The organism is Oceanobacillus jordanicus (genome assembly GCF_022095695.1).
GTDB lineage: Bacteria > Bacillota > Bacilli > Bacillales > Amphibacillaceae > Oceanobacillus_B > Oceanobacillus_B jordanicus.
On sequence record NZ_JAIFZM010000004.1, the window covers coordinates 173,015 to 230,685 of the forward strand.

Consider the following 57,671-nt stretch of genomic DNA (forward strand, 5'->3'; position numbering starts at 1 on the left):
TTCTTTCCTTGCTTGTTGCATGGACTGAAGAAATGTTATTTAGAGGCGTCATTCAGACCTCATTTGGGTATGTTTTTGCAAGTGTTTTCTTTGCAATTGTCCATATACGTTATTTAAAAAAGCCTATTCTCCTGGCTTCTGTTCTAATGATTAGTTTTTATATTGGTTATTTATTTGAACAAACCGGGAATTTGTTTGTAACTATTACGGCGCATTTTATTGTTGACTTTTTATTAGGGGTAACCATTCGCTATTATAAGGGAGGAATAATCGGTGAAGCATAATACAAAAGAAACAGAAGATCAGGCTGACGAGCTTCGAAGGATCTTTGTGGAACTAGAGAATTCTGTTGAACCAATGACACCAAATGAAAGAGAAGAAACAGAAAGTCATCCCAAAGGTGATGAGATGGACTTACTTAACTTACCTCCCAGAAAAGAAGTACATGATCAGAACGCAAAGCGCCCTAAATTGAAAATGAGTATGTCTTTATTCAGGCTAACAATTGTTGTTATCTTTTTATTTTGTATCCTGGCAGGAGTGTATTTTATATGGCAGGATGAAATAATGTTATTTTTCACAAGCTAATAATAGGACAAGACGTTAAATTTGCAAGTTCTATAGGTAAACAAACCAAGGCAAAATAATGGTACAAATTTTTTAGAGCATTCTGTTGCTTCCCTACACTTCAAGAAGGTAGATGCCTATTTTTCTACGAGAAAAAGAATGCTAAAACCCATCTACCGCTGATGGTTTAACACATTCCTTTGATATCTCAAATCGGAATACCTAGGCTAAAGCTTGAAAGTAGTGAAAAATGAGGCTGTCAAGTTCAACATACTAACAAAAAGCATATAGTATAGAGAAAGAGCTTTGTAAGGGAATAATAATTAGACCGCTTTAAACAGATGATTATTTGGAGGAGGATGCTGTATGCGCATAGAAAGAGTGTCTGATGACCAGTTCACTATTTTTTTAACTTTTGATGATTTGATTGAACGTGGGTTTACAAAAGAAAATCTGTGGCATGATGCTACAAGCGTCCAGAACCTGTTTAGTGATATGATGTACGAAGCGAGTTCCGAACTGGATTTTGAGCTGGAAGGTGAACTTCTTGTTCAAGTTCATCTGATGCAGGCACAAGGCATGCACGTTATCGTCACACAAAAATTTGAAAATATGGATTGGGATGAGGATTTTATTGAGATGAAAGTGACACTGGATGAAAGTAAAGAATTAATTTTTTCATTTTCAGACTTTGAAAACATCATTCAGGTTGCTTCTTATTTGAGCCAAATCGGCATAAATGGCGGCCAGGTTTACTTTATGCAAGGTACCTATTATATGCTTCTAAGTGATGATGATCTGGAAGATATGGATAAAGAAGACGTAATTGCCATTATGTCTGAGTATTCCAGTCCGAGCATTATTACTTCTTACCGCTTAATTGAATATGGGAAGCAAATTTATGTAGCAGATGCAGTAAAAAACATTATGAAAACCTTCCATATAGATTAAAAATGATAGAACATGACTGTTTAAAATGATACGATAGTATATGGTTTTGATAGAGAACTGAGATAAGGAGTGCACGGAATGAAAATTGCTGTACTATATGGAGGGACCTCAGGAGAACGAGAAGTTTCGCTCTCCTCAGGGAAAGGAATTATACAGGCACTAAAAAACAACGGGCATGAAGTTACAGGAATTGATTTTCACCCTGAAAGGCTTGAAGAAATCATTGAACTAAATGTAGATCTCGTATTTATCGGGCTTCACGGGAAATTTGGGGAAGATGGGCGTGTCCAAGGACTTCTGGAAATGCTAGGTTTGCCCTATGTAGGATCAGGAGTATTAGCATCTGCGCTTGCTATGGATAAAGCGAAGGCCAAGCAAATATTTGAATCGAACGATATCCCCGTAGCAAAAAGTAAGGTGTATACTATTACAGACAAGACAAATTTGCAGGATGTAGAAAAAGAAGTTAACCAAGTATTTAAGGTGCCGTTTGTTATTAAGCCAAATAGCGAAGGATCTACATTGGGTTTGACAATAGTAGAGAACCCAGAACAAATATTGGATGGTTTAAACAGTGCTGCGATGAGTGACGATATGATTTTGGTTGAAGATTTTATTCAAGGAAGAGAAATTACAGTAGCGGTTCTTGGAGAGAAAGCACTTCCAATTATTGAAATCATTCCAAAAAATGCTTATTACGATTATGAGTCTAAATATGCTGCTGGTGGTAGTGAACATATTGTTCCGGCGCAAATTGATTCCGAGACATCCAAGACTATCCAAGATCTGGCTGTTAAAGCTCACAGCGTACTTGGCTGTAAAACCTATTCTCGAGTAGATTTTATATTGACAGAGGGAAATAAGCCTGTAATTCTAGAAGTAAACACGCTTCCGGGTATGACACCAACTAGTCTATTTCCGGACGCTGCCAAGGTGATTGGGCTTGATTATGACTCTATGATTGAAACATTTGTTAAACGAACAGTAGGAAATGAAAACTAGAAAAAGTGTCTTTCAATATTAGTATATTTCTCTTATTCTTTATTGCATATTTGATATGAACGTGTATACTAATTTCTGAGAACAGCTATTATAAACTATTTACAGATATTATAGGAGGTAAATTCATGGTAGCCGATAACGCAGCAGATTCTACCAGAGAAAGTAATGAAAAACCGGATGTATTAAGTTCCACACAAACTGTTGTAAAAACTGCATTGGAGAAGTTGGGTTACCCTGATGAAGTATTCGAACTACTAAAAGAACCGATTCGTATGATGACGGTTCGTATTCCTGTTCGAATGGATGATGGATCAATCAAAATTTTCACAGGTTACCGGGCTCAACATAATGATGCAGTTGGCCCTACAAAAGGCGGGGTAAGATTCCATCCAGATGTCACTGAAACAGAAGTGAAAGCTCTTTCCATTTGGATGAGTTTGAAGGCGGGCATTGTAGACCTTCCTTATGGCGGTGGTAAAGGTGGTATTGTCTGTGATCCTCGAGAAATGTCCTTTAGAGAGTTAGAGGGAATTAGTAGGGGCTATGTACGTGCTATCAGCCAAATTGTAGGACCAACTAAAGATATTCCTGCTCCAGACGTTTTTACAAATTCTCAAATTATGGCATGGATGATGGATGAATATAGTCGTATAGATGAATTCAATAGTCCTGGTTTCATTACTGGTAAACCTATCGTTCTTGGTGGGTCGCATGGAAGAGAATCTGCTACAGCCAAAGGGGTTACAATTTGTATTAATGAAGCTGCTAAAAAGAAGGGACTTAAAGTAGAAGGGGCTCGCGTTGTTGTCCAGGGATTTGGTAACGCGGGGAGCTTCCTGGCGAAATTCCTTAATGATGCAGGGGCAAAAGTTGTCGGAATCTCTGATGCACACGGTGCGTTGCATGACCCTGATGGATTAGACATTGATTATCTGCTCGATAGAAGAGACAGCTTCGGTTCCGTAACGAAACTCTTCAATAATACAATTTCCAATCAGGATTTATTAGAATTGGATTGTGATATTCTTGTACCAGCTGCAGTCGAAAATCAGATTACAGAGCACAATGCACATAAAATCAAAGCTAGTATTGTCGTCGAGGCAGCAAATGGTCCAACGACAATGGAAGCAACGAAGATATTAAGTGAACGAGGTATTTTACTAGTTCCCGATGTGCTTGCTTCTGCTGGTGGTGTTACTGTTTCCTATTTTGAATGGGTACAAAATAATCAAGGATACTATTGGACCGAAGAAGAAATTGATAAAAAGCTGCATGAAATTATGATTAAAGGTTTTAATTCCATATATAACACAGCAGAGACTAGAAGAATTGACATGCGTCTTGCTGCTTATATGGTCGGTGTAAGGAAAATGGCGGAAGCATCACGATTCCGCGGTTGGGTCTAACGGCCTGTTGAGAAATCAATTGTATGACAAAAAAACTCTTATCCTGTATTATTAGATAGGAGTTTTTTTTACGTTTTTTATTGTTTGAAGAGGACCTTAGATATTAAGATTAACGAAATAAATCTTTGGTATACAGCCTGCGAGATAGAATTTTTTAAAGGAAGTGCATATTGTGCAACACGAAAAAGTAATTATTGTAGGGGGAGGGCCGTGTGGCTTATCCTGTGCCTTGGAATTAAAAAAAGAGGGTTTTACCCCATTAATCATTGAAAAAGAAAATATTGTAAACACGATTCATCAGTTTCCTACACACCAAACATTTTTTAGTTCCAGTGAGAAACTAGAAATAGGAAACATCCCATTTATTACGGAAAAACAAAAGCCTGTTAGAAATGAGGCACTTGCATATTACAGATCCGTGGCTATGCGTGAAGAAGTACGAATTAATGCCTTTGAAAAAGTTACCGAAATCACAAAAAAGGAAGGCTTATTTCAGCTGTCCACCATTACAGGCAGTGACCAGGTAAATACTTATTCGGCTGATTATGTCATTATAGCAACTGGCTATTATGATCAACCTAACTATATGAATATTCCAGGTGAAAAGCTGAAGAAAGTTACACATTATTTTAAAGAAGGGCATCCTTATTTTAACAAGGATGTTGTCGTAATTGGTGGCAAAAACTCTGCAGTAGATGCCACGCTTGAGCTTCATAAAGCAGGAGCTAATGTGACAGTATTATACAGAGGTGCAGAGTATTCGAAGAGCATCAAACCATGGATTTTGCCAGAGTTTGATTCCCTGGTAAGAAAAGAAATTGTCAAGATGGAATTTAACGCAAATATAGTAGAGATAAAGGAAAATAGTCTTCGTTATCGTGTTGGCGAAAAAGAAAAAACAATTAAAAACGATTTTGTGTTTGCTATGACTGGGTATAAGCCAGATCTAGAGTTTCTAAATAGCGCTGGAATACATGTTGATGCCGCGACAGGATCACCTTCTTATAAAGAAGACAGTTATGAAACCAATATAGACAATTTGTTTATAGCTGGCGTTGTGGCTGCCGGATATAATAATAATAAATTATTTATTGAAAATGGACGCTTTCATGGAGAGGACATTGCCAGAATAATTACAGGTAGAGAAGAGTAGCTATACAGCTGCTCTTCTTTCCTTTAGCCAATTGGTTTCTTAGTTTTCCTTTTCAAAAATATCTTTTAGTTTTGGAAAGTCCATCTTCTGTTCCAATGCGATCTGCAACTTAATTCGCGCTTTAGGACCTGTCAGTCCGTTAGAAAAGATAACCCCCATTTCTTTTAACTTGCGTCCACCACCCTCATATCCATAAGTCGGCTGAACAATTCCCTGAAAACAGCGTGAAACAAGTACAATAGGGATCTGTGCTTCCATAATTTTTGCTAAATAAGGAACTGATTCTTTAGGTAGATTACCTTGGCCTAATGCCTCAATAACTAATCCATCTGGTCTTGCCGCTAAGACAGCCTCTAATAGACCATTATCCATCCCTGCATATGCTTTTAGCAAATAAACGCGTTGATTAATTGCATCTACATTATAGCAATATCGCGAAGTAATCGTGTGATGAAAAATGATCGAATCCTTTGTTATGATTCCAAGAGGACCATATTGGGGACTTTGGAAGGTAGCAATATTACTTGTAGAAGTCTTTGTTACATTTCTAGCAGTATGTACCTCATCATTCATCACTACTAGGACTCCCTTTTTACTTGCATTGCCATCACTAGCAACGCGGATCGAACTTATTAAGTTATATAGTGCGTCTGACCCGATTTCATTACTTGAACGCATGGCACCTGTTATAATGATCGGTTTATCAGTATGAACGATAAGATCAAGGAAAAAAGCGGTTTCTTCTAATGTATCTGTCCCATGTGTCACGACGATCCCCTCATAGGAAGGGAGCTCTTCCTTTATTCGATTGGCAAGTTGCAACATGTGCCTTGGTTCAATATGGGGGGATGGGAGAGAAAACGCCGTCATTTCCTCTACATCTGCATATTGATTAAAATAGTAGGTTAGCTCTGATAAAGGATGTTTTGTTGCAGTTGTAACTTCCCCAGTGGTTTTATTCTCCACCATAGAAATGGTTCCGCCTGTATGAATAATTAATATTTTCTTTTTCATTTTATTCTCCCTCACAAATGTTGTTTTCTTTATTCTTCTTTAGTGATAACATAATGATAGTAAATTAGGAAAGGGGCCGTTTGATGTTTGCTATATTTTCAGCTGGAATTGCACCGGCCATCGCACTCATGTCTTTCTTCTATTTGAAAGACCGTTATTCAGAACCCCTTCCATTACTTATACGTACATTTATTATCGGATGTTTACTTGTGTTCCCAATTATGTTCATTCAATATGTTCTTACTACAGAAGGCATGACAGATAATTATTTAGTTGAATCTTTTCTATATACCTCCTTAACTGAAGAGTTTTTTAAGTGGTTTTTATTTATTTATACCATCTATCATCATTCTGAATTCGATGCACATTATGATGGTATTGTTTACGCCGTGGCAATTAGCCTAGGATTTGCCACAGTAGAAAACGTATTGTACTTGTTTACAAATGGAATAGGATATGCCTTGAGCAGAGCTCTTTTCCCTGTCTCATCCCATGCCCTTATAGGGGTTATCATGGGCTATTATTTCGGTAAGGCGAAAACAAACAAACAACATAAGAAACGTAACATTGCAATGGCTTTTATTATACCGTTTCTACTCCATGGAACCTATAATTATATCTTGAATATCGTGCCTGGTAATTGGCTCCTCTTCTTAGTCCCTTTTATGATCTTATTATGGATTCTTGGACTACGCCGTGTGAAAATAGCCAGTGAAGCTGCACCATTAACGATGTTTCAGAAAAAAAAGCAAGGAGCCTAATATCCTCTGTCAGTGAATTGACAGGGGGTATTTTTTTATATCATCCTATGATATTTCCTCCTATAAAAAGATATTGGTATAAACAGGGTGAATAAAAAGTAGGTTTCTTCAAAAAATAGGTTTACAACATAATGAAATAACCAGGAGGATACCATATGAAGTATAAAAAGTTCCTATTCTTTATTATGATACCTATTTTATGTGTAACGCTTCAAGCAACTCATCCGGAAAGTCCGGTACACGCTTTTAGCTCTCAAGTCATACAACAAGGTGCAGTGGGAGATGATGTAATTGAATTGCAGGCCAGATTACAATATTTAGGGTTTTATAATGGCAAGATTGACGGTGTCTTTGGCTGGGGAACATATTGGGCATTAAGAAATTTCCAATATGAGTTCGGCATGGAGATTGATGGGCTGGCCGGCCAGTCCACCAAGGATAAGTTAGCACAAGCAAGTAATTATGATGAACAATATGTCAAAGAACAGTTAAACCAGGGTAATAAATTTACACATTATGGCGGTACGGATAACAAGAACCAAACAAATCAAGGTGGAGGCGAAGGGGACCAAAGTGAAGATGCCCCTGCTACAGGAAATACATCAGTAAATGTCCCACAGGGTTATTCTCAGAACGACATCCAATTATTGGCCAATGCTGTATATGGGGAAGCTAGAGGGGAACCCTATGTCGGACAAGTAGCGGTTGCAGCAGTAATATTAAACAGAGTAGAGAGCCCTACATTCCCAAATAACGCATCGGGTGTAATTTTTGAGCCTAGAGCATTTACCGCTGTAGCCGATGGACAAATTTGGTTAACCCCGAATGAAACGGCAAAAGAGGCAGTGCTTGATGCTATAAATGGGTGGGACCCTACTGGTAATGCACTTTATTACTTTAATCCTGACACAGCTACATCAAGCTGGATATGGACAAGACCACAGATTAAGCAAATAGGAAAACATATATTCTGTAAATAGAAAGGTGTGATGACATTGATTAGGTGGATCATAATCGCTGTTTTGGCAATTGGAGTTACTGGAACTGCTTTTTGGGGTTACCAAGAACATCAAGAAAAAAATGCTGTTTTAATTCAAGCTGAAAACACATACCAAAGATCTTTCCATGAGCTTTCCTATCACGTTGATTTACTGCACGATAAAATAGGTTCTGCGTTAGCAATGAATTCAGGTCAAAGTCTTTCCCCGCAAATGGTAGATATCTGGAGATTAACTTCAGAAGCCCTCTCAAATGTTGGACAGTTGCCATTAGGACTTTTGCCATTTAATAAAACCGAAGAATTTTTATCAAATATAGGTGATTTCACCTACAAGACTGCCGTTCGGAATTTAGATGATGAACCACTTTCTGAGGAAGAGACCAATTCTTTTGAAGAGCTATACCAGCAGTCAGGAGATATTAAAGATGAATTGCGTCAAGTCCAGCATGTGGTACTTGATAATAACTTACGGTGGATGGATGTACAGCTAGCATTGGCAAATGGAGAGGAGCAAGTAGATAACACAATCGTTGATGGTTTTCAAACAGTGGAAAAGACAGTCGAGGGTTACTCTGAAAGTAATGTAGACTCTCCGATAGTTGGCACTTCCTCTCAAGATCATGCTTATAAAGGGATAAACGGAGAAAAAATTTCGGAAGAACAGGCACGTGAGAAGGGGAAAGAAATACTTGATGTGAAAGATGCCGAAAAGCTACATGTTACCAAAAGTGGAGATGGTGCGGACATTCCAACATATAGTATCTCTTACAAAGATAATAAAAAAAGCGCATATATGGATCTAACAGAACAAGGTGGACACCCCATTACAGTTTTAGTAAAAAGGCAAATTAAGGATAAACAGATTAGCCTAAATGAAGGTATGGAAAAGGCAAAGGATTACTTGGCGAAATACCAATTTAAAGACATGGAGTTGTTCTTGAGTAGCCAATATGACAATATAGGTGTCTATTCATTTCTTTATAACCAGGGCGGAGTGAGGGTTTATTCTGACGCGTTAGAAATAAAAGTTGCATTAGATACCGGTGATATTCTTGGTCTTACAGCGAGAGATTATCTGATGAACCATACCGAAAGAGAGATACCAGAACCAACGATATCAGAGGATGAGGCAAAGGAAGCAGTTAATCAAAAAGTTGAAATTCAAGAATCATTTCTAGCTGTTATAGACAATGACCTCGGTGAAGAAGTCCTGACATATGAGTTCTTAGGTATCATGGGGAATGAGACATATCGAATATTTATTAACGCAATGGATGGAAGAGAAGAAAAGGTAGAAAAGCTAGATGGTGCAGAAGCTAATTATGCAGCAAATAGCTAAAGAGAGAGACATTAGTCTTTCTCTTTTTTCCTTTTTCTGTGATAATAGGTATATCGAATTAGTGTAGTGATTTTTTACCAGTACGGGGGGATTTCAAGTGAAAATTGGGAGCGTACTTACTCTTGAGTTGAAAAAAGCAGGAAAAAAGATGGAGACATATCGATGCAAAATTATCGAAAAAAGTGAACATTATCTATTTATCGATTATCCAATACATGAAAAAACTAAAAAAACTTCCTTTATACCAAAGGGCACCGTGTTAAGAGCAATGTTTATGGATGAAAAGCAGAACTTATATGCTTTTAAGACAGAAATTGTTGCTAAAGTAAAGTTAACCGTTCCAGGAATAGCCATTAAATTACCTGGTGATGATCTAAAACGAATACAAAGAAGGGAATTTGTAAGAGTAGAGGCAGCGATTGATGTTGCTATCCATTCTAAGAATAATTCTTTTTCACCAATTGTCACGGTGAGCACGGATATTAGTGGGGGTGGCCTCTCTGTCATCCTACCACATGGCAAAACAATGGAAGGTGATGGACCACTAGATTTATGGCTCACTTTAGATATGCAATCAGGAGAATATTTCTATATTAATGCTGAAGCGGAGTTGGTTTTCATTAAAGAGCAAGAAACACTTGTACATACAGCATCATTGAAATTCATTAACCTCACAAAAGAAGACCAACATAAAATAGTTCGTTTTTCTTTTGAAAAACAGCGAGAGGCAAGAAAAAAGGAACTATCCGTTTAAGTTACATTTTTTGTATCCGAATAGACCATTATTTTATTGGTATGTTATGATTTATATAGAATAGTTAAGATTTCGGCTATTGCCAGATCTTTATCTCTAGCTGGCATTTAATGTTGGTTATGAGGCTGGATGATAGTTGAATGATAGTTGAGAGGAATGAGCTTTATAAATGGAAAATGAAATGATAGCCATCGCTATTGATGGCCCAGCAGCTGCAGGTAAAAGTACTGTAGCAAAGATAGTTGCAGAAAAACTTTCGTGTGTCTATATTGACACCGGAGCAATGTACAGGGCATTAACGCTAAAAGCAATAAATAATCAAGTCGACTTACAAAATGAAGAACCATTAGTAGGATTACTAGCAAACACTACAATTAAATTAAAACAAAGTGCGACTGGTCAATTGGTCATCCTGGATACGGAGGATGTAACTGAGGCAATACGATCACAAGATGTTACTAACAATGTTTCCTATGTGGCGATGCACCCAGAGATCAGGAGAGAAATGGTAGCCCGTCAGCAAGCATTGGCAGCCCATACGAGTGTGGTAATGGACGGACGAGATATAGGAACTCATGTTCTCCCTAATGCAGAGGTGAAGATATTTCTTATAGCAACTGTCGAAGAACGGGCTAAACGGCGGTTTGAAGAAAATACTAAAAAAGGGTACAACGTTGACCTAGAGGAATTAAAAAAAGAAATTGAGCAAAGGGATTTAATTGATTCTCAAAGAGAAGCTGCACCGCTTATTAAGGCAGAGAATGCTGTGGAAATAGATACTACTTCTCTAACTATTGAACAAGTAGCTGACAATATCTTAAGTGAAGCGTATAAGGTTCTCCAACGTTCCTAGGTGTTATATTGTTTATGTAAGATTAACTTCCAAGGTAATTTCTTCTGCTTTATCTTCCCATTCATTCGATAGGGATAGATAGTAGGGAAGTTGCTTTTTCTTACATAAAAGACACCAATAAGGTGACAGTTTTAAAAATCATTATTTGGGGAAATTTAATTATAGCACAAGTTTTTCTATTTTAAGACGCGAAGCATTTGTGTGAAATGGCCGTTTAGCGGAGTTTTAAAGATAATTAAGCCTACATTAGATCGTATAATCGAAAAAAGAAAATTATCAGAATCAAACAACATTACTTGACAAATAATTATAATTATTAGAAGTTATAGAAAAGGAACTTTCTATTTAATTCTAAATTCAAAAAGATAGAGTTAAATGATGTTACGTTAATGCGTTTTTTGATATGTACTTAGGAGGGCTAGGATATGACAGAACAAAACAATGAATTACCAGAATTACAAGTAGGTACTACTATTGCTGGCAAGGTAATCAAGGTTGAAGAAAAACAGGTACTTGTAGACATTGGTTACAAAACAGAGGGTATAGTACCAATTGGTGAGCTATCCAGTTTGCATGTGGAACAAGCTGGCGACGTTGTGAAAGAAGGAGACGAACTAACACTTAAAGTTAAAAAAATAGATGATGATGAAGTTGTCCTTTCTAAGAAAGCAATAGATGCTGATCAAGCATGGGGAGAGCTTGAAGAAAAATACAAAAGCGGTGAAATCTTTGAAACAGAAGTGAAAGAGGTAGTTAAAGGCGGTCTTGTAGTCGATGTAGGAGTTAGAGGATTTATTCCTGCCTCATTAGTCGAAACGTATTTTGTGGAAGATTTCTCAGATTATAAAAATAAAATGCTTGCCGTTAAAATTGCTGAACTGGACAAAGATCAGAATCGAATTATCCTTTCACACCGTGCTGTAGCTGAAGATGAAGCGCAGGCAAAAAAAGGTGAATTGCTACAGTCTTTAGAAGCAGGTCAAGTGCTTGAAGGCACAGTGCAACGTATTACAAACTTTGGTGTTTTTGTGGATCTTGGAGGAGTAGATGGACTTGTTCATATCTCCCAATTAGCTCATAAACACGTTGAAAAAGCTTCAGATGTAGTATCTGAAGGAGAAAAACTAAAGGTTGAAGTCCTTTCAGTAGATATGGATAACGAGCGAATTTCTTTATCGCATAAAAATACAATCCCAGGACCATGGTCAGATATTGAAAGTAGATTCTCTGCTGGTGATACAGTTGAAGGGACGGTCAGACGACTAGTTAACTTTGGTGCATTTGTTGAAATAGAAGCTGGTGTAGAAGGCCTTGTGCATATTTCGCAAATTGCCAACCGACATATTGGTACACCTCAAGAAGTATTAGAAGTTGGGCAAAAAGTTAACGTCAAAATACTTGATGTAAATGAAAGCGAAGAGCGTATTTCATTAAGTATTAAGGAGTTAGAACAAGAACAAGCTGAAAAGGAATATAAGCAATACGCAAAAGATGAGGACCAGTCTGGGTTCCAGCTAGGTGATTTCATCGGAGATAAATTAAATAAGTATAAATAATAATTATAGAAAAAAGCGTCTCCCAGTTTGGGAGGCGCTTTTTTGTTGTCTATGAAAGTACTATCACCAATTATTTGTTACATATGTTCTGAAATCAACAAGTTTGTTTAACTTAACGTAACTGAGCCCCTTTCTAGCATACACAGCTGCAGTTTTCAATATGGGGCATTGTATACATAGCAGCTAAAACACCCATAATGAAGAGGGGCAGGTGAGATTATTAATGACAAACGAAGCATATTTTTATTGGGTTGGATGGATGCTTTGGATCACGACAACGTTTTTTATGAAGAGAGGAAAGAAAAGAGACTTATATACAGTATGGCTCCTTAGCATTTTAATTTTATCTAATACCAATGTAATGATAGGAGAGATAGAATATAATACCTCCTTATTTCTTTTAATAATAGGTTCCTTTATTCTCCTCCTTCACCTTAAGCGGCAGATTTACCTAACCATATGTACCTTTACCATAATGCTCGGCTATGCTTCCCTCCTTTTTTGGGAAAAAGCTGCTCCAATATGGCTTTTTTGGCCTAGAGAAGTGTTAGTTCCTCTTCTCCTTAGTCTGACAGCCCTGCTGCTTGTGAGGGGACTTGAGAGCCGGTTATGTGTAGTACTGCTTGGAACTAGCTTTGGCGAATGTGTCTTTAGTTTTACTCTATCTTCATACGGACTTTCAAGAGGCACTGGTGAACTTCCTTTTTTAGGCAATATTATGATTGCGATAGTATTTATTGCATTTTTAGACATAATACGAAAAAGTAGAACCAAAAAAGCCAAGCATCATAATATACCTATAGACCTGGAGGTAGCAAAATGAATGAATATACATACCCCATAATCTTTGGGGTGTTATTAGGGACATTCGCGAGAATTTTAATGCTTAGGACCGATTATCGACAGTACCCTACATACTTACATGGGAAAGTTATTCATTTATCACTTGGATTTATTGCTGCCGCACTTGGAGCAGTGGCCGTTCCCGCCATAATGGAAATGGAATTCACAGCTGTTACCTTTCTTACAGTAGCTGCCACTCAATTTAGAGAAGTTAGAAATATGGAGCGTAACACACTAACCGAAGTTGATGAGTTTGAACTGGTACCCCGTGGGAATACGTATATTGAGGGTATTGCCATTTCATTTGAAAGTAGAAACTATCTTGTTATCATGACTGCATTTATTACCACTCTCTTGTATATTGTATTTAACGTTTACATCGCGCTTGCTGGAGCGATTGTGAGCTTAATTGTAAATAGAGCACTTATGAGTGGTTCTACTATCAAAGATATTGTCAACATAGACTACCGTGAGCTTCGATTTGAAGGGGCTGGTCTCTACGTGGACAATATTTATATTATGAATATAGGGCTACCTGAAAGGCAAAAGGAAATTCTTAAATATGGAATGGGTTTTATTTTGACACCGAAAAATATGAATGTCATAACTACGATTGGAAATCTTGGACAACGTCAGGCGATCCTTCATGATGTTTCTGTTTCACTAGGTGTTGTAAGGGATTCTGGGACACCAGCTCTAACGCCTCTAATTAAGAGAGATTTAGACGATGGACGAATTGGTATATTTATTCTTCCACAGCTAAGGGAAAAGCAAAAAGCGATTGAAGTAATAGGTGCCGTACCAGTTTTGGAAAATGCAATCCGAATGCCATCAGAGTCAAAATCTCATAGTAAGGAGAAACAATAAAATATGAAGATTGAAAAAGCAATTTTAGCAGTAATAACAACAAACCAATCAAAAGTCAGTGGTGGCGCACCTATTTTTTATTGTAATGATGCAAAAGAGTCAGCAAAGGTAGCTGCAAACCTTGAAGCGATAACGATGGGATTGCGCATTCCCTCTCGGATGAGATGTACATCATTGTAAAACATTAAAAATAAATTGTTAATATGTGTTACTTTTGCTAGAATGAATAAATGTTAGGAAAATAAGAACGTATAGAGAGAGGATGCTCCTTTCATGAGAAAATCTGTTGTAGCAATCGTAGGAAGACCTAATGTCGGAAAGTCGACAATATTTAATAGACTAGTCGGAGAAAGAATTTCAATCGTTGAAGATATACCCGGTGTGACACGTGACCGAATATATGCAGAAGCTGAATGGCTAACTTCCAAATTCAATCTTATTGATACTGGTGGAATAGAGATTGGGGACGAACCACTCCTAGTCCAAATGAGACAACAAGCTGAGATAGCAATTGATGAAGCTGATGTTATTATCTTTCTGTTAAATGGTCGGGAAGGCATAACTGGTGCTGATGAAGAAGTAGCCAAGCTGCTATTTAAATCTAATAAGCCAGTAGTACTTGGGATAAACAAAATTGATAACCCAGAAATGCGTGAAACTATTTATGAATATTATTCATTAGGTTTTGGGGAACCATTCCCTATATCAGGATCGCATGGGTTAGGGTTAGGAGACTTATTAGACGCAGTTGTAGGCCATTTCCCACAACGATCTGAAGAAGTCTATGATGAAGAGACCATTTACTTTAGTTTAATTGGTCGTCCGAATGTCGGAAAATCTTCCCTTGTTAATGCCATGCTTAACGAGGAACGGGTTATTGTAAGTGAAATAGAAGGCACCACAAGAGATGCAATCGATACCACTTTAACTCGAGACGAACAAGATTACGTCATTATTGATACGGCAGGTATGCGTAAGAGAGGGAAAGTGTACGAAACAACTGAAAAATACAGTGTTTTACGGGCGTTAAAAGCCATTGAACGATCTGATGTTGTGCTCGTTTTAATTGATGCAGAAACCGGTATTAGAGAGCAAGACAAGAAAATTGCTGGTTATGCTCATGAAGCGGGAAGAGCTATTGTCATTGTAGTAAATAAATGGGATACCGTAGAATCAAACGAGAAAGCGATGAAGGAATTTGAGACAAAAGTTCGTGCACATTTTCAGTATTTAGATTACGCACCAGTGGTTTTCCTATCTGCAAAGACCAAAAAGCGATTACACACCCTTTTACCTGCTGTCAAATTAGCAAGTGAAAATCATGCAAAACGTGTACCTACCAATGTGCTAAATGATGTCATAATGGATGCAATTGCAATGAACCCTACCCCTACCTTAAAAGGGAAAAGGCTTAAAGTACTTTATGCAACACAAGTTGCTGTCAAACCACCAAGTTTCGTGGTATTTGTAAACGATCCCGAATTAATGCATTTTTCCTACGAACGTTTTCTAGAAAACAAAATCAGGGATGCCTTTGGTTTTGTTGGAACACCTATAAAACTATTTGCAAGAAGAAGACAATAAGGAGGAAGGGCATATGGAGAAAGTAGCAGTTATTGGAGCAGGGAGCTGGGGAACAGCCTTAAGTATTGTCCTTGCTGATAATGATCATGAAGTACGATTATGGACACACCGTATTGAGCAAGCTGAAGCAATAAATAACCTGCATCGTAATGAAAAGTATCTCAAGAATGTAGAGATACCTAAACAAATTAGAGCATATCACGATCTAAGCGAAGCAGTGGATGGAGTATCGGCAGTAATTGTAGTGGTTCCTACCAAAGCAATTCGCGATGTTTGTAAGCAGCTGCAAGCTGTCTTAAAACAAAAAGTTACCATCATCCATGCAACTAAAGGGATAGAACCTGTAACACTTAAACGCGTTTCACAGCTAATAGCTGAAGAAATGGAACAATACACGGAAGAAGAAATTGTTGTACTATCTGGACCTAGTCATGCTGAAGAAGTAGCATTAAGGCAACCAACTACGGTAACAGTGTCTTCAAAGGATGCCAAAAATGCCTCATACGCGCAAGATTTATTTATCAATGATGCGTTTCGTGTATATACGAGCCCAGATATACTTGGAATTGAACTAGGTGGCGCTTTAAAAAATATTATCGCGCTTGGAGCAGGGATTTCAGATGGCCTTGGTTATGGAGATAATGCTAAAGCTGCTCTCATAACGAGAGGATTAGCTGAAATTGCCAGACTAGGAACTTCCCTTGGTGCAAATCCATTAAGTTTCTTAGGTTTACCTGGAGTCGGCGACTTAATTGTGACTTGCACGAGTGTCCATAGTAGAAACTGGCGTGCCGGGAACCTATTGGGCAAAGGTTATAAGCTTGATGATGTTTTAGAACAAATGGGGATGGCCGTCGAAGGAGTTAGGACGGTTAAGGCTGCCTATCAATTTGCTGAAGAACAAGATGTGGAAATGCCAATTACAAAAGGCATATACCAAATTCTTTTTGAAGAAGAGAACCCTAAAAAGGTTGTCGAGCAACTGATGAGTAGAACGAAGCGAGAAGAAATGGACGACCTAGCTGCGCTCTTAAATGAGCGATATACCCAATAACACGGATTATACCTCCTTGCATATACTATGTTGAATAACACATGCAAGGAGGAGAATAGGTGAATAACTTTCAAAAAGGTCTGTTTGATAAGATACAGAAGAATGCAAATGTGAAGCCAGAGGATGTATATAAAGTTGCTGATTCTGTGAAGAATGCTGATTTTTCCAATGAGCAAACGGTGAGACAACTGGTTCGTCATTTGGCCAAGTTAGCTAATAAATCTATACCAAAAGAAAAAGAAGACAAAATAGTTGAGTCTATTACAAAGAACAATGTTCCAATGGATATGCAATCATTAAACAAACTTTTTAAAAAGTAGTAGGAGTATAGGCAATTGAGGATACCGTAATGCTTCCAGCTGCATACACTAAATCGCACAAGCATTCACAATAGAGCTGTAGCGGACATTATTTAGTCATTCCGGGATAAGGCTAGCCCTCTTAATCCCGGTTTTTTCATTTTAAATTTTGTTCCTAAGTGTGCCCATAGACGAGTCATATCACCTTGGCTCACAATGGCGACACTTTACGCTTTTCTTTATAACAAACACAATTTTATGTTTGGTTTGATTACTCTATGGTATAATACTCCATGCATGAAATTGTTAAGAGAACGCATACAGGAGTGAAGAAAATTGTCTTTATCAATGCTTAAGATGTATATATCATTCGCTGGCATGATATTTTTATTTCTTGCTATAGGGCTCATTCTGCTAAGTCGCTATAAGCTTAAAGGAGTATTAGCCGTGATTGTGTCAATTCTTGCATACATATTTTTAATTTCAGGTGGACTTATTATCTTTTATATTGTATTCAGTGGACCAACAGGATAGTACATAGGGAGGATTAATATGAAACACAACTACATACTTGTTTTCACTATGGTTTGTATACTTGCCGTATTAAGCGGTTGCTTATATCCCCAAGGAGAACTTGCAAAGAACCAGCCCCCTAATGAAGCACAACTAAAGATGGTTCAGAGCGCGGTGGAGCAGTATAGAGAAACGAAGCAGGGTTTGGTTCCAATTAAAACAAAGGACAATGATACTCCTTTATTTCAAAAATACTTGGTTGATTTTTCCTTATTAAAGGAAAATAACATTCTACAAGAAATACCAGGTACTGCTTATGAAAATGGGGGACTTTACCAATATACATTGATTACTCCCGAGGAAGATCCTCGGGTAAAATTAATTGATTTACGCATTACAGAGCAAATTAGAAGTGTGAATGTCAAATTAGATATATATCGGAACGAACATATATATCCACCTTTTAAAAAGGAAATAGAAGAAGGTATATTTACAATTGATTATGAGAAATTAGGGTTTGAAAACCCACCACATGTTGTTAGTCCATACTCCCAAGAAAATCTTCCTATAATTATGGATGTAGATGGAAATCTTTATGTAGATTATCGTATTGATCTTCTTAATGCATTAGAGGACTATGAGCACACATACCAGGACGGGGATGACATACGCTTTCTGCTTGCAGAGAACACACCATTCGTCCCTGCGTACTCGTTACCCTATACTGTCCGTCAAGGAGAACCAGTATTTATGAATGACAAATAAATATCATAAACATGCCCTTGTAACATATATTGTTGCAAGGGTTTATTTGTATACCGCCATACATTTGGATGCGAAGGGAATGAGTAATAATACTTTTACACATATTTAAGTCATATTTTGATAGGACAACATCATAGACTTGTAATGTCAATTAATCGCAGTCTGTACGTAAACAAATGCAAGGAGATCGGGAGGGGATCTTTTGGAAAGAGTTGATATTTTTAAAGATATTTCAAAACGGACAAATGGAGATATTTACCTTGGTATAGTAGGTGCAGTCCGGACGGGAAAATCGACGTTTATTAAGAAATTCATGGAGCTGGTTGTACTTCCTAGCATTGAGGATGACACAGACCGTGCCCGTGCGCTTGACGAACTGCCACAAAGTGCTGCTGGAAAAACAATTATGACAACAGAGCCTAAATTTATTCCAAATCAAGCAGTATCCATTAATGTGGAAGAAGGATTAGATGTAAATGTAAGACTAGTTGATTGTGTAGGTTATGCTGTACAGGGCGCCAAAGGATATGAAGATGAGAATGGTCCAAGAATGATCAATACTCCGTGGTATGAAGAACCTATTCCATTTCATGATGCTGCAGAAATTGGAACAAGAAAAGTAATTCAGGAGCATTCGACTATAGGTGTTGTTGTTACAACAGATGGTTCAATTGGCGAAATACCAAGAAGTGATTATATCGATGCTGAAGCAAAAGTAGTGGATGAATTAAAAGAAGTGGGCAAACCATTTATCATGGTTGTAAACTCGGTTAAGCCAACTAGCCAGGAAACAGAACTGCTTAGGCAGGATCTGGCAGAGAAGTATGATATACCAGTGCTAGCCATGAGTGTTGAATCTATGACAGAGCATGACGTATACAATGTCCTTAGAGAATCATTGTATGAGTTCCCAGTACTAGAGGTTAATGTAAACCTTCCAAGCTGGGTTATGGTATTAAACGAAAAACATTGGTTACGAAAAAATTACCAAGAAGCGATACAGGAAACAGTTAAAAACATAAAGCGTTTAAGAGATGTAGACCAAATAGTCGGTGAATTTAGGGACTATGAATATATTGATAAAGCTAACCTGGCGGGTATGGAGATGGGAGAAGGAGTAGCAGAGATTGATCTACATGCCCCTGACTATCTTTACGATAATATTCTCAAAGAAATTGTTGGAGAAGAGATTCGTGGAAAAGACCATTTACTTCAGTTAATGCAAGATTTTGCGCATGCGAAGAGAGAATTTGACCAAGTGTCCGGTGCTCTAAAAATGGTAAAACAGACTGGCTATGGTATTGCAGCGCCATCCCTTGAAGACATGATATTAGATGAACCAGAGATAATTCGTCAAGGGTCACGATTCGGCGTCCGTTTAAAGGCTGTTGCTCCATCCATTCATATGATTAAAGTAGAGGTTGAATCGGAGTTTGCGCCAATTATTGGTACAGAAAAGCAAAGCGAGGAGCTAGTTCGTTACCTAATGCAGGATTTTGAGGAAGACCCATTATCCATTTGGGAATCTGATATATTTGGCAGATCATTAAGTTCTATCGTGCGGGAAGGAATTCAAGCAAAAATTGCTCTCATGCCTGAGAATGCAAGATACAAATTAAAAGATACACTGGAAAGAATTATTAACGAAGGTTCTGGTGGATTAATAGCAATTATCCTTTAGCAGCTAATTTTAGCTGCTTTTTGTTTGTTTCTAAAAAGATAATTTGATTAGATAATTCATCATTTTTCACTCTGTTCAAGATATTTTCTCTGCAACGGCAGGAATTCTAATTTTCATGTCGTATATGTATAATAAGCTTTAAAGCCAGAGTTTCGCAGCAAATCAGACAAGTTATTAAAATAGATTAATTTGGTAAAAATTAGGAGTTTCTTTGGATATATTTTACTTTTTTTAAATAAAAACATAGAAATTCAGCACTAATTGTTGAATTTTGCAGCGAACTCGGTTAATATAAGCCTTGTCATCAAAAGAAAGTGATGGCTTTAAGTATAAAAACAGGCAGATTGGTAAACAAATGATGATAGTTTCTTTTTGTGAGCTAATCTCGATTGAAAAGATTTGGGAGGAGGTGAATGTCATGAACAAAACAGACTTAATTAATGCTGTAGCAGAAAAAAGCGATCTTTCTAAGAAAGATGCAACCAAAGCAGTTGATGCAGTTTTCGAATCTGTCATGGATTCACTAAAAGACGGTGAAAAAGTACAACTAATCGGATTCGGTAACTTTGAGGTACGTGAACGTTCAGCTCGTAAAGGGCGTAACCCACAAACTGGAGAAGAGATTGAAATCCCTGCAAGTAAAGTTCCTGCTTTCAAACCAGGAAAAGCCCTTAAAGATAGTGTAAAATAATTTTACATAGGGCTAAGGGAGAGGATACGCTTAGGCGTATCCTTTTTTTCTTTCACATTAGGAAAGTATAAAATTTTAGCTAGGAAGCAATTACGATGCAGTAAAAATTTTGATGTTCCAAGTATAAGAAAAACGTATACATTCGCTATAAGACGAGCGAATGGGAGTTTTTCTAAAATTTATCTTTCTATACTTAATAGCTAGTACCTGGATGTTTGACATTACAGGATAGATGGTAGATTATTTTAATGAGAATGCTAAGGAGGAATAAATATGGATGATTCAACAGCTAAATCAGACTTTTTCGTTATAAAGGCTTTGGAAGATGGTGTCAGCGTGATTGGATTGACTAGAGGGACAGATACTAGATTCCATCATTCCGAAAAGCTTGATAGAAATGAAGTGATGATTGCCCAGTTTACGGAGCATACTTCTGCGGTAAAAGTTAGAGGCAAGGCAATCATACAAACTAGCCATGGCGAGATTGAAAATACATAATGATAAGGCTTTGTCGGACTGTTTGATTATCGGTATCACTTAATTTATGCTATAATAACGAAAGCGTTAGTGAAACAATGAAAGGGCTATGGTGATATTTTGATGACTGCAAGATTGGACATTTACCACCTAAAAGAGCTAATCCGCGAAAAAATGAGACATGCTTACTTATATAAACATATTGAGAAGCCTATATTAGATCAAGGTAAGCTTATCCTTTTAACTGAGATAATAGATGAGACATCCTTGTCTACTTCACAAAAAGAAAGCTACATTATTACAGCTATGCTCGTTCAGGTGGCTCTTGATACGCATGAAAAGGTTCCTGCGACTAGTAAGGTGGATGAAGACAAAGGAAAAAAAGTAGCTGGACAGCTAAATGTATTAGCTGGAGATTATTACAGTGGCCTTTATTATTTACTCTTATCCGAGATGAAAGAAATAGATCTTATACATAAATTGGCAAATGCCATTAAAGAAATAAACGAAAATAAAATGAAATTGTACTATAATGAGGCATCTACTTTTGAAGATTACCTCAACATTTTAACGAACATAGAATCATTACTTATTACAAGTGTTGCAAACTATGTTGATAACAATGCCTACGAAAGTATTTACAGGGAATGGATTTTAACGAACCGTTTACTGCGAGAGAAGCAGAACTATTTACAACATGGTAATTCACTATTGATTGATGCAGGAATTCATTATACAGATAAAGGAAACAAGGAAGACGTTCTTGCTATAGTAAACGAGAAAATTGGTGGAAGCCTTCAAAAGCTTTCTCTTTTTATGGAAAACAATTCAAATAAGGAGACAATACTTGGACAAGCCATCCAAGAACTCCTAAAAGAAAACAGCACGTTAGCGGAAGAAGGATAGATACATGAAGCCACAACAATCTAAAGAAGAACGAGTACACCATGTATTCGAAAAGATTTATGGGAAATACGACAAAATGAATTCCATTATTTCCTTTCAGCGTCATAAATCGTGGCGAAAAGATGTCATGCGCCGAATGAATATGGCAGAAGGCTCACAAGTTCTTGACGTTTGCAGTGGAACAGGTGATTGGGCAATATCTTCAGCAGCTATTGTGGGCCCAAGTGGAAAGGTTATCGGACTAGACTTTAGTGAAAATATGTTATCTATTGCCAAAGAAAAGAAAGAAGATCTTCAATTAACCCAGCTTGAATTACTTCATGGGAATGCTATGGAGCTTCCTTTCGAGGATAATTCGTTTGATTATGTGACGATAGGCTTTGGCTTGCGCAATGTTCCTGATTATGTAACGGTGCTAAAAGAGATGTATAGGGTAGTTAAGCCAGGTGGGAAAGTAGTATGCTTAGAAACTTCTCAGCCGTCATTAGTAGGATTTCGCCAACTATACTATCTTTATTTCCGATTTATAATGCCATTGCTTGGTAGAATGATGGCAAAGAGCTATAAAGAATATGCCTGGTTGCATGAGTCAGCAAAGGACTTTCCGGATAAAGAAAAATTAGAACAATTATTTCACCAAGCAGGTTTTTCCCGTGTAGAAGTCAAAAGCTATACTGGTGGAGTAGCTGCCATGCATATGGGGCACAAATAAAGCAATCTTTTATGGATTAATAAATTTATACTTTTTAAGTGAAGTTAAAGGTGACACACATGAAGCTAGCAAGAATTTATAGTTTTTTAAAAAGAGATTTAGACATAATAGAGGAATCCCTTAATGAAGTATTTCAAGCAGAGCATCCTATACTGCATGCTGCCTCAACGGAGCTTCTTAAAGCAGGTGGTAAAAGGATAAGACCTGTTTTTGTGATACTATCAGGACAACTGGGAAGATATCAGCCAGACCGCGTCAAAACAGTTGCTGTATCGCTTGAACTCATTCATATGGCTACATTAGTCCACGATGATGTTATTGATGATGCATCGTTAAGAAGGGGTCAGCCAACTATCCGGGAACTTTATGGCAATAGGGTTGCTATGTATACAGGGGATTATATATTAGCTAGAGCACTTGAAGAAATAACCCAGATTGAAGATACTCCTGTTCATCAGCTTCTTTCACGAACAATCGTGGAAGTTTGTGTTGGAGAGATTGAACAAATAAAAGACAAATATAATTGGGACCAAGGACTTCGCGATTATTTGCGTCGTATTAAACGTAAGACGGCTCTGCTTATTGCTACAAGTTGTCAATTAGGGGCTTTGGTTTCTGATTTAACAGAAGCACAAGCTAACAATCTTTATAAATACGGCTATTATATTGGAATGTCCTACCAAATTATTGATGATATATTAGATTTCACCTCAACGGAAAAAGAATTGGGTAAGCCGTCAGGTAGTGATCTATTACAGGGAAATATAACATTGCCTGTACTATACGCAATGAAAGATAAAAAATTTGCTTCTGTTTTAAAAAGTGCAATCCAAGCCAACGATACTTTAGACGAAGAGCAGCTTGGTAATATTTTGTATGCTTTAAAAAATACCGATGCCATCGAGCAATCGTATCAACTTAGTGAACTATATCTGCAAAAAGCCTTAAAAGCTTTGGAAGAACTGCCGGAAGGGCGCGCAAAGCACACACTAGAAAACATTGCTAAATATATCGGGAAAAGACGCTCTTGATAAATCTATTGTTATTTTTCAAAAAATTTGATAGAATTTTTACGGTAGTCTATTAAGCCTATACATATTTGAGGGGTGAAAGCATGGAGAAAACTTTTTTAATGGTAAAACCCGATGGTGTACAGCGTAACTTAATTGGCGAGATCGTAAACCGTTTTGAGAGAAAAGGTTTTAAACTCGTTGGTGCAAAGCTAATGGTAATTTCAGAGGATCTAGCAAAGAATCATTATGCTGAGCATAAGGAAAGACCTTTCTTCGGGGAATTGGTTGAATTTATCACCTCTGGCCCTGTATTTGCAATGGTTTGGGAAGCGCAGGATGTTATCCCAACTGCAAGAGAAATGATGGGGAAAACGAACCCTCTTGAAGCAGCGCCAGGGACAATACGCGGTGACTTCGGTGTGACAGTTGGTAAAAATGTTATTCATGGTTCTGATTCACCAGAAAGCGCTGAAAGAGAAATCGCGTTGTTCTTCAATGAAAGCGAAACCACTACTTACGAAAAACAGGATAGTGCTTGGATTTATTAAGCAGTTTAGCAAAAGCCTCCGTTTTAAATGCGGAGGTTTTTCATTTATAAAAAATTAAGCTAGCGAAAGAGGAATGAACATGATTGACGAATACGTTGGATTTACCGCAAATATAAAATCGAAACTTGGGATTGACCTTAATTTATATAAAGAGGCACAAATGAAAAGAAGACTTACCTCTTTACGAAATAAAAGAGGCTACTCTAATTTCAAATCATATTTCGAAGCATTAAATCAAGAAGATTCATTATTAAGTGAGTTCATAGATAGAATTACAATTAATGTATCTGAATTTTATCGCAATCCAAAGCGTTGGTTAGTATTAGAAAAGGAAATTTTCCCATTGTTGCTAAAAAACACACCTAAGTTATCTATTTGGAGTGCTGCGTGCTCTACAGGTGAGGAACCTTATAGTCTAGCAATTCTTTTAAATGAATATTTTCCCGAGACAAATTTTCAAATAACCGCAACTGATATTGATCAAAACGCCTTAGAAAAAGCGAAGCAGGGAATTTACAGTGAGCAGTCCTTAAAAGAATTACCTGCTAAACTAAAAGAAAAATATTTTAGTGAACATCATGGCCTTTATACGGTAAAACCTATTCTTAAAGAAAAGATCATATTTAAGCAGCACAATTTACTAGCTGATAGTTATCCCAAAAACATGGACCTGATCGTATGTAGAAATGTCCTAATTTATTTTACTGACACTGCAAAGGAAACCATTTATCATAATTTCAGCGCATCACTTAAAAATGGAGGATTTCTGTTTGTCGGTAGCACGGAACAGATTTTTAGTCCAGCTACCTACAAGATGAGTTTAAAGGATACTTTCTTCTATGAGAAACGATAAGATGGACTGTTTTATACATAAATTGAGCATTTCATGATTTTTTTTACCACAATTCTGTAAGATATGTTATAGTAGTTAGAAAAATCTTAAAGGAGTATGAATATGCGCTATTTAACTGCAGGAGAATCCCACGGAAAACAATTAACTACCATTATTGAAAACGTCCCGGCTGGAATGCCATTACAGAAAGAAAACATTAATGAATCCTTACTACGTAGACAGAAAGGACATGGGCGTGGTAAAAGAATGCAGATTGAAAAAGATCTTGTGGAAATTACGAGCGGAGTTAGACATGGCTACACTTTAGGATCACCGCTATCTCTCGTTATACATAATGATGATTTTAAACACTGGGTAGATATTATGGGTGATGACCCAATTGATGAAGATACAAAAATCAGAAGAGTCATAACAAGGCCAAGACCAGGTCATGCAGATTTAAACGGTGCTTTAAAATATGGACATCGCGACATTCGTAATGTATTGGAAAGATCGTCTGCACGTGAAACTGCTGCTAGGGTGGCAGCCGGAGCTGTAGCAAAAACATTACTTAGACAACTAGGTATAGAGGTAGCTTCCTATGTTAGGGAGATTGCAGGAATTGAAGCAGAGGAAAAGCCAGAATTAACTATGCAGGAAAGACAAAATACTGCTGAAGAATCCCCAGTTAGGGTTCTAGATAAAGAAGTAGAACAGCCTATGATGGATGCAATTGATCAGGCAAAGAAAGAAGGAGACTCGATCGGTGGCGTGGTAGAAGTCTACGTAGAAGGAATGCCTGCTGGTGTGGGTTCCTATGTACATTTTGATAGAAAGCTTGATAGCCGGATTGCAGGCGCTGTTGTCAGTATTAATGCATTTAAAGGAGTGGAGTTTGGCTTAGGATTTGAAGCAGCCCGCCGAAATGGCAGTAAGGTACATGACGAGATAGCCTGGGACGAAACTTCTGGATATTACCGTAAAACTAACCGTCTAGGAGGCTTTGAAGGTGGGATGACTACAGGAATGCCGCTTGTGATAAAAGGGGTTATGAAACCAATCCCAACTCTTATGAAAAAGCCTCTTCAAAGTGTTGATATTGAGTCAAAAGAGCCTTTCAAAGCAACGGTAGAGCGATCAGATGCTTGTGCGGTGCCCGCAGCTGCTGTGGTTATGGAACACGTTGTAGCGTTTGAATTAGCTAATGCTTTAACAGAACAATTTACCAGTGATCAATTTTCTCAACTGAAAAAGGCAGTGGAGGAATATAGAGATGAAATCAGGTGTTTTTAATGGAGGAAATCGTAATCAAATCAAGTATGCACGATTACACCATTATTATGGGAGAAGGAATACGATCCCAGCTCAGTAAATTTCTTAGCAAAGACTATTCTTCCATCTTAATTGTGACAGATGAAAATGTTGGTGAATTATTCTTAGAAGATGTTTTAGCAGGATTAGATAGCGAACACATTTTTCACACAAGTATTAACGCTGGAGAACAATCGAAAGACATTGCGACATTCTATAAGTTGCAAACCGTTGCTTTAGAATGCGGATTAGATAGAAATTCTTTAATAGTAGCGCTTGGAGGTGGAGTAGTAGGCGATTTAGCAGGGTTTGTTGCGGCCACCTTTATGCGTGGTGTCGATTATATACAGATGCCAACAACAATTCTAGCACATGATAGTAGTGTTGGAGGTAAGGTTGCCATTAACCATGAATACGGAAAAAATCTCATCGGCAGCTTTTATCCTCCTACAGCAGTCATATATGACGTGGAAACATTATCTACACTTCCTACAAAAGAAGTTCGTTCAGGATACGCAGAGTTAGTCAAAGAAGCCTTGATTACGGATCAGGTTACTTTAGCCAATGTTTTAAATGCAGATTTAAATAATCTCATTCCTAGCAAACTCAGCATTGATTTAAAAGCAGGAATTTTGAAGAAAGCAGCTATTGTGCAACAGGACGAGAAAGAAGCTGGAGTTCGTAAATATCTAAATCTCGGTCATACACTTGGGCACGCCCTGGAGTCTTATCATGGATACGGTAAGTTAACTCATGGTGAGGCGGTTGCAATCGGTACATTATTCTCACTACATATTAGTGAGGACCTTTTTAATACGAATCTTCCATATAAGGAAATATACGATTGGATGAAGGTAAATGACTATCCACTTCATATAAAGTTACTTTCCGATACAGAAGCATTAATTAAAAAAATGAAAGCAGACAAAAAGACAGTAGATAACAATATACAAATGGTACTCCTAGAGACTACAGGAAAACCTGTGAATAGAATTGTTTCTGACGAAGCATTACAAAACTATTTACATTCATTTTCAAAAAGGTTGGTGGAAGTATGACACGTGGTATAAGAGGGGCAACGACTGTAGTTCAAAATGAAGCAACTACCATAATAGAAGAAACACGTAGACTTATAGAAGAAATGGTTACAGCTAATAACATTGCACCAGAAGATATTTCCCATGTGTTTATCTCTGTTACACAAGATTTAAATGCAACATTTCCAGCCAAAGGTTTGCGTGAATTGCCAGGTTACACGTATGTTCCTGTAATGTGTATGTCAGAAATAGACGTGCCAGGTAGTCTGACAAACTGTATCCGAGTTATGATGGTCGCCAATATAAAAACTGACCAGTCTAGAATTAACCACATCTTTCACAATGAAGCAATAAAGCTACGTCCTGATTTAACAGAGAAAGGCGGTTTGTGATTCATGCGTGGGAAAAAGATTCTAGATAAATTGACACCATACCAACAAGGAAAACAAATGAAAGAAATTAAGGAAGCTTATGGTTTAGAGAGAATCGTTAAGCTTTCCTCTAATGAGAACCCATATGGTTATTCTTCGACAATAAAAGCATATTTTAAAGAAAACCCGATCGATTTTAACATTTATCCAGATGGTTATTCTACTGAGCTCCGAAAAGCGATAGCAGAAAAATGTGAAGTAGAAGAAGATCAAATTATATTCGGGAGCGGATCTGAAGAGATTGTTCAAATGTTGAGCAGGGCTTTTTTATATTCAGGTGCTAATGTGATCATGCCTACACCATCCTTTCCTCAATATAAACATAATGCCTTAATTGAAGGAGCAGACATTAAGGAAGTCCCTACAGTTGATGGGCATCATGATCTTGATTCTATGCTTAAAGCGATTGATGATCAAACGAATGTTATGTGGCTTTGTTCTCCTAACAACCCTACTGGTAGCGTTATTGAAAAAGAGTTACTATATGACTTTCTTGATATATGCCCACAGCATGTCGTAGTAGCATTAGATGAAGCGTATTATGAGTACATGGAAGAAGAGGAAGACCCTCAAGCAATAAAATTACTATCACGCTATCCCAATTTGATCATCTTACGGACATTTTCCAAAGCTTACGGCCTCGCGGGCTTGCGTATTGGATATGGACTTGCTAATCCAGAGCTAATTCGAAAGTTGGATGTGATTCGTGGCCCATTTAACACCACATCTATTGCTCAAAAAGCGGCCCAAATGGCAATAGAAGATGAGATATTTATGAAAGAAACTTATTCGAAGAATCTTTCAGTCAGGAAGTCCTTTGAAGCTTTTCTTGATGATCTCGGTTGGGGATATATTCCATCACAAACTAATTTCCTTCTCGTTTCTACCCCAGTTAGTGGGATGGAAGTCTTCCAACATCTAATTGAGAGAGGCTATATTGTCCGTCCTGGAGAACTTCTAGGTTGTCCACAAACAATTAGAATGACACTGGGTACAGAGGAGGACATGGAAACATTAAAAAATGTTCTTAGAAATTATAACGAACAATTAAAGAAGGAGCTTTCATTGTGAAACAAGTAATCGTAGTGGCCGGCCTTGGCCTAATCGGTGGATCCATTGCGAAGAGTGTGGTTCGTGATAATGGTCTTTATGTAATCGGTTATGATACAAACAACGAAACACTCCAGTTTGCTTTAGAAATGGGTATGATTCATGAAGCTGCTACTGACTTGATGACAGTCGCTAAAAGAGCTGACTATATCATTCTAGCAGCTCCAATTTCTGAGACAATTAGATTAATGGAGCAGCTTGATAATGTAAGTTTTGAGAAAGACATTATCATCACAGATGTGTCCTCTGTAAAAAGGCCAGTAATGGAGGCTGCTGAGAATTTAGTAAATCCCCACCTATACTTTATTGGCGGACATCCCATGGCAGGGTCGCACAAAAAAGGGGTACAGGCAGCAAAGGCCCATTTATTTGAAAATGCTATATATGTTCTCGTTTCGGGAAGTACTGTACATACGAATCAAGTTAAACAACTAAAAGAAATCCTTTCAGCAACAAATTGTAAATTTATTGAATTAAATGCAACGGAACATGACGAAATGACGGGGGTTGTGTCACATTTCCCTCACCTCATTGCCTCTTCCCTTGTTCACCAGGCTAGAAAGTGGGAAGAGACACATCAGTATTTACCAAATCTTGCAGCAGGGGGGTTCCGTGATATTACACGTATTGCCTCAAGTAACCCAGTCCTTTGGCAAGATATTTTTCATCATAATCGAGAAAAAATGGTCCAATTATTAGATGAGTGGATTAAAGAAATGTCCTTTCTTAAGCAACTTGTGGAGCAAAAAGATAGAAAGACAATGATCTCCTATTTAGAGGAAGCTCAAGTATACCGAGACGGACTTGGTAAAAAAGAAAAAGGTGCCATTCCTTCTTACTATGATCTCTATGTCGACATCCGTGACCAAACAGGTGCTATTGCTAGTGTTACGCAGTTGCTAGCAGAGCATTCAATTAGTATTAATAATATTCAAATCCTTGAAATTAGAGAAGGGATCACGGGAGCATTACGTTTATCTTTTTCTTCCCAAACTTTTTTGGGCCATGCAAGCCAATTATTACGTGATCATGGTTATGAAACAATGGTAGAAAAATAATTAGTATCATATAAAGGAGGAAGGGCTTTAATGGAAAAGCGATTGAAATCTGTTAATCATTCTCTAGATGGAGAAATAGAAGTTCCTGGAGATAAGTCGATCTCTCACCGCGCTGTAATGTTCGGTTCTATGGCACACGGCGTTACACATGTGCGCCACTTCCTTGATGGGGAAGATTGCATGCGGACTGTAAAAGCCTTCCAAGCGATGGGTGTTGCGATAAGTAAAAGAGGAGACGAACTCAGAATAGATGGCAGGGGAATAACAAACCTAAAGGAACCTACAGAACAACTTGATTTCGGAAATTCGGGCACAACCGCTAGATTAATGCTTGGGGTACTTGCTGGAATGAAGTTCAACTCAACGGTATATGGCGATGCTTCTTTAACCAAAAGACCTATGGATCGGGTTGTGAACCCTCTAAAAAAAATGGGCGCAAAAATTGATGGGGCGGATTCTGGCAGTTATTTACCATTAACTATTACGGGTCAGTCATTGATTGGAATTGATTACAGTTTGCCCGTTAAAAGTGCACAAGTGAAGTCAGCGGTATTGCTGGCAGGTCTCCAGGCAAAAGGAGAAACTATAGTTAGAGAGTCTAATCTAACCAGAAATCATACAGAAACGATGTTACAGGCTTTCGGTGCCTCCATCATAACAGAAGGACTAAAAACTACTGTTACAAACGAAAAAACACTGAAGGGTACAGACGTATATGTACCTGGTGATATTTCATCGGCTGCTTTTTTTATCGTTGCATCAGCTATCGTACCTGGTAGCAAATTGACATTGAAGCGTGTTGGATTAAACCATACACGAACAGGAATACTTGATGTGATCCAAAAGATGGGTGTACGAATAAATATCTTGAATGAGCAAATGTTAGGCGGAGAAAGCTTCGGAGATATTATTGTGGAAGCTGGAGAACTAAGAAGTGTAACGATAGAGGGAGATTTGATCCCTCGACTAATTGATGAAATTCCAGTGCTTGCTTTACTTGCCACCCAAGCTGAAGGAACGACTGTAATTAAAGATGCAGAGGAACTACGAGTAAAGGAAACGAATCGAATTACAGCTGTTACGAATGTATTAAATGGGTTAGGAGCTTCTATTGAAGCTACAGAAGACGGGATGCTTATTCACGGGAAAACCCAACTAAAAGGCGGGAAAGCTGCCTCCTATAACGATCATCGTATCGCCATGATGAGTGCAATTGCTTCATTGATTACAGAAGAAGATGTTATCATAGATGATATATCTTCTATAGCCATATCCTATCCAAACTTCTTTGATGATTTACAACGGATAAAATAAAAGTTAACATTATATTACAGTTCGTTGATTAATAGTAATCAACTAAAAGAATCTGCTTAAAGCGGATTCTTTTAGTTCCAAGAACATTTTTGATATAAAGGAAGTTCACATAGTTTATTTCTTCTCAATCTATAGGATCGGTATAGATTTTTATTCACCCAAATGATCTTCTATGTGCGGCAAGTTGGTTATAATGTAAAGGTACGGTAGGAAAGGAAGCGTAATCTATGGAAACAATTATGGAAGCTGTCCATTTAATGGAGGCAAAACAAACAGAAAAAGCAATACAGCTCTTGGAGGGGTACTTACCAACTGCGGACCCTGAAGAGAAGTATACAATAGCAGAACTTTATATGCAGTGGGGGTTTTTACAGGAAGCAAGCGAAATTTTAGATGAATTGCTTCAATTATACCCTGAAGAAAGTGAGTTAAAAATCACCTTAGCTGACATCTACATTGAATTGGAAAAAGATGAGTATGCAATTGAATTATTGAACGAGGTTAAAGAAGATGATGAAGCCTATGTTCAAGTGCTGATCCAGCTTGCGGATTTATATCAGGCCCAAGGGTTATTCGAAGTAGCTGAGCAAAAGCTGCTGAACGCCAAGCAGGTTGCTCCTAATGAACCTATTATTGATTTTGCGCTTGCAGAATTGCTATTCTCGATCGGAGAATACCGAGGTGCCACCACCTATTATGATAAGGTTGCAAGCATGGATATTAAAGAGCTTGCAAATGTGTCCATTGATGATAGGCGCGCGGAATCCCTTGCAGCGTCAGGTGAATACGAAAAAGCATTGGAGATTTACCAAGGCCAAGAGATGGAAAACTCAGATTCTCTTTTCAAATATGGCGTGACCGCAAATCAAGCAGATCGGAAAGACATTGCTATTAAGGCTTGGGAACGTGTGGTAGAAACAGATCCATATTACCATACAGTTTATCAAAAGCTTGCAGGCGCATATGAAGAAGAAGGCCTGGAAAAAGAAGCTTATGAAACAGCCATTAAAGGGTTAAAGAACGATGAATTCAACAAAGAACTATATTTTATGGCTGGTCAGTTAGCACATAAACTTGATAAAAATGATGAAAGTGAAAAGTGGATGCGGGAAGCTGTGGCAATAGACCCAGATTATAAGGAAGGGGTCCTATTTTTAATAGAACTATTAAAAAATAATGAGAATTTTAAAGGGATTATTGAGCTTGTTGGCGAAATTAAAAGTATAGGTGCGAGTGATCCTCTTTATGAATGGGAACTTGCCCGAGCTTATAATGAGGCAGAATTATATAAAGATGCATTAAACCATTATAAGGAAGCATATAATAGCCTTAATCAGGATAGTGACTTTATGAAGGAATATGGTTATTTTCTTACAGAGGAAGGGAGGGTCCAGGAGGCAATACCAGTATTGGAATCCTATATGGCACAACAACCCTTGGATGATGATGTGGAAGGATTTTTAAGTCGCTTAAAACAAGCGAATACTGAAGCGTAATGCAAGAACAGATAATTGAAGGGGGACTGAAAATATATGCAAACTCCTATTTCCATACAAGATAAAAAAGGGTTTCTTCAGTGGTTTCTTAACCATTATCAACTGAAAAAAAGAGAAAGTGTATGGATCTTAAATTATTTGGTCAATCATGATGAAATCCTGGCAAACGTCCACTTTGTTAGGGAAGCTAAATTTTGTCCGCGAGGTATTATTATGACGAGCCACTGTTCCGAAGAGACACCATTTAGATTCTATAAAAACCAATTGGTGACAACAGATGCTGAAAAATCGTTCCATGACATTCGACTTAACCATAATGAACCTTTATATTTACAATTAAATTTTAAGAAATCCTATCAAAACGCTGCTTATGTGGCGGTACTAGAAGAAAACCCCTACATTCCAGATGAATATTTTATAACAGAAAAGGATCAACAGATAGCTGAAGATCTACTAGAAAGATCAATTTACACATTTAAACGAAGCTATTTAACTCAGGAAATCGATCTGGCTCTAGATAAAATGGATCAGCAAAGGTTCCTTGACCTTTCCAATGAATTAAAGAAGCTAGAAGACTCGTTTTCCAAAAATCAACCTTTGCAGGAGCAATAGGTTGATTTTTTTTGATTGGTTAAGATAAAATTTATGTAGGCATTTCGCATTTATAGCTATATTAATGAATCATCACAACGAGTCACTTGTGACCTGAGAAAAGTGGATGGGTTACCGTAACTTTGATCCTCCTTTTTTATCGTATAATGAGGTTGAAACTTATAGACTTTAAATGTATTTAGCTACACATTGTAAAAACAAAGAGAGGATAGTGGATAATAATGAAGTGGAAAAAGAATGATATTATTCAATATATGGAGGCAAAAGACTTTATCGATAGTGTACTTATTCCATTGGTGCCTTTTCAGGTATCAGATGATAATACATTACCATCAAGCACCTTTCAAAGTGAGGTCATCCAAATTCTAGCAAATGAGATTGAAAAAGAGCTAACGGGGAGAGTATTGCTTACACCACCTTTACATTACCTAAAAAGCACCAACAAGGACACAGAAGTATCTCGTCTTAATCAGTGGGTTCAAGATGTAAAGCAGCAGCCTTTTGAACATGTTTTCTTTCTTACCTTTGATTCTGGTTGGAAGAAGGTAGAGAAAGAGTTGGATGGTACGCTTCTTTGGTTGCCTGGTAGTAAATCTGGAAACTTGCAATCAGCAGAAATGCGTGCGGTTATAAAAGACCAGGTAGACCAGTTAGGAGAATTGATCCGTTCCTATTGGGTATAATTAAAAATGTATGCATTTTCATTTATAACAGTTAATTTTGTTATTAGGCTGAATATTTATTGACCGGACAAGCAGTTTGCGCTATCATGGTAATGTCCTAGTAATATGATAATTAACTAATAATTGTCCCGTGATTAATGTAAAGAGGGGGGAAACAGATGAGTGAGAAAAAGCAACAAGTATCCCGTAGACAGTTTTTAAATTATACGCTTACAGGCGTTGGCGGATTTATGGCTGCTGGTATGCTAATGCCAATGGTTCGTATGGCTGTAGATCCTGTCCTTAAAGAGTCTGGACATGGTGGGTTGACCAATGTCAGTCTGGCTGTGGAGGATATCACAACAGAGCCACAACGAATTGATTGGAAAATTGATCAGGTGGATGGATGGTATGAGTCTGAGGTAAGTAGGTCTGCATGGGTATTTAAGGATGAAAATGATGAAATTCAGGCTTTTTCCCCGATATGTAAGCATCTAGGATGTGTCGTATCCTGGGAAGGTAATGAGTCCTATCCGAATGAATTCTTTTGTCCTTGCCATAATGGACGCTATTACAAGAGCGGTGAAAACGTTCCAGGTACACCACCATTAGCTCCACTAGATGTTTATGAACAAGAAGTTAGAGACGGAATGTTGTTTCTTGGCGATGCAGTTCCTAGAGAGGAGGCGTAATGATTTATGCTACAAAAAATTTATGATTGGATCGACGATCGTATAGATATTACGCCAATATGGCGGGATATTGCTGATCACGAGGTTCCAGAACATGTTAATCCAGCCCATCACTTCTCTGCATTTGTATATTGCTTTGGCGGTCTGACATTCTTTGTCGTAGTCATTCAAATCCTTTCTGGGATGTTTTTGACCATGTACTATGTTCCCGATATTGAGAATGCATGGAAGTCGGTATATTACTTGCAGACAGAAGTGGCGCATGGGCAAATTGTCCGTGGAATGCACCATTGGGGAGCTAGTGTTGTCATTGTCATGTTACTATTACATACATTGCGAGTGTTTTTCCAAGGGGCTTATAAAAAACCACGTGAGCTTAACTGGATTGTCGGAGTATTAATTTTCTTTATTATGCTTGGCCTTGGTTTCACAGGGTATTTATTACCTTGGGATAATAAAGCATTTTTTGCAACACAGGTTGGACTGGAGATAGCAGAACAGGTTCCATTTATTGGAACCCAGCTTAAAACATTACTATCTGGTGATCCATCCATTGTTGGTGCGCAAACATTAACTCGTTTCTTTGCAATCCATGTATTTTTCCTGCCAGCAGCTTTATTTGGATTGATGGCTGCTCACTTTATACTAATACGAAGACAAGGTATTTCAGGACCATTATAAAAAGGAGGGAAAGCTGTGCATAAGGGAAAAGGCATGAAATTTGTAGGGGATTCTCGTATTTCTGCTGAGAGAAAACCTAACGTACCAAAAGATTATTCTGAATATCCCGGAAGAACAGAAGCTTTCTGGCCCAACTTTTTATTAAAAGAATGGTTGGTTGGTGCTGTCTTCCTTGCTGGATTTTTAACATTGACATTGGCTCATCCTTCACCACTTGAAGGTGTAGCCGATCCGACGAATGCCGCCTATATACCATTACCGGATTGGTATTTCTTATTCTTATATGAATTACTGAAATATGAATTTGCTAGTGGTGATTGGACAATCTTGGGCATTCTTGTTTTACCTGGTATCGCCTTTGGAGGACTACTACTTGCGCCATTCCTTGATAATGGGCCTGGTAGAAGGCCACATCAGCGGCCAATTGCAGTTGGCATGATGATTTTAGGACTTGCATCTGTTATGTGGTTAACCTATGAGTCAGCTGCACATGTTGACTGGGAAAGCCGTGCAGAAGCAAATAAACCTATTCCCGCCTCTGATGTAGAAATTGATACAGAGGATCCTGGCTATGCTATTTATGAAAATAGTTGTCTACAATGCCATGGAGACGATTTACAAGGTGGGGGAGCTGCACCTGCTCTGATAGGGACAGAGCACTCAGCTGAAGAAATAGCTACCATTGCGGTTGAAGGGATTGGTTCTATGCCCCCCGAACAATTCCAAGGTAGTGATGAAGAATTACAACAGCTTGTAGATTTTATTGTTTCGGTTAATGAACAGGCTGAATAAAAATGACTAAAAGAAAACACCTTTGCCACGTAAACTGGTGAAGGTGTTTTTTTAGACGTTAGGGATACATAAAAATTAAATCGTGGAAACGATGACGACGCAGATTGAAATTTTGAAGTCCCTAATAAATAAAAACGTGCACATTCGCTAAAAGACAAGCGAACGTGGGTGATTCTAATCTATCTAATCCGGTAGAATAAAGGAGAAGCTATGGTTAACTACATATTACGTGATAAGCGCTTTTTAATTATATTGTTTATTATTAATTTATTAGGTACTATTTATGGCTATATATGGTACGAAAGCCAGCTTGCAATAACCCCTGACATCTTTCTTATTTTCGTCCCTGATAGCCCTACAGCGAGTCTGTTCTTTACTATTTTCCTCTTGTTTTTCATCTTTGGAAGAAATATTCCATATATAGAAGCACTCGGCATCATAACGCTATTTAAATATGGCGTATGGGCTGTGGTAATGAATCTTTTAACGTTAATTATAGATGGTTCGCTTTCAGCAGCCGGATATATGCTAATGGTTTCGCATGGCGCTATGGCCCTACAGGGATTGTTATACGCTCCATATTACAAAATAAAACTTCGCCATATTGCCGTTGCAGCGATCTGGACATTGCATAATGATGTCATTGATTATGTTTTTGGAATGATGCCAATTTACTCATCCTTAACTGATTATATGAATGAAATTGGTTACTTTACGTTTTGGTTAAGTATTCTTTCGATATTTATTGCTTACAAATATACAGTAAATAGAAATAACCGTATAAGCGCCTGAGTTGTTGTTATATATTGAGGTCTCTCGCCATATAGTAGATGTAGAAGATATATACGAGGTGATCTCTATGGCTAAGAAAAGAATTTGCTGGTTACTGTTCATCCTCATAGGGATTAAGATAACATTGCTGACAACTTCAACCCGCGTTCTGGCCTATACATCTAGCGCAGCAGCACAGCAAAATGGAATGAAAACTGATTTTACTTTATTGTTTTGGACCATCGGAATTGTAGGTGGTTGTATTGCCATTACATTAACTTATGTAAGCTGGAGAAAATATAAAGGGGAAGAAAAGAAGAAAAAGCAACAAGACAATATAATTGACTAAATCCTCATTTTTGACTAAAATTGACCTTAAGGAATCTATTTTAAAACATGGAGGAATGTAGAATGTTTGGCGGGTTAGGTGGGTATCTCATTTACATTGCGCTCATTATGATTATCCCGTTGTGGGCACAATCAAAAGTTAAAAGTACGTACAAAAAGTATTCAAATAAAGCAACTTCCTCTGGAATGACAGGTGCTCAAGTTGCTCGAAAAATATTAGATGATAATGGATTATACAATGTTTCGATTCAAGAGACCAAAGGAATGTTATCGGACCACTACGATCCTCGGAAGAAAGTCGTTCGCTTATCTTCAGGCAACTTCCATAATCCTTCAATGGCGGCCTCAGCAGTGGCTGCTCACGAGGTAGGACATGCTATCCAGGATGAACAAGGGTATGCATTTCTGAAATTTAGAAGTGCACTTGTACCTGTAGCCAGCCTTGGATCTAATATGTCGTTCTTTCTAATCCTAATAGGGATCTTCACTCAGATATCTCAACTATTTCTTTTAGGGATTATTTTTATGGCAGCAGCAGTATTATTCCAACTTGTAACATTGCCGGTTGAGTTTGATGCGTCCAATCGGGCTATGGGTCAACTTGTGTCGGCAGGAATTATTCGGAATAACGAAGAGCGCGAAACCAAAAAAGTATTAAATGCTGCGGCAATGACATATGTAGCCGCTGCACTTGTTGCTGTAGCCGAGCTTCTTCGCTTCATTCTAATGTATGCAGCATCAAGAGACTAACGATAGCTTAACACAACAATAAATATGTTTTTCCATTAAATAAGCCAAGCGGCCATTATATGACCGCTTGGCTTTCTTTTTAATCATCATGCAGGGGGTTCTTATTTTCATCTAACGTAAATCCTTCACCTAAAACATCATGGACAGTACTTACTGCAACGAAAGCATGAGGATCGATGGAGTTAATGATACCTTTTAACCTGACTATTTCGTTCCTTGCTACGACACAGTAAAGCACATCTCTTTTCTCTCCTGAAAAACTGCCTCGGCCATCCAAGACTGTGACACCACGATCCATTTCCTTAAGGATTTTTCCTGCAATTTCTTCGCTTTGACTGGAAATAATGGTTGTCCCTTTTGCTGAATAGGCACCTTCTTGAATAAAGTCAATGACCCTTGCTCCAACATATACTGCAACGAGTGTGTACATGCCTTCAACAAGATCAAGAATAGCAAATACCGAGGTTGCGATGACGACAAAGTCAAATAAAAACATCGTGCGCCCCATACTCCAGCCTGCATATTTATTTACAAGCCTCGCAATAATGTCAACACCACCAGTGGTTCCACCAAAACGAAAAATGATACCGAGTCCCACACCGATAAATACCCCTGCAAATAAAGCTACCAGTGTCATATCATTCTGTAAGCCTATTTGAAATTGGTACGCTTGGAAAATGCTTAGAAATACAGACACTGCCGACGTCCCGATAATTGTGTAAAGAAACGTATTACGGCCAAGAAATTTCCAACCAATAAAAAATAGAGGAATATTTAACAATATATTTGTAATGGCAGGATCCCATCCCCAAATAAAATATAGAAGTAGGGTAATTCCTGTAAATCCGCCTTCTCCGAGGTTATTTTGCATATTAAAATGGACGATTCCAAAAGAAAAAATAGCAGAACCTAATAATATAAAGAGTATGTTTTTTAATTTTAATCCAAACATCATGGACAAGTCCTCCCTTCATTAATATGTAAATAATATATATCCACGCCCCAATTAAGGTATGTCAGAATAAAAAGTTTGTCAAATCACAGCCTATTAGCTAACATGTTAGATAGGATAAAGTGAAACTTCATTGGGTAGAAACTTACTAATCAAATGTTAGTTGAATGAATCGTATTAATATAAAGGGGTTTTTTATTATTCATACACATGACTATACCACAAAAGAAATGCAAAAACGTGTCGATGATTATATTTCCCAATTCAAGGAAGGATATTTCTCTCCATTAAGTTTGATGGCAAGACTTTCTGAAGAAGTGGGAGAATTAGCACGTGAAGTTAACCACTATTATGGGGAAAAGCCCAAAAAGAAAAGCGAGCAGACAAAGACAGTGGAAGACGAGTTAGGGGATATTTTATTTGTGCTTTCCTGCTTTGCTAATTCGCTAGACATTGATTTATCTGATGCGTTTAATACGTCACTAACAAAAATAGAGACAAGAGATAAGAATCGCTGGACAAAAAAGGAAACAACGTAGATTACCAATCAGGGAGGAAGCAGAAAATGAAGAAGATAATTATTGCTGGACCACGTGGCAAAATGGGCTCTGAAGCTATAAAGCTTGTGCAATCTCAAGAAGACATGCGTTTGGTCGCTTGTATTGACCGAAAGAACAATGGGAAAAAGCTAGCAGACATTGCGGAGTTACCTAACCTAGACGTGCCGATCTATGAAGATGCAGTGGAGTGTTTTAGTGAAATTGATGCAGATATTCTAATTGAATTAACTATCCCTGAACAAGGATACAAACATACGAAAGCGGCAATGGAGCATGGTATTCGACCAGTTGTTGGCACGACTGGCTTTACTGAGGAACAAATTGATGAGCTAAGTTGGCTCGCTAGCGAAAGAAAAATCGGATGTATTATTGCGCCTAATTTTGCTATTGGGGCCGTGTTAATGATGAAATTTTCTCAAATGGCAGCACAATATTTCCCAGACGTTGATATTATTGAGAAGCACCATGATAACAAACTAGATGCCCCTTCAGGTACTGCAGTAAAAACAGCTGAAATGATAAAGGAATCTAGGGAATATAAAAAACAGGGCCATGCAGATGAAAAAGAGACCTATCCAGGTGCAAGAGGAGCAGATTATGATGGAATGCGAATCCATAGTGTTCGCTTACCAGGCTTAGTTGCCCATCAGGAAGTAATCTTTGGAAGCCCTGGGCAAACTTTAACAATAAAGCATGACTCAATTAATCGCGCTTCTTTTATGGAAGGGATTAAACTAGCCACTGATAAAGTAATGGAAATACAAGAAGTTATATATGGTTTAGAAAATGTTTTATAGGGGGAGAACACAATGAATATTGCTTTAATTGCACATGATAAGAAGAAACAAGAGATAATTGGCTTTACTGTGGCCTATACCTCCATTCTTAAAGAACATCAATTGTTTGCGACAGGTACAACAGGAAGGAAGATTTCGGAAGCGACCTCCTTACCAGTACATTTATTTCAATCTGGTCCGCTTGGAGGAGACCAGCAAATTGGTGCCATGATTGCCAATAATGAAATGGATATGGTTATTTTCTTCAGAGATCCATTAACTGCACAGCCACACGAACCAGATGTGAGTGCACTTATGCGACTTTGTGACGTTCATCAAATTCCACTTGCGACAAATATTGCAGCTGCAGAGATATTTATTCGAGGATTGGATCAAGGGGACTTAGACTGGAGAAAAATCATTAAAGACAGAGAGGAAGAGGATAAACAGGGATGAAGAAGATAGGAATTACCTGTTATCCCACTGTTGGTGGCTCTGGGGTTATCGCAACAGAGCTGGGGATACGGTTGGCAGAGGAAGGACATGAAATTCATTTTATTACGTCAAGTTTGCCCTTCCGATTAAATAAAGTATACCCAAATATTTTTTATCATGAAGTAGAACTAAATCACTATCCTGTTTTTCAATATCCGCCATATGACCTCGCCCTTGCGACTAAAATGGCAGAGGTTATTGACAGAGAGAAACTTGATATACTACATGTGCATTATGCGATGCCACATGCTGTGTGTGCTATTCTAGCCAGAGACATTGCCAAGCATGAGGTGAAAATCGTGACAACACTTCATGGCACAGATATTACGGTTTTAGGTATAGATAACACTTTCCAAAAAATGATTAAGCATGGCATTGAGCAGTCAGATGCTGTTACGGCAGTGTCAGCAGATCTAGTTAGACAAACAGAAGAAATGCTACAGGTTAATAAAGAAATTGAAGTGATTTATAACTTTGTAAATGAAAATGAATACTATAAGCAGCATATCCCAGAGCTGAAAAAGCAATATGGGATCCAGGACGAAGAGAAAGTAGTCATTCACATCTCCAATTTTCGTAAAGTTAAACGGCTTGAGGATGTTATTCAAACCTTCTTTAAAATCCAATCGGAGGTACAGAGTAAATTACTTTTGATAGGCGATGGACCAGAATATACAAATGCAGTTCAACTAGTAAAAAAACTGAATATAGAGGATGAGGTACTGTTTCTAGGTAAACAGAAAAATATCCGTGATCTATTATCTATTTCAGATCTTAAATTACTCTTATCTGAGAAAGAGAGCTTCGGATTGGTATTACTTGAAGCTATGGCCTGTGAAGTTCCTTGTATTGCAACAAATATTGGAGGCATACCGGAAGTGGTGAATGACGGTGAGACGGGCTATATCGTGGAACTAGGAGATACGAAGCGGGCTGCCGCACTAGGGATTGAACTATTACAGGATCCAGAGAAGTTAGAACAGTTTTCACAAAATGCACTTAATAGAGCCAACAGCTATTTCAATTCAGAGAGCATTGTACAGCAGTATATCGAACTCTATTATAGGGTGTTAAACTAAACACTAGTGGTGATTAAAATGCTTGATAGTCCATTTAAAGAAGCGACTGCCGTGGTAGAGCGTATTGAACAAAACGGTCATGAAGCCTATTTCGTTGGAGGCTGTGTTCGTGATCATCTGCTTGATAGAGAGATACGAGATGTAGACATTGCAACCTCTGCAACACCGCAGTTCGTCCAAAATATATTTGATAAAGTAATTCCAGTAGGGATAGAACATGGGACAGTTATTGTTCGACATCTGAACACTTCCTATGAAGTTACAACGTTTCGGATTGATGGGAGCTATTCTGACAGCCGTCATCCTGACCATGTCGCATTTATTAATAAAATTGATAAAGACTTAGAAAGACGCGATTTTACAATTAATGCTATGGCAATGAATAAGCAAGGACGAATTATTGACCTCTACCATGGTAGAGAAGATTTAAAAAGACGAATTATTCGCACGGTTGGAGATGGATATGAGCGATTTAAAGAAGATCCCCTACGGATGGTTCGAGCGGTGCGATTTGCTAGTCAGCTTGGATTTACGCTAGATATAGAAACAAAAAACCAGATCAGGTCATTAAATAAAAAAATAAATACTGTTGCTGTAGAACGTATTGCTGTTGAGATGGAAAAATTTTTTGCAGGTGATTATATTTCCGAGGCGATGAAGGAGTTAAAAACAACCGAACTTTTTAATAATCTCCCTGTTTTTGAACACAAACCTAGTCTAATAAATCTGCTTCCAGCGGAACAGACACCATTACATTCACTTGCAGAAATGTTTGCCTTTTTTCACTTCCTTTACCCACAAATTTCGGTAAACACATGGATAAAAGAATGGAAGGCCTCTAATCAATCAAAACGGCATACAATCAAACTGGTTGAAGCAGTGACAGAATTTAGAAACAAGGGATTAGAAAACTGGATTGTTTATCAATTACCGAGTGACCTCTATGCAGGTTTTACCCGCGTATTAACTGCTCTTTCTGAATACGCTATACCAACTCTGCAAGAAATCCGAACTATTGCATCTAGTCTGCCTATTGAAAATCGTCAAGAGCTTGAAATAGATGGTAATGATTTAATTAAATTATTTCCAGATGTAACAAAAGGACCTTGGATGCAAAAGCTCCTGTACCAAGTAGAATATCTTGTTGTGATGCGAAAATTAACCAATGAGAAAGAAAAAATAAGGGAATGGTTAAAATGGAATCCACCAGAAGTAAATTGATTCGACTGCTTGCAGATGCTAAAGAGTCTTATATTTCAGGTCAGCAGCTCTCGGAACAATTACATATTTCCAGAACGGCAATTTGGAAACACATGAAAGAGTTAGAAAAAGATGGGTACGTAATTGAGGCGAAACCTAAAACAGGATACAGAATTAAGGAATACTCTGGAAACGTTAGTTCCAATACTATCACATGGGGACTTAACACGTCGTGGATAGGTAAGGAGATTATTCATAAACCTACTGTCACGTCCACGCAGTTTGTTGCACATCAAGCTGCACGGGACAACACACCACATGGCACAGTGGTCATAGCTGATGAACAATCCAGTGGCAGGGGAAGAATGGACCGCGTATGGCACTCCAAAAAAGGGAAAGGTGTATGGATGAGTATTATTTTACGCCCCAAGATACCACCATATATGGCTCCCCAGCTAACCCTCATGACAGCTACAGCCATTGCTGAGGTGCTGGATCAATATGATGGCTTACAACCTAAAATAAAGTGGCCAAATGATATTCTTATTCAGAATAAAAAGGTAGCTGGTATTCTTACAGAGATGCAGGCTGAACAAGATCGCATCCAGTATGTGGTAGTGGGCATAGGCTTAAATGTAAACCAAGATAATAAAGAAATACCTGATGCCATCCATTACAGGGCAACCTCTTTAAAAATGGAGACGGAGAAGGAATGGCCAATAATAGATTTAGTGCAACAAATTCTTGAAGCCCTTGAAAAAGAATACGAATCTTTTCTCAAAAAAGGTTTTCGTGATGTAAAATCAAAATGGGAAAACTATGGATTTAGGATAGGCGAAAAAATTTCTTTACATAGTGGTAGTAAAAAGAAGGAAGCCGTTTTTTTAGGTATCGCAGAGGACGGTGCACTCCTAATTGAATCATCAAACGGAGAAACGGAAAAAATTTATTCAGCTGAAATTGATTGGTTTGTGGAATAATAATAAGAAGTCATATAATGAAAGCACAGATAGAGGGAAAGTGAGGTGGTCGAGTGGAGCGATTTGTCGTGATCGACCTAGAAACTACCGGCCATTCAGCTGTAAAAAGAGATAAAATTATTGAAGTAGGTATTGTAGTTATCGAAGAGAATGAAATAGTTGATAGCTATGGCACTTTCCTCAACCCGGGTAAATCTATTCCTGAATTTATATCAAGTTTAACAGGAATAAGGGATGAGGATGTTAAAGGTGCGCCTACATTTGAAGAAAGGGCAGAGGAAATTGCTGTTTTATTTGAAGACAGTTATTTAATTGCACATAACGTCCCATTCGACATGGGCTTTATAAACGCTGAATTTGCAGCAGTGGGGAGAGAACTACTGAAAAATCCAGTTCTAGATACGGTCGAACTGGCTCGTGTTCTTTACCCTAAGGCTCCCAGTTATAAATTAGGTCAGCTTGCAGAATACTTGGGAATTCACCACGAAGACCCGCATCGCGCATTATCTGATGCATACGTAACAGCGAAACTATTTTTAAAACTTAGGGAACGACTTGATAACCTTCCTTATGAAACAATTACACATTTAATACGCCTTGAGAAAATGTTAAAATCAGATCTTTTCGCATTACTGGCTGATCGAGAAAATGAGCTTGCATTTTCTACCCAGGAAGATCCCGAGTTAGAAACATTTCAGGGTCTTGCATTTAGAAAAATCAAGGAGACAAAGATTACGCCACCATCTAGGATAGGCTCCTATGGAGATTTTTTAGATGCAATCTATGAAGAAGACGGGACGCTATCTCAGCAAATGGCTCGGTATGAAAAAAGAACAGGCCAGCGTGAGATGTCAGAAACCATTTATGACGCATTTCAATCTCGACGCCATGCTTTAATAGAAGCAGAAACTGGTACAGGAAAATCACTTGCATACATACTTCCTGCTATTTATGATGCCGTTATATCTGGACAACGACTGGTTATCAGTACCTTTACTACCCAGTTACAGACACAGCTATTAGAAGAGGAAATCCCGCTAGTACGTAATCTGCTTCCATTTTCATTTAAGGCAGCCTTACTAAAAGGGAAAAGCCATTATATCAGTTTGGAAAAATTCGAAAGGGAATTACTTAGCACAGAGAAGGATAATTATGATATCACCCTCACGAAGGCCATGATTTTAGTTTGGCTAACAGAAACACAAACGGGAGATATTGACGAGGTTCAATTACCTTCAAGTGGTTATTTATTTTTTAGACGCGTTTCTACAGATACAGAAGCACATGTGGATCCCCAGTCTCCCTGGTTTTTAAGATCCTATTACCAAAAAGCGAGAAAAGCAGCTCAACAGGCTGACATTGTGATTACAAATCATGCACTTCTAGCTACAGATATCTTTAATGATTATCAATTATTGCCAAGCTACGATAAAGTGATCATTGATGAAGCACATCATTTTGAGGAAACTGCATCAAAGCACTATGGTCTTAAGCTAGATTATATGAACATGCAGTACACGCTAAATCAAATAGGGGAGACAAATGATCCGAAATTTATTGGTCAATTAATTACAAAATACAGAGACTATATAGAAGAGGAAATGATTGATAGATGGGATGATCTCATAATTGATGCAAAATATGAGACCGATGATTTGTTTCGAGGTATTTTCCAGTATGTGGCCGAACAAAATAAGCATCAAAAATCTTTAAGCGATATTGGTAGGACACAATACAGGTTTGAGAATAGCAAGGAAGATGCGGCCAAGTGGGACACTATTTTGGAGATGACAAACCGTTTAATGTTTTTCCTACGTGATTTAATCTATATATTAGCGAGGCTTGATCAGACTCTTGAGAAACAGTATGAAGATAAATATGATAAAAATGAAGTCGGGCAGCATATTGAGCAGCTACAACAATATATGGATCATCTAGAATCCCTATTTCTTGCAGCCGATTCACCTAAGTTCGTTAAATGGGTTGAAGTCGAAACATATGGAGCGAAAAACGCAGTATATCTATACAGTGAACCAACAGATATATCAGGCTTTCTGTCCACTGATTTCTTTGCAAAAAAAGAAAGTGTTATTTTGACCAGCGCTACCCTGACGATGAAGAACTCGTTTACTTTTATTAAAGAGCGATTAGGATTAACAGACGAAGAAATTGAAACCAAGAAGATTCCTTCTCCATTCTCTTATAAAGATCAGGTCCAACTGATGATTCCGACTGATTTTCCTGATATAAAACATGGCAACCAGGACGACTTTATTTATGCCACGTGTGAGGCTATCTTTTCATTAGCTGAAATCACCAGTGGAAGAATGCTTGTTCTATTTACTTCTTATGATATGTTAAAGAAATCCTACTATCTGCTTAAAGAAATCATGGACACATCCACTTACTCTTTGATTGCACAAGGTATATCAAGTGGAAGCAGGAGCAGGCTAAAAAAGAATTTCCAAACATTTGACCAATCCATACTGCTTGGCACCAATTCATTCTGGGAAGGTGTAGATATACCTGGAGAAGACTTATCCAGTCTGGTCATCGTACGTTTACCCTTTCAACCACCAGATCATCCTATTTTTGAAGCGAAATCTGCAAACTTAAAGGAAAATGGGAAGAATGCGTTCATGGAATTATCGTTACCAAATGCTGTTATTCGATTTAAACAAGGCTTTGGCAGGCTTATCCGTTCAAACACAGATAGAGGGATTGTATTCGTTTGTGATTCAAGGATCATTCAAGCGAGATATGGCAAGTATTTTCTTGATTCTATACCTGAGATCCCTTTAACGAAGGATAAAACCCAGCAGCTAATGCGAAAAGCAGAAGAATGGTTTTAATATATTTATCTGTAGATCGTAAAAGGTAAAAAAAACTACTGATGCGTCAATTGTGCATCAGTAGGAAAGATGGTATGGTATAGGTTGGAATAAATTTATTGAATTAAATAAAACACAATCCTTCGCTTACTTGGTATACTGTAATTGCGTTTCACCTTACATCAACATACTTATAGTATAATCAATGAGCCCTACACTATGTCTAACAATATTTGATAAAACAAGCAGTTCTTTAACTGGAGGGGAAAAGATGGATAATAAAATACAAACCCTGTCAACAGTCAAGCTCCAATATTCATCAGATCTTTATAAAATTGTCGATTCATTAAATCGAACTCTTAAAGAGAATGATTTAATGTTTGGTCTAACATTGGATGAAAATGATGAGAATCAGGCAATCTTCACCATATACAAAACCTAGCTGGCTGAGATGGAGCTTGCTGCTAGTTGGCATTGTAGTAGTAGCAGTAGGGATATATGCTGCATTTTTATATCATGACATAAACAAAAATAGAACTGCAGGATTTGAAACAACAAAAAAGCAGGTCTTATCTGCTACATCTGTAACAGAGATTGAAAAAGTTGTCACCTTCAATGGGGCAGATAGCTATCATGTAGTATTTGGGCAAACAGATGAGAATGATGGTAGACTCGTTTTTTACCCTTTGGAGGGAAAAGAAAAGACCTTGACGACTATTAACGAACAAGAGATGGTTAGTGAAGAAGATATGCTACGTAAGTGGAAAAGCAATTGTACCGATTGTGAATTTATTAAGATAGTACCAGGGATTGTCGATGAAGAAGTACTCTGGGAAATCACGTATCGGGATGCTTCTGACCGTTATGTTCTCGACTACTATGCGATCGAAGATGGTAGTCAATTCGAACAATATCGCTTAAAACAAATGTTTAAATAGAAAGGTGAAAAGTGAATGAACTTAGCGAAAAGAGTAAAAACATTATCACCCTCTTCCACACTTGCTATTACAGCAAAAGCGAAGGAGTTAAAACAGCAAGGACATGATGTAATTGGACTAGGAGCAGGGGAGCCGGACTTTAATACCCCACAATATATCCTCGATGCTGCAATGGAGGCAATGAATGATGGGAGAACAAAATATACACCATCTGGCGGCATTGCAGAATTGAAAGATGCGATTGTGAATAAGTTTCAAACTGATAATCAACTTAGTTATCGTCCTGACCAAATTATTGTAACAACTGGCGCTAAACATGCATTGTACACGCTATTTCAAGTGTTATTAGATGAAACAGATGAAGTTATTGTGCCAACACCATATTGGGTAAGCTATCCGGAGCAAGTAAAACTAGCTGGCGGGAACCCTGTTTTTGTAACAGCTAAAGAAGACAATCATTTTAAAATGACACCACAGGAGCTTGAGGCGGCGATTACAGAGAAAACGAAAGCTGTTATTATCAACTCTCCAAGTAACCCAACGGGTATGATGTATACAAAAGCAGAGTTGAAGGCATTAGGTGAGGTATGCTTAAAACATAATATCCTTATCGTTTCAGATGAGATTTACGAAAAGCTAATATATACAGATGATGAGCATGTATCAGTTGCCCAGTTATCACAGGAATTAAATGAACACACGATCGTAATCAATGGTGTAAGTAAATCCCACTCTATGACTGGTTGGAGAATTGGATATGCAGCTGGCCCTCAAGAAATTATTAAAGCCATGACAAACCTTGCGTCGCATTCTACTTCAAACCCGACATCTATTGCTCAATATGCAGCTTTGGCGGCGTATGAGCAAGCTGGAGATACAACATTAGAGGAAATGAAGAAAGTATTTGCTGAACGATTGGAAATGCTACACGCGTTGTTAAATGATATACCTGGTGTTAGCTGTATTAAACCAAAAGGCGCTTTTTACTTATTTCCTAATGTTAAGGAAGCAGCAAGCAATTGTGGCTATGCTAATGTAGATGATTGGGTAGCAGCTTTATTAGAAGAGGAAAAAGTTGCCGTTGTACCTGGTTCTGGATTTGGCTCAGAGGATAATATTAGGTTGTCTTATGCTACTTCAACAGAAGCACTTAAGGAAGCAGCTGAAAGAATAAAACAATTTGTTATAAAACATCAATCATAGATGTGTAGGAGGTAGGAAAGTGAAAATTACTATATCGCAAGCACCAAAATATAATGAACAAACCGTTACGATGGGAGCTTGGTTATCAAATAAACGCTCAAGTGGTAAAATTGCATTTTTACAATTACGTGATGGGACAGGTTTTATCCAAGGTGTTGTTGTAAAAAGTGATGTCAGCGAGGAAGCATTTCAGCTCGCAAAAAATATCACACAGGAATCTTCCATGTACATAACGGGTAAGATCGTGGAAGATACAAGATCTCCTTTTGGCTATGAAATGCAGGTCAGTGATATCGAATTGATTCATGAAGCAACAGATTATCCAATTACACCAAAAGAGCATGGGACAGAGTTCTTAATGGACCATAGACATTTATGGCTTCGTTCAAAACGCCAGCATGCAGTGATGAAGATTCGTAATGAGATCATTCGTTCGACTTACCAATTTTTCAACGAAAATGACTATGTAAAGATAGATCCACCAATCCTAACTGGCTCTTCTGCTGAAGGGACAACAGAGCTTTTCCATACAAAGTATTTTGACGAGGAAGCATATCTCTCTCAAAGTGGACAATTGTACATGGAAGCAGCTGCAATGGCTTTTGGTAAAGTATTTTCTTTTGGACCAACCTTCCGTGCCGAAAAATCTAAAACGAGAAGACATCTTATCGAGTTCTGGATGATAGAACCCGAAATGGCGTTTGTAAATCATGAGGAAAGCTTAGAGATACAAGAGCAATATGTCAGCTTTATCGCACAAAATGTTTTAGAGAACTGTAAATTGGAGTTGGATGTTCTCGAGAGGGATACATCGAAATTAGAAGCTATTAAAGCGCCTTTCCCAAGAATTTCTTATGACGATGCGATTACATTACTTCAAGAAAAAGGATTTACAGATATTAAATGGGGCGAAGACTTTGGTGCGCCACATGAAACGGCTATAGCAGAAAGCTTTGACAAGCCTGTATTCATTACAAACTATCCAAAAGATATTAAAGCCTTTTATATGAAACCACATCCGGATCGCTCAGATGTTGTGTTATGTGCCGACTTAATCGCTCCTGAAGGATATGGAGAAATTATTGGAGGATCACAACGAATTGATGATCTACAATTAATGCAGGAACGCTATGAAGAGCATGGTCTAACAGGACAAGCTTATAAGTGGTACCTCGAACTCCGTCAATATGGAAGTGTTCCACACTCTGGTTTCGGTCTTGGCTTAGAAAGAACGGTAGCATGGTTATCAGGTGTAGACCATGTAAGAGAAACGATACCGTTCCCACGTTTATTAAATCGTTTGTATCCATAAGTATCGATTAAGTTTTGAAACGTAATCCCTTGCCTTTTACAGTGCAAGGGATTTTTATTCCGTTTATGATCGAGATTTTTCTAACTTTATCATGCTATACTAACAATTGAGGTGCTAATATGAAGAAGCAATTACAAGTTCAACAAATATTATTGGATCAAATTAATATACCAATGAAGCTTTTCACTTCTTTTCAAACGTTGGGGCTTGACGAAACAGACGTCATGCTTATTTTACAAGTACAACAATTTCAACAAAAGGGAATTGGGTTTCCCACTCCAGCAGAACTATCAGATAATATGACAATAAATGAGGAACAATGCTCCAATTTATTACGCAAGCTAATTCAAAAAGGAGTACTGGTTATTGAACAAAATAACAATAAAGAGACGGAAAAGATTAGTGAAGTATATTCCTTAAACGAGTTATGGGAAAAGCTCTATGCAGAAAAGGAAGATAAAACGGAAGAACATGCGGATGGGACGATTTTTGTTCTGTTTGAACAAGAATTCGGCAGACCACTCTCACCTTTTGAAATTGAGACAATCAATGGTTGGCTTGATGAAGATAAACAAGCCGCCTCTTTAATTAAGGCAGCCTTAAGAGAATCGGTTTTAATGGGCAAGTTGAATTTCAAGTACATTGATCGTATTTTACGAGAATGGCATAAGAAAGGAATCCACACGGTAGAACAAGCAAGAGATGCGAGTAAAAAGTTTCATGGCAATCAGACTACAAAACAAGAAGGCCCTCGTACTAAACGGGATACATCCTTTTACTATAACTGGCTAGAAGGGGAGGATTAGGCAATGATGAATAAAAAACAAATACGATTTTGCTTGGATGAAATAACAAAAATGTTTCCCGATGCGGAATGCGAATTAAAGCACGCTAATCCTTTTGAGCTTGTGATAGCTGTTTTATTATCCGCCCAATGTACAGATGTACTTGTAAATAAAGTAACAGCTGAACTCTTTAAAAAATATAAGACACCTGAGGACTATCTTGCAGTTTCCCTTGAGGAATTACAACAAGACATACGTTCCATAGGCTTATACCGTAATAAAGCGAAAAATATTCGTAAACTATGTGAAGTATTAATTGAGAATTATGGTGGGGAAGTACCGAGAACAAAAGCAGAGCTGGAGAAGCTGGCAGGTGTCGGTCGTAAAACTGCGAATGTTGTAGCATCTGTTGCGTTTAACGAACCAGCAATCGCTGTAGATACGCATGTAGAGCGGGTATCTAAACGCTTAGGTATTTGTAGGTGGAAGGATTCAGTTGTTCAAGTTGAAGAGACGTTGATGCGGAAAGTGCCTATAAAAGAGTGGAGCGATACGCATCACCGATTAATATTCTTTGGCAGGTATCATTGCAAAGCAAGAAATCCTGAATGCCCAACATGTCCGTTGCTAGAGCTTTGTAGAGAAGGGCAAAAACGAATGAAGAAAGAAAAAGAGGTAAACGCATAGTAACTGCGTTTACCTCTTTTTAGATTAGAAGGGGGAAGATTAATTCCCACTACCTTCCTCGCCATCACTTCCACTTTCTTCGTCTGTACCTTCATCATTGTTTCCATTTCCATTTCCATTGCCATTTCCGTTATTTCCATTACCCTCACTATTGTCTTCATTATTAGCTTCATCATTATTTCCCTCATCAGAGCCCTCATCACTTTGGTCTCCGCTGTCCTCATCGTCACCATTACCTTCGCCAGTATCTTCTTCCGCCGCTGGCACCGTGACGCTTGTTGACTGAGATTCACCCTCGACGCCTTCATTTGCGCCATTTTGACCAATTGGTGTCACGACAATATCATACGTTTCACCAGGTGAAGCACCACTAATTTCAATGCCATTGGATTCAACTGTCTGGGTTTGACCGTTAACCGCTACCTCAAAAGAGGCTGGTGGCCCATTGTAATTCCATGACACATCGATAATGGAGGCATCTTTATTATATTTAGCTGATAGCCCACTAACAGGCGGGATATTTCCTTCTTCTTCCTCATCACCGCCAGGAACGGAAACCGAGGTCGTTGCCGGTTCACTTTGCATATCCCCGTCATTGCTTGTTGCAACTACCTGTATTGTATAGTCAGCACCAGGCTCTACTTCAGATATCTCCATAGATGTATCTTCGGTTGTTGAGAGACCTTGCATTTGACCATCATCTACCTGAGCACTTACTTCAAACGAAACATCTGCATCACCGTTGTAATCCCATGTAACTTCGATCGCGTTACTATCTTCGTTATAGCTTGCAGATAGCCCGCTTACAGGATCAAGTTCATCAAACTTTTCAGAAGTGTCATCTGGTTCTGTTCCCTTTACGAAGAGCTCCGTTACGATTTGGGAAGAAGGGGTGTAGTCACTTGGCCTCGCCGCAGGACGAGATCCTTTTTCTACTGCCGCTTCCACAACTGAATCTGGTTTAACAAAATCCGTGTTCTCCACACCTTTGGAGATCTCTGCCATTGTATTACTAAATAGTGCATGTGGTATTTTAGTCTGCCCATTCGGAATGGCCATTCGATTACCATCCTCATTCGTGTAACCACCAGTCCAAACCGAGATTGTATAATTCGTTGAATAACCAGTAAACCAGGAGTCCGGGCTGCCTGATTCATCAGATAAACTAGTAGTACCCGTCTTACCTGCTACTGTCACACCTGGAACATTTGCTTGGGCACCAGTTCCGTCCGTAATTACAGTTTTTAGCATATCCGTAATCATGTATGCCGTGTAATCAGCCATCACGGCTTCTGCTTCTGGCTTTAATTCGACGGTCCTGCCATCAGGGAATTCAACACTGGTAACGGCATACGGATCATTGTATAAACCTTCATTACCGAATGCTCGATATGCTCCAGCCATTTGTAATGGGGTAACATTCGTTCCGGTCCCACCAATTGCATCACCTATTGTAACAGAATCATCGGCAAATTTTATACCTAGACTCTCAGCAAAACCTTGTGCTTTATCATAGCCAACTTCTTCTAATGTTTTTACAGCTGGAACGTTAAGCGATTGATTTAATGCATGTCTTGCACTCATCCAACCTGCATAGCTTCGGTTCCAGTTTCTAATTGGGCTGTCCCCACCATAATCATATGGTTTATCATCATTTATTTGATGATAAGTGGACATTTTATTAAACTCAATTGCTGGACCGTAAGCTACAAGTGGTTTCATAGTTGAACCAGGCTGTTGTCCACCTTGGATGGCATAGTTGTATCCCGTACCATTCCCATTCCTGCTACCGCCAATTGCTCGAATGGCACCATTTTTTGTATCAAGCACTGTCATCCCTGCTTGCATTTCATCATCAGGGTAGGGAATAGGGTTTTCCTCACTATCTGTTAGAAGAAACTCTACGTGTTCCTGGATGCTTGTATCAATAGTAGTCTGTATTTTAAGGCCATCTGTATAAATATCTGCACCATCTACTTTTTCTTCCACTTCACGTTGTACTTGCTTCAGAAAATCCTTGTAAGGTATAGAATTTTCGCTTACTCCTGCCAGCATGGAAGGGATATCTACTTCTCTTGCTTCATCCGCATCTTCTTGTGATATCTTACCATGACGTACCATAAGCGTGAGGACAGTATCCATGCGTTCTTTGGTTAATTCTGGATTTTCATATGGATTGTATGCTGTTGGACGCTGAGGTAAACCTGCCAAAATTGCAGCCTCTGCAAGGGTAAGCTCGCTTAAGTCTTTCTTTCCAAAATAAGTTTCAGCAGCCTTTGCAACGCCATACGCACCGCTTCCGTAGAAAATTTTGTTTAAGTACATTTCCAATATTTCTTCTTTTGAATATTCACGTTCCAGTTTTAGAGCAAGCCACTGCTCCTGAACCTTTAAGCTGATCTTTTTTTCAGCAGACAAAAAGGATTTTTCCACTACCTGTTGGGTAATTGTACTAGCTCCTTCTGATCCAAAGCCATTCTTAAAGTTTGCAATAACGGCACCACCGATGCGTCGTAAGTCAATTCCGGAATGCTCGAAGAACCGGGCATCCTCAGTAGCCGTGACCGCATCTATGAGTACCTGCGGCAGGTCATCATAGCTGATTTTTGTTCTTTTCTCTTCACCCAGTGTTGCAAATACTTCTCCATCCTTATCTAGTATTTGAGAAGCAAGGGGATCGGATAATTTTGATTCATCAAGATCCGGTGCTGTTGCAATCCAATAAGCTGCGGTTGCCCCAGCACCTATTCCCATAATAATAAAGATAAGTAGCATAATAAGTAGGATCTTTTTCCATAAAGGCTTTTTCGATGATTTCTTTTGTTTTCTTCTTGCTGTACGAGATTGGCTATTATTGGCCATAACTCATTCCTCCGTCTCTAAAAATAAAGCTTATCAATGATAGCTAAATAATCAATTCTTGCCTGATATTGAAAGGGGATCTGGTGCCCTTCCTGACATATCTGGTCGTAGCTTATCGACTTTCTTCCACCTTTTAATTTGTCGTCCCAGTGCTGAAAAAGTTTCTCAGCAGGTAAAAAATACGTCTCTTGATATAAAGTAAATCGAATTAATAAGAAACAAATACCACCATGTTCCACCACAGAACGCATATGAGCAACTTGGTGATTATGGATATTTGCTAATGGAAATAACGTTTTGTTTTTCGTTTCCTTGGCTTCAAAGTCTATATGCTTGCTTCGGTATACACCATTATAGTCAGTGGTTGATGCTTGTTTGAAATATGCTTCTGTTATTACAGCAGCACTCCTTTTTGGGTAATTTACCTTAACAATTTGTACAGGTGTTGGTTTTTTATGAATAATTGCCTTGTCCGTATCAAGGTAAAAGCGGTTTGTTTCATTAATATCTTCTTCTAACGTCATTCCTCTGTTACTAAAAGCATGGTTTCCTGCACCGGAGGGTCTACTTTGAGAAGGTTGTGTTAACGATCCTTTTTTTCCATTTGGGTAGTTCATTAAAAAAATCCTCCTTGCATATTACAGTATCATATCAGATATAGTAGGAAATGATAACTGTAAAAGCATCAATTGGATGAGAATGAAACAAAATATAGCAAACGAAAGCAGGTTCATCCATGTACGGAGACGACTCATTCGATCCATATATCCATTATATAATAAACACCACAAGGAAGCATAATAAAGACAATATTTCTCGGACAAAGGCCTACCAGAACTTCTATTTAGAAAACCCGGAAATTAAATGGGCCTTTCTTGCAAGCATGGTTTCTAGAAATGCTGGCTGGAACATGACTGACCTTCAATTACAACCTTTTAAAAAAATCTTAGGGAAAAAAGAAAGAGACCAGTTATTTATGACGTATGAGCGAGCAAATTGGCTGATTTTTTCAGATGCTTTCCCCCAGTTACTAGTATATAACCTTTCCAAGCAAGCAGAAAAACCGCTGTTTTATTTGTTGAAAAAGTTTCACGTTTCATCATTTATGATCGAGCAATGGATGTTATTTTGGGAAAGGCAGGAACGCGACAAGCTTATGATCGCCCTAATCATTAATGAACAAAATGTAATCCAAGGTCCAGTTGTGAAACAAACGTACTTTCAGTATCATGTTTTTAATCAACTTCCATACATAATGCAGAATTTTTTACGTTTGAATGCTGTATTATTCCCAACTAGTTCCTCAGAAGTGTACGGGTCGTACGTTTATGGATTTACAAATATCTCTAAACGAATAGGCCTAGGTGTCCGACTAGCTAATATACTCTATTCCCCGAAAGTTTATGACAAATCCCTATATTTTGCTAAAACACAAGAACATACTGGCTCACGCAGGGATTATGAGTCGTATTTACCAGCACATTATCCGTACGCTCCAATGTTACGCGTGCTCTACCCAGTAATTAAACATCAGGATAATATTCGTCAAGATTGGTGGAAGACAGGGGGTATTCCTAGTAAATGGTGGCAAACACCAAAAGAAACATCTTTGGCGGACATGAAAAAAACGTATTATAGGAAACGTGACTTACTATTTGGATACTATTATATGAAGTACGCAATTAAGCCCGACTGGTAAATGATTATCCAGCCGGGCCTAATGCTTACTATTTATTCAGGAGCAACGTCCATAAGACTCCCACTTCAACACATGAAGGGGAACCGTTAAGTTTTTAGTGAGCGGAAACGGACGCTAACACCCCGATTCGTTCAACTAACAATCAATGGGAGGAAGAACGAAAACCCCCACTGTTTGAAGTTTCACTTTATGTGGAAGGGCGATTCGGACCTTGTAGCTTCTTATCCCCAGTTTTTAGTGAGCGGGACTTTTCGCTTTCTGCTTTTTGCTTTTGCCTTTTCTTATTCATTAATATCCCTCCTTCGCTTATTAGTTTGTCTCATTATCGCTAAATGATAAGTAATTCCACTTCTTTTGTTATCTTCTTACTTCTTTTGTCGAACAGGCAGGACACTTTCATTCTGAAGCGAATAAAACAATTACACAATGAAGAGGAGTGGGTGTATATGGGGCTGGCAATTAAATATGTAGAGAGTAGTGTAAATGGAGTAGAAAAGAATACGGTGGAACTGCACTTACAAGGATTAGCTGATCAAGTTAGAAAAATGGATCAGAAATTAACAACACGTTTGGATCGTACTATTTCTGAAGACTTTGAAACACAGCAATTAAGGATAAGTCATACACGCTCAACTATCAGAGGCGCATTTTCGCTAAAGTAGAAGGTGCATTTTTTGTAAATTGATGATAAAGTATTGTTGTAGAGTTTGAAGGCAAAAGGCGGTTGTTTTAATATGATTTTACTCGAACAAACAGAGAAACTTCAGCAATATCTAATCACGCTGAAAGACAAATTTGAATACAGTGAGCCACCTGAAAATAAAAAAGATAGAGAATTTTTTTTACAGGTTAAGCAGGAAACAGAACCTGTTTATGAGCTCCTTAACCAATGGGAGAAGTCCGCATTAGAGGCGGTAAAGAACAGGGAGGTACAGATACACCCACACCAAGTAACTTCCACGAGAGAGAACATGGAGTTAATGCTTATGCATAGCTACTATATTGATGCGAGAAGGAAACGGTATATGGAATTAAACAATTCTATCCACTATGTACTGGATCAAATCCATCGGGAGTTGTCCCAAGCATAATACCGTTTTACATAA

The 57,671-nt window shown here is 38.1% G+C and carries 61 protein-coding genes and 2 pseudogenes (1 of these 63 cut by a window edge); 59 read left to right on the forward strand and 4 right to left on the reverse strand.

Annotated features, from left to right (window positions below; translation table 11 throughout):
• The 6 genes from K3T81_RS06660 to K3T81_RS06685 all read left to right on the forward strand — a co-directional run.
• Positions 1-284 carry the 3' end of a CPBP family intramembrane glutamic endopeptidase gene (locus K3T81_RS06660; RefSeq protein ID WP_106896835.1) on the forward strand. Its footprint begins 304 nt before the window's first position, so 284 of the gene's 588 nt are visible here — the last part of the coding sequence; its start codon lies off the left edge, out of view; it ends in the stop codon at positions 282-284.
• The gene (locus tag K3T81_RS06665; RefSeq protein WP_106896834.1) at positions 274-588 is read left to right on the forward strand and encodes a hypothetical protein; all 315 of its coding nucleotides are present in this window, start codon (positions 274-276) and stop codon (positions 586-588) included. The genes K3T81_RS06660 and K3T81_RS06665 overlap by 11 nt, the downstream gene beginning before the upstream one ends.
• A 345-nt stretch (positions 589-933) precedes the next feature.
• Positions 934-1,518, forward strand: a complete 585-nt coding sequence (locus K3T81_RS06670; protein WP_106896833.1) for a genetic competence negative regulator — start codon at positions 934-936, stop codon at positions 1,516-1,518.
• A 78-nt stretch (positions 1,519-1,596) separates the two neighbouring features.
• Entirely contained in the window at positions 1,597-2,520 is a 924-nt protein-coding gene (locus K3T81_RS06675) for a D-alanine--D-alanine ligase (RefSeq protein ID WP_238018966.1), read from the forward strand.
• A 125-nt stretch (positions 2,521-2,645) separates the two neighbouring features.
• A complete protein-coding gene (locus K3T81_RS06680) occupies positions 2,646-3,926 on the forward strand; it encodes a Glu/Leu/Phe/Val family dehydrogenase (protein WP_106896831.1) in 1,281 nt (426 codons plus the stop codon).
• 172 nt (positions 3,927-4,098) lie between these two features.
• A complete protein-coding gene (locus tag K3T81_RS06685) occupies positions 4,099-5,079 on the forward strand; it encodes a YpdA family putative bacillithiol disulfide reductase (RefSeq protein ID WP_106896830.1) in 981 nt (326 codons plus the stop codon).
• A gap of 39 nt (positions 5,080-5,118) precedes the next feature.
• Here the strand turns inward: K3T81_RS06685 and K3T81_RS06690 are convergent, their stop codons facing one another.
• Positions 5,119-6,093, reverse strand: coding sequence for an asparaginase (locus tag K3T81_RS06690; protein ID WP_106896829.1), 975 nt, complete (start codon positions 6,091-6,093; stop codon positions 5,119-5,121).
• 83 nt (positions 6,094-6,176) lie between these two features.
• Here K3T81_RS06690 and prsW point away from each other — a divergent pair, with 83 nt between their 5' ends.
• From prsW to K3T81_RS06875, 37 genes and pseudogenes are all read left to right on the forward strand, one after another.
• Positions 6,177-6,854 (forward strand): glutamic-type intramembrane protease PrsW, encoded by a 678-nt coding sequence (prsW, locus tag K3T81_RS06695; RefSeq protein ID WP_106896828.1) that lies wholly within the window; start codon positions 6,177-6,179, stop codon positions 6,852-6,854.
• A 185-nt stretch (positions 6,855-7,039) separates the two neighbouring features.
• Entirely contained in the window at positions 7,040-7,834 is a 795-nt protein-coding gene (gene sleB / locus K3T81_RS06700; RefSeq protein ID WP_420830799.1) for a spore cortex-lytic enzyme, read from the forward strand.
• A 15-nt stretch (positions 7,835-7,849) separates the two neighbouring features.
• Positions 7,850-9,193 (forward strand): germination protein YpeB, encoded by a 1,344-nt coding sequence (gene ypeB / locus K3T81_RS06705; protein WP_106896826.1) that lies wholly within the window; start codon positions 7,850-7,852, stop codon positions 9,191-9,193.
• 97 nt (positions 9,194-9,290) lie between these two features.
• Positions 9,291-9,947 carry a flagellar brake protein gene (locus tag K3T81_RS06710; RefSeq protein WP_238018967.1) on the forward strand — a complete coding sequence of 219 codons (657 nt, stop codon included), beginning with the start codon at positions 9,291-9,293 and terminating at the stop codon, positions 9,945-9,947.
• 169 nt (positions 9,948-10,116) lie between these two features.
• Positions 10,117-10,800 (forward strand): (d)CMP kinase, encoded by a 684-nt coding sequence (gene cmk, locus K3T81_RS06715; RefSeq protein WP_106896824.1) that lies wholly within the window; start codon positions 10,117-10,119, stop codon positions 10,798-10,800.
• A gap of 425 nt (positions 10,801-11,225) precedes the next feature.
• Positions 11,226-12,356 (forward strand): 30S ribosomal protein S1, encoded by a 1,131-nt coding sequence (gene rpsA / locus K3T81_RS06720; protein WP_238018968.1) that lies wholly within the window; start codon positions 11,226-11,228, stop codon positions 12,354-12,356.
• A gap of 223 nt (positions 12,357-12,579) precedes the next feature.
• Positions 12,580-13,179: a YphA family membrane protein gene (locus K3T81_RS06725; protein ID WP_238018969.1), complete on the forward strand. Its 600-nt coding sequence runs from the start codon at positions 12,580-12,582 to the stop codon at positions 13,177-13,179.
• Positions 13,176-14,066 (forward strand): YIEGIA family protein, encoded by an 891-nt coding sequence (locus tag K3T81_RS06730; protein WP_106896821.1) that lies wholly within the window; start codon positions 13,176-13,178, stop codon positions 14,064-14,066. The genes K3T81_RS06725 and K3T81_RS06730 overlap by 4 nt, the downstream gene beginning before the upstream one ends.
• A gap of 3 nt (positions 14,067-14,069) precedes the next feature.
• A pseudogene (locus tag K3T81_RS06735) lies at positions 14,070-14,254 on the forward strand (capping complex subunit for YIEGIA).
• 85 nt (positions 14,255-14,339) lie between these two features.
• Positions 14,340-15,650, forward strand: coding sequence for a ribosome biogenesis GTPase Der (gene der, locus K3T81_RS06740; protein WP_036572801.1), 1,311 nt, complete (start codon positions 14,340-14,342; stop codon positions 15,648-15,650).
• Between the two features lie 13 nt (positions 15,651-15,663).
• Entirely contained in the window at positions 15,664-16,704 is a 1,041-nt protein-coding gene (locus K3T81_RS06745; RefSeq protein WP_106896819.1) for an NAD(P)H-dependent glycerol-3-phosphate dehydrogenase, read from the forward strand.
• Positions 16,705-16,763: 59 nt separating this feature from the next.
• A complete protein-coding gene (locus tag K3T81_RS06750) occupies positions 16,764-17,024 on the forward strand; it encodes a stage VI sporulation protein F (protein ID WP_036572804.1) in 261 nt (86 codons plus the stop codon).
• 315 nt (positions 17,025-17,339) lie between these two features.
• A complete protein-coding gene (locus K3T81_RS06755; protein WP_106896818.1) occupies positions 17,340-17,537 on the forward strand; it encodes a DUF2768 domain-containing protein in 198 nt (65 codons plus the stop codon).
• Positions 17,538-17,555: 18 nt separating this feature from the next.
• The gene (locus K3T81_RS06760) at positions 17,556-18,281 is read left to right on the forward strand and encodes a hypothetical protein (protein ID WP_106896817.1); all 726 of its coding nucleotides are present in this window, start codon (positions 17,556-17,558) and stop codon (positions 18,279-18,281) included.
• A gap of 202 nt (positions 18,282-18,483) precedes the next feature.
• Positions 18,484-19,962 (forward strand): stage IV sporulation protein A, encoded by a 1,479-nt coding sequence (gene spoIVA / locus K3T81_RS06765; protein WP_106896816.1) that lies wholly within the window; start codon positions 18,484-18,486, stop codon positions 19,960-19,962.
• A gap of 418 nt (positions 19,963-20,380) precedes the next feature.
• Entirely contained in the window at positions 20,381-20,653 is a 273-nt protein-coding gene (locus tag K3T81_RS06770) for an HU family DNA-binding protein (RefSeq protein ID WP_036572809.1), read from the forward strand.
• Between the two features lie 273 nt (positions 20,654-20,926).
• A complete protein-coding gene (gene mtrB, locus K3T81_RS06775; RefSeq protein WP_036572810.1) occupies positions 20,927-21,151 on the forward strand; it encodes a trp RNA-binding attenuation protein MtrB in 225 nt (74 codons plus the stop codon).
• Positions 21,152-21,253: 102 nt separating this feature from the next.
• Positions 21,254-22,036 (forward strand): heptaprenyl diphosphate synthase component 1, encoded by a 783-nt coding sequence (locus tag K3T81_RS06780; protein WP_238018970.1) that lies wholly within the window; start codon positions 21,254-21,256, stop codon positions 22,034-22,036.
• A gap of 4 nt (positions 22,037-22,040) precedes the next feature.
• Entirely contained in the window at positions 22,041-22,748 is a 708-nt protein-coding gene (gene menG, locus K3T81_RS06785) for a demethylmenaquinone methyltransferase (protein ID WP_238018972.1), read from the forward strand.
• Positions 22,749-22,807: 59 nt separating this feature from the next.
• On the forward strand, positions 22,808-23,779 hold the full coding sequence (gene hepT / locus K3T81_RS06790) for a heptaprenyl diphosphate synthase component II (RefSeq protein ID WP_238018974.1): 972 nt from the start codon (positions 22,808-22,810) through the stop codon (positions 23,777-23,779).
• Positions 23,780-23,862: 83 nt separating this feature from the next.
• Complete coding sequence (gene ndk, locus K3T81_RS06795) at positions 23,863-24,309, forward strand: nucleoside-diphosphate kinase (protein WP_238018976.1); 447 nt, start codon at positions 23,863-23,865, stop codon at positions 24,307-24,309.
• A gap of 79 nt (positions 24,310-24,388) precedes the next feature.
• On the forward strand, positions 24,389-25,162 hold the full coding sequence (locus tag K3T81_RS06800; RefSeq protein ID WP_238018978.1) for a CheR family methyltransferase: 774 nt from the start codon (positions 24,389-24,391) through the stop codon (positions 25,160-25,162).
• 102 nt (positions 25,163-25,264) lie between these two features.
• Positions 25,265-26,434 carry a chorismate synthase gene (gene aroC, locus K3T81_RS06805; RefSeq protein WP_106896809.1) on the forward strand — a complete coding sequence of 390 codons (1,170 nt, stop codon included), beginning with the start codon at positions 25,265-25,267 and terminating at the stop codon, positions 26,432-26,434.
• Positions 26,434-27,510, forward strand: a complete 1,077-nt coding sequence (gene aroB / locus K3T81_RS06810) for a 3-dehydroquinate synthase (protein ID WP_238018980.1) — start codon at positions 26,434-26,436, stop codon at positions 27,508-27,510. The genes aroC and aroB overlap by 1 nt, the downstream gene beginning before the upstream one ends.
• A complete protein-coding gene (aroH, locus tag K3T81_RS06815) occupies positions 27,507-27,881 on the forward strand; it encodes a chorismate mutase (protein WP_036572818.1) in 375 nt (124 codons plus the stop codon). Before aroB ends, aroH begins: the two co-directional genes overlap by 4 nt.
• 3 nt (positions 27,882-27,884) lie before the next feature.
• A complete protein-coding gene (gene hisC, locus K3T81_RS06820; RefSeq protein ID WP_106896807.1) occupies positions 27,885-28,991 on the forward strand; it encodes a histidinol-phosphate transaminase in 1,107 nt (368 codons plus the stop codon).
• Positions 28,988-30,088, forward strand: coding sequence for a prephenate dehydrogenase (locus tag K3T81_RS06825; RefSeq protein ID WP_238018982.1), 1,101 nt, complete (start codon positions 28,988-28,990; stop codon positions 30,086-30,088). The genes hisC and K3T81_RS06825 overlap by 4 nt, the downstream gene beginning before the upstream one ends.
• Positions 30,089-30,118: 30 nt before the next feature.
• Positions 30,119-31,402 carry a 3-phosphoshikimate 1-carboxyvinyltransferase gene (aroA, locus tag K3T81_RS06830; protein WP_238018984.1) on the forward strand — a complete coding sequence of 428 codons (1,284 nt, stop codon included), beginning with the start codon at positions 30,119-30,121 and terminating at the stop codon, positions 31,400-31,402.
• A 227-nt stretch (positions 31,403-31,629) separates the two neighbouring features.
• Complete coding sequence (locus K3T81_RS06835) at positions 31,630-32,898, forward strand: tetratricopeptide repeat protein (RefSeq protein WP_238018986.1); 1,269 nt, start codon at positions 31,630-31,632, stop codon at positions 32,896-32,898.
• Between the two features lie 36 nt (positions 32,899-32,934).
• Positions 32,935-33,510: a ReoY family proteolytic degradation factor gene (locus K3T81_RS06840; RefSeq protein ID WP_106896803.1), complete on the forward strand. Its 576-nt coding sequence runs from the start codon at positions 32,935-32,937 to the stop codon at positions 33,508-33,510.
• Between the two features lie 221 nt (positions 33,511-33,731).
• On the forward strand, positions 33,732-34,193 hold the full coding sequence (locus K3T81_RS06845) for a YpiF family protein (protein ID WP_106896802.1): 462 nt from the start codon (positions 33,732-33,734) through the stop codon (positions 34,191-34,193).
• A gap of 158 nt (positions 34,194-34,351) precedes the next feature.
• Positions 34,352-34,864, forward strand: coding sequence for a QcrA and Rieske domain-containing protein (locus K3T81_RS06850; RefSeq protein ID WP_106896801.1), 513 nt, complete (start codon positions 34,352-34,354; stop codon positions 34,862-34,864).
• A gap of 6 nt (positions 34,865-34,870) precedes the next feature.
• A complete protein-coding gene (gene qcrB, locus K3T81_RS06855; protein WP_106896800.1) occupies positions 34,871-35,545 on the forward strand; it encodes a menaquinol-cytochrome c reductase cytochrome b subunit in 675 nt (224 codons plus the stop codon).
• A gap of 15 nt (positions 35,546-35,560) precedes the next feature.
• On the forward strand, positions 35,561-36,337 hold the full coding sequence (locus K3T81_RS06860) for a menaquinol-cytochrome c reductase cytochrome b/c subunit (RefSeq protein WP_106896799.1): 777 nt from the start codon (positions 35,561-35,563) through the stop codon (positions 36,335-36,337).
• A gap of 210 nt (positions 36,338-36,547) precedes the next feature.
• Positions 36,548-37,129, forward strand: a complete 582-nt coding sequence (gene lhaT, locus K3T81_RS06865) for a lipoprotein heptaprenylglyceryl N-acetyltransferase LhaT (RefSeq protein ID WP_238018987.1) — start codon at positions 36,548-36,550, stop codon at positions 37,127-37,129.
• Positions 37,130-37,337: 208 nt separating this feature from the next.
• Positions 37,338-37,457, forward strand: a pseudogene (locus tag K3T81_RS19640) (sporulation protein YpjB); the annotation flags it as partial.
• Positions 37,458-37,519: 62 nt separating this feature from the next.
• Positions 37,520-38,206, forward strand: a complete 687-nt coding sequence (locus K3T81_RS06875; protein ID WP_036572838.1) for a zinc metallopeptidase — start codon at positions 37,520-37,522, stop codon at positions 38,204-38,206.
• A 79-nt stretch (positions 38,207-38,285) separates the two neighbouring features.
• Here the strand turns inward: K3T81_RS06875 and K3T81_RS06880 are convergent, their stop codons facing one another.
• Entirely contained in the window at positions 38,286-39,161 is an 876-nt protein-coding gene (locus K3T81_RS06880; RefSeq protein WP_238018989.1) for a YitT family protein, read from the reverse strand.
• Between the two features lie 164 nt (positions 39,162-39,325).
• On the opposite strand from K3T81_RS06880, the gene K3T81_RS06885 reads away from it, so the two are divergent.
• From K3T81_RS06885 to nth, 13 genes are all read left to right on the forward strand, one after another.
• Positions 39,326-39,697, forward strand: a complete 372-nt coding sequence (locus K3T81_RS06885) for a nucleotide pyrophosphohydrolase (RefSeq protein ID WP_238018991.1) — start codon at positions 39,326-39,328, stop codon at positions 39,695-39,697.
• 26 nt (positions 39,698-39,723) lie between these two features.
• Entirely contained in the window at positions 39,724-40,515 is a 792-nt protein-coding gene (gene dapB / locus K3T81_RS06890; RefSeq protein ID WP_238018993.1) for a 4-hydroxy-tetrahydrodipicolinate reductase, read from the forward strand.
• A 12-nt stretch (positions 40,516-40,527) separates the two neighbouring features.
• On the forward strand, positions 40,528-40,950 hold the full coding sequence (locus K3T81_RS06895; protein ID WP_106896795.1) for a methylglyoxal synthase: 423 nt from the start codon (positions 40,528-40,530) through the stop codon (positions 40,948-40,950).
• Complete coding sequence (gene bshA, locus K3T81_RS06900; RefSeq protein ID WP_238018995.1) at positions 40,947-42,068, forward strand: N-acetyl-alpha-D-glucosaminyl L-malate synthase BshA; 1,122 nt, start codon at positions 40,947-40,949, stop codon at positions 42,066-42,068. Before K3T81_RS06895 ends, bshA begins: the two co-directional genes overlap by 4 nt.
• A gap of 18 nt (positions 42,069-42,086) precedes the next feature.
• Positions 42,087-43,289: a CCA tRNA nucleotidyltransferase gene (locus tag K3T81_RS06905; protein WP_238018997.1), complete on the forward strand. Its 1,203-nt coding sequence runs from the start codon at positions 42,087-42,089 to the stop codon at positions 43,287-43,289.
• Positions 43,265-44,248 carry a biotin--[acetyl-CoA-carboxylase] ligase gene (locus tag K3T81_RS06910; protein WP_238018998.1) on the forward strand — a complete coding sequence of 328 codons (984 nt, stop codon included), beginning with the start codon at positions 43,265-43,267 and terminating at the stop codon, positions 44,246-44,248. Before K3T81_RS06905 ends, K3T81_RS06910 begins: the two co-directional genes overlap by 25 nt.
• 53 nt (positions 44,249-44,301) lie before the next feature.
• Complete coding sequence (gene dinG, locus K3T81_RS06915; RefSeq protein ID WP_238018999.1) at positions 44,302-47,100, forward strand: ATP-dependent DNA helicase DinG; 2,799 nt, start codon at positions 44,302-44,304, stop codon at positions 47,098-47,100.
• 250 nt (positions 47,101-47,350) lie between these two features.
• Complete coding sequence (locus K3T81_RS06920; RefSeq protein ID WP_084157533.1) at positions 47,351-47,521, forward strand: YpmA family protein; 171 nt, start codon at positions 47,351-47,353, stop codon at positions 47,519-47,521.
• Positions 47,484-48,017, forward strand: a complete 534-nt coding sequence (locus K3T81_RS06925; protein WP_159033249.1) for a cell wall elongation regulator TseB-like domain-containing protein — start codon at positions 47,484-47,486, stop codon at positions 48,015-48,017. Before K3T81_RS06920 ends, K3T81_RS06925 begins: the two co-directional genes overlap by 38 nt.
• A 15-nt stretch (positions 48,018-48,032) precedes the next feature.
• The gene (locus tag K3T81_RS06930; protein WP_238019000.1) at positions 48,033-49,220 is read left to right on the forward strand and encodes a pyridoxal phosphate-dependent aminotransferase; all 1,188 of its coding nucleotides are present in this window, start codon (positions 48,033-48,035) and stop codon (positions 49,218-49,220) included.
• A 19-nt stretch (positions 49,221-49,239) separates the two neighbouring features.
• The gene (gene asnS / locus K3T81_RS06935; RefSeq protein WP_106896788.1) at positions 49,240-50,532 is read left to right on the forward strand and encodes an asparagine--tRNA ligase; all 1,293 of its coding nucleotides are present in this window, start codon (positions 49,240-49,242) and stop codon (positions 50,530-50,532) included.
• A gap of 119 nt (positions 50,533-50,651) precedes the next feature.
• Positions 50,652-51,338: a DnaD domain-containing protein gene (locus K3T81_RS06940; RefSeq protein ID WP_238019001.1), complete on the forward strand. Its 687-nt coding sequence runs from the start codon at positions 50,652-50,654 to the stop codon at positions 51,336-51,338.
• Positions 51,339-51,341: 3 nt separating this feature from the next.
• The gene (gene nth / locus K3T81_RS06945; RefSeq protein ID WP_238019002.1) at positions 51,342-52,004 is read left to right on the forward strand and encodes an endonuclease III; all 663 of its coding nucleotides are present in this window, start codon (positions 51,342-51,344) and stop codon (positions 52,002-52,004) included.
• A 39-nt stretch (positions 52,005-52,043) separates the two neighbouring features.
• On the opposite strand, the gene K3T81_RS06950 is transcribed toward nth, so the two are convergent.
• On the reverse strand, positions 52,044-54,866 hold the full coding sequence (locus K3T81_RS06950) for a transglycosylase domain-containing protein (RefSeq protein ID WP_238019004.1): 2,823 nt from the start codon (positions 54,864-54,866) through the stop codon (positions 52,044-52,046).
• A gap of 17 nt (positions 54,867-54,883) precedes the next feature.
• Positions 54,884-55,483 (reverse strand): Holliday junction resolvase RecU, encoded by a 600-nt coding sequence (gene recU, locus K3T81_RS06955; RefSeq protein ID WP_238019006.1) that lies wholly within the window; start codon positions 55,481-55,483, stop codon positions 54,884-54,886.
• Between the two features lie 119 nt (positions 55,484-55,602).
• Between recU and K3T81_RS06960 the strand changes: the two genes are divergently transcribed.
• From K3T81_RS06960 to K3T81_RS06970, 3 genes are all read left to right on the forward strand, one after another.
• Positions 55,603-56,565 (forward strand): DUF2515 family protein, encoded by a 963-nt coding sequence (locus K3T81_RS06960; RefSeq protein WP_238019008.1) that lies wholly within the window; start codon positions 55,603-55,605, stop codon positions 56,563-56,565.
• 446 nt (positions 56,566-57,011) lie between these two features.
• Positions 57,012-57,227 (forward strand): hypothetical protein, encoded by a 216-nt coding sequence (locus K3T81_RS06965; RefSeq protein ID WP_238019009.1) that lies wholly within the window; start codon positions 57,012-57,014, stop codon positions 57,225-57,227.
• Between the two features lie 72 nt (positions 57,228-57,299).
• On the forward strand, positions 57,300-57,656 hold the full coding sequence (locus K3T81_RS06970) for a DUF1798 family protein (protein WP_238019011.1): 357 nt from the start codon (positions 57,300-57,302) through the stop codon (positions 57,654-57,656).
• The last annotated feature ends 15 nt before the right edge of the window (positions 57,657-57,671 follow it).

What these genes read in the sequence shown, in the direction of transcription:
- K3T81_RS06670 (WP_106896833.1), top strand. Translation starts at nt 934, where the DNA reads ATGCGCATAGAAAGAGTGTCTGATGACCAGTTCACTATTTTTTTAACT.
- K3T81_RS06675 (WP_238018966.1), top strand. Translation starts at nt 1,597, where the DNA reads ATGAAAATTGCTGTACTATATGGAGGGACCTCAGGAGAACGAGAAGTT.
- K3T81_RS06680 (WP_106896831.1), top strand. Translation starts at nt 2,646, where the DNA reads ATGGTAGCCGATAACGCAGCAGATTCTACCAGAGAAAGTAATGAAAAA.
- K3T81_RS06690 (WP_106896829.1), bottom strand. Translation starts at nt 6,093, where the DNA reads ATGAAAAAGAAAATATTAATTATTCATACAGGCGGAACCATTTCTATG.
- prsW (WP_106896828.1), top strand. Translation starts at nt 6,177, where the DNA reads ATGTTTGCTATATTTTCAGCTGGAATTGCACCGGCCATCGCACTCATG.
- sleB (WP_420830799.1), top strand. Translation starts at nt 7,040, where the DNA reads ATGATACCTATTTTATGTGTAACGCTTCAAGCAACTCATCCGGAAAGT.
- cmk (WP_106896824.1), top strand. Translation starts at nt 10,117, where the DNA reads ATGGAAAATGAAATGATAGCCATCGCTATTGATGGCCCAGCAGCTGCA.
- rpsA (WP_238018968.1), top strand. Translation starts at nt 11,226, where the DNA reads ATGACAGAACAAAACAATGAATTACCAGAATTACAAGTAGGTACTACT.
- K3T81_RS06725 (WP_238018969.1), top strand. Translation starts at nt 12,580, where the DNA reads ATGACAAACGAAGCATATTTTTATTGGGTTGGATGGATGCTTTGGATC.
- K3T81_RS06730 (WP_106896821.1), top strand. Translation starts at nt 13,176, where the DNA reads ATGAATGAATATACATACCCCATAATCTTTGGGGTGTTATTAGGGACA.
- der (WP_036572801.1), top strand. Translation starts at nt 14,340, where the DNA reads ATGAGAAAATCTGTTGTAGCAATCGTAGGAAGACCTAATGTCGGAAAG.
- K3T81_RS06745 (WP_106896819.1), top strand. Translation starts at nt 15,664, where the DNA reads ATGGAGAAAGTAGCAGTTATTGGAGCAGGGAGCTGGGGAACAGCCTTA.
- K3T81_RS06760 (WP_106896817.1), top strand. Translation starts at nt 17,556, where the DNA reads ATGAAACACAACTACATACTTGTTTTCACTATGGTTTGTATACTTGCC.
- K3T81_RS06770 (WP_036572809.1), top strand. Translation starts at nt 20,381, where the DNA reads ATGAACAAAACAGACTTAATTAATGCTGTAGCAGAAAAAAGCGATCTT.
- mtrB (WP_036572810.1), top strand. Translation starts at nt 20,927, where the DNA reads ATGGATGATTCAACAGCTAAATCAGACTTTTTCGTTATAAAGGCTTTG.
- K3T81_RS06780 (WP_238018970.1), top strand. Translation starts at nt 21,254, where the DNA reads ATGACTGCAAGATTGGACATTTACCACCTAAAAGAGCTAATCCGCGAA.
- menG (WP_238018972.1), top strand. Translation starts at nt 22,041, where the DNA reads ATGAAGCCACAACAATCTAAAGAAGAACGAGTACACCATGTATTCGAA.
- hepT (WP_238018974.1), top strand. Translation starts at nt 22,808, where the DNA reads ATGAAGCTAGCAAGAATTTATAGTTTTTTAAAAAGAGATTTAGACATA.
- ndk (WP_238018976.1), top strand. Translation starts at nt 23,863, where the DNA reads ATGGAGAAAACTTTTTTAATGGTAAAACCCGATGGTGTACAGCGTAAC.
- K3T81_RS06800 (WP_238018978.1), top strand. Translation starts at nt 24,389, where the DNA reads ATGATTGACGAATACGTTGGATTTACCGCAAATATAAAATCGAAACTT.
- aroC (WP_106896809.1), top strand. Translation starts at nt 25,265, where the DNA reads ATGCGCTATTTAACTGCAGGAGAATCCCACGGAAAACAATTAACTACC.
- aroB (WP_238018980.1), top strand. Translation starts at nt 26,434, where the DNA reads ATGGAGGAAATCGTAATCAAATCAAGTATGCACGATTACACCATTATT.
- aroH (WP_036572818.1), top strand. Translation starts at nt 27,507, where the DNA reads ATGACACGTGGTATAAGAGGGGCAACGACTGTAGTTCAAAATGAAGCA.
- hisC (WP_106896807.1), top strand. Translation starts at nt 27,885, where the DNA reads ATGCGTGGGAAAAAGATTCTAGATAAATTGACACCATACCAACAAGGA.
- aroA (WP_238018984.1), top strand. Translation starts at nt 30,119, where the DNA reads ATGGAAAAGCGATTGAAATCTGTTAATCATTCTCTAGATGGAGAAATA.
- K3T81_RS06835 (WP_238018986.1), top strand. Translation starts at nt 31,630, where the DNA reads ATGGAAACAATTATGGAAGCTGTCCATTTAATGGAGGCAAAACAAACA.
- K3T81_RS06840 (WP_106896803.1), top strand. Translation starts at nt 32,935, where the DNA reads ATGCAAACTCCTATTTCCATACAAGATAAAAAAGGGTTTCTTCAGTGG.
- K3T81_RS06845 (WP_106896802.1), top strand. Translation starts at nt 33,732, where the DNA reads ATGAAGTGGAAAAAGAATGATATTATTCAATATATGGAGGCAAAAGAC.
- K3T81_RS06850 (WP_106896801.1), top strand. Translation starts at nt 34,352, where the DNA reads ATGAGTGAGAAAAAGCAACAAGTATCCCGTAGACAGTTTTTAAATTAT.
- qcrB (WP_106896800.1), top strand. Translation starts at nt 34,871, where the DNA reads ATGCTACAAAAAATTTATGATTGGATCGACGATCGTATAGATATTACG.
- lhaT (WP_238018987.1), top strand. Translation starts at nt 36,548, where the DNA reads ATGGTTAACTACATATTACGTGATAAGCGCTTTTTAATTATATTGTTT.
- K3T81_RS06875 (WP_036572838.1), top strand. Translation starts at nt 37,520, where the DNA reads ATGTTTGGCGGGTTAGGTGGGTATCTCATTTACATTGCGCTCATTATG.
- K3T81_RS06880 (WP_238018989.1), bottom strand. Translation starts at nt 39,161, where the DNA reads ATGATGTTTGGATTAAAATTAAAAAACATACTCTTTATATTATTAGGT.
- K3T81_RS06885 (WP_238018991.1), top strand. Translation starts at nt 39,326, where the DNA reads ATGAATCGTATTAATATAAAGGGGTTTTTTATTATTCATACACATGAC.
- dapB (WP_238018993.1), top strand. Translation starts at nt 39,724, where the DNA reads ATGAAGAAGATAATTATTGCTGGACCACGTGGCAAAATGGGCTCTGAA.
- K3T81_RS06895 (WP_106896795.1), top strand. Translation starts at nt 40,528, where the DNA reads ATGAATATTGCTTTAATTGCACATGATAAGAAGAAACAAGAGATAATT.
- bshA (WP_238018995.1), top strand. Translation starts at nt 40,947, where the DNA reads ATGAAGAAGATAGGAATTACCTGTTATCCCACTGTTGGTGGCTCTGGG.
- K3T81_RS06905 (WP_238018997.1), top strand. Translation starts at nt 42,087, where the DNA reads ATGCTTGATAGTCCATTTAAAGAAGCGACTGCCGTGGTAGAGCGTATT.
- K3T81_RS06910 (WP_238018998.1), top strand. Translation starts at nt 43,265, where the DNA reads ATGGAATCCACCAGAAGTAAATTGATTCGACTGCTTGCAGATGCTAAA.
- K3T81_RS06920 (WP_084157533.1), top strand. Translation starts at nt 47,351, where the DNA reads ATGGATAATAAAATACAAACCCTGTCAACAGTCAAGCTCCAATATTCA.
- K3T81_RS06925 (WP_159033249.1), top strand. Translation starts at nt 47,484, where the DNA reads ATGAGAATCAGGCAATCTTCACCATATACAAAACCTAGCTGGCTGAGA.
- K3T81_RS06930 (WP_238019000.1), top strand. Translation starts at nt 48,033, where the DNA reads ATGAACTTAGCGAAAAGAGTAAAAACATTATCACCCTCTTCCACACTT.
- K3T81_RS06940 (WP_238019001.1), top strand. Translation starts at nt 50,652, where the DNA reads ATGAAGAAGCAATTACAAGTTCAACAAATATTATTGGATCAAATTAAT.
- nth (WP_238019002.1), top strand. Translation starts at nt 51,342, where the DNA reads ATGATGAATAAAAAACAAATACGATTTTGCTTGGATGAAATAACAAAA.
- K3T81_RS06950 (WP_238019004.1), bottom strand. Translation starts at nt 54,866, where the DNA reads ATGGCCAATAATAGCCAATCTCGTACAGCAAGAAGAAAACAAAAGAAA.
- recU (WP_238019006.1), bottom strand. Translation starts at nt 55,483, where the DNA reads ATGAACTACCCAAATGGAAAAAAAGGATCGTTAACACAACCTTCTCAA.
- K3T81_RS06960 (WP_238019008.1), top strand. Translation starts at nt 55,603, where the DNA reads ATGTACGGAGACGACTCATTCGATCCATATATCCATTATATAATAAAC.
- K3T81_RS06965 (WP_238019009.1), top strand. Translation starts at nt 57,012, where the DNA reads ATGGGGCTGGCAATTAAATATGTAGAGAGTAGTGTAAATGGAGTAGAA.
- K3T81_RS06970 (WP_238019011.1), top strand. Translation starts at nt 57,300, where the DNA reads ATGATTTTACTCGAACAAACAGAGAAACTTCAGCAATATCTAATCACG.